The organism is Arthrobacter sp. 2762 (assembly GCF_040548745.1).
GTDB lineage: Bacteria > Actinomycetota > Actinomycetes > Actinomycetales > Micrococcaceae > Arthrobacter.
In genome coordinates this window covers 565,859-620,715 of record NZ_JBEPSI010000001.1, presented here as the reverse complement: position 1 = coordinate 620,715, position 54,857 = coordinate 565,859, and the positions used below count along the sequence as shown (strand labels likewise).

55 protein-coding genes, 1 tRNA gene and 1 riboswitch (2 of these 57 running past the window's edge) are annotated in these 54,857 nt (G+C 63.0%); of the genes, 28 read left to right on the top strand and 28 right to left on the bottom strand.

What is annotated here, in order from left to right; genetic code table 11:
* The 5 genes in view from ABIE18_RS03070 to ABIE18_RS03050 are tightly spaced (at most 50 nt apart) and all read right to left on the bottom strand, a layout consistent with a single transcriptional unit that may run on beyond the window.
* On the bottom strand, positions 1-638 hold the 5' portion of the coding sequence (locus ABIE18_RS03070) for an NAD(P)-dependent oxidoreductase (RefSeq protein WP_499721114.1). Its footprint begins 154 nt before the window's first position; only the first 638 of its 792 coding nucleotides appear in the window; the start codon lies at positions 636-638; its stop codon lies off the left edge, out of view.
* 15 nt (positions 639-653) lie between these two features.
* Positions 654-1,286, bottom strand: coding sequence for an RraA family protein (locus ABIE18_RS03065; RefSeq protein WP_499721112.1), 633 nt, complete (start codon positions 1,284-1,286; stop codon positions 654-656).
* A gap of 34 nt (positions 1,287-1,320) precedes the next feature.
* On the bottom strand, positions 1,321-2,319 hold the full coding sequence (locus ABIE18_RS03060) for a tripartite tricarboxylate transporter substrate binding protein (RefSeq protein ID WP_499721110.1): 999 nt from the start codon (positions 2,317-2,319) through the stop codon (positions 1,321-1,323).
* Between the two features lie 50 nt (positions 2,320-2,369).
* On the bottom strand, positions 2,370-3,872 hold the full coding sequence (locus ABIE18_RS03055) for a tripartite tricarboxylate transporter permease (RefSeq protein WP_309929353.1): 1,503 nt from the start codon (positions 3,870-3,872) through the stop codon (positions 2,370-2,372).
* Between the two features lie 3 nt (positions 3,873-3,875).
* Entirely contained in the window at positions 3,876-4,376 is a 501-nt protein-coding gene (locus tag ABIE18_RS03050; protein ID WP_499721108.1) for a tripartite tricarboxylate transporter TctB family protein, read from the bottom strand.
* Between the two features lie 121 nt (positions 4,377-4,497).
* Here ABIE18_RS03050 and ABIE18_RS03045 point away from each other — a divergent pair, with 121 nt between their 5' ends.
* Positions 4,498-5,298 carry an IclR family transcriptional regulator gene (locus tag ABIE18_RS03045; protein WP_499721106.1) on the top strand — a complete coding sequence of 267 codons (801 nt, stop codon included), beginning with the start codon at positions 4,498-4,500 and terminating at the stop codon, positions 5,296-5,298.
* 31 nt (positions 5,299-5,329) lie between these two features.
* On the opposite strand, the gene ABIE18_RS03040 is transcribed toward ABIE18_RS03045, so the two are convergent.
* Entirely contained in the window at positions 5,330-6,178 is an 849-nt protein-coding gene (locus tag ABIE18_RS03040; protein WP_499721105.1) for a LysR family transcriptional regulator, read from the bottom strand.
* 86 nt (positions 6,179-6,264) lie between these two features.
* Between ABIE18_RS03040 and ABIE18_RS03035 the strand changes: the two genes are divergently transcribed.
* Positions 6,265-7,152: an EamA family transporter gene (locus tag ABIE18_RS03035; RefSeq protein WP_499721103.1), complete on the top strand. Its 888-nt coding sequence runs from the start codon at positions 6,265-6,267 to the stop codon at positions 7,150-7,152.
* A 57-nt stretch (positions 7,153-7,209) separates the two neighbouring features.
* Here ABIE18_RS03035 and ABIE18_RS03030 read toward each other — a convergent pair whose 3' ends face one another.
* The 4 genes from ABIE18_RS03030 to ABIE18_RS03015 all read right to left on the bottom strand — a co-directional run bounded on the left by ABIE18_RS03030 (position 7,210) and on the right by ABIE18_RS03015 (position 10,299).
* Positions 7,210-8,004 carry a TIM barrel protein gene (locus tag ABIE18_RS03030; RefSeq protein ID WP_499721102.1) on the bottom strand — a complete coding sequence of 265 codons (795 nt, stop codon included), beginning with the start codon at positions 8,002-8,004 and terminating at the stop codon, positions 7,210-7,212.
* A complete protein-coding gene (locus ABIE18_RS03025; RefSeq protein WP_499721101.1) occupies positions 8,001-9,158 on the bottom strand; it encodes a Gfo/Idh/MocA family oxidoreductase in 1,158 nt (385 codons plus the stop codon). The genes ABIE18_RS03030 and ABIE18_RS03025 overlap by 4 nt, the downstream gene beginning before the upstream one ends.
* Before the next feature lie 105 nt (positions 9,159-9,263).
* Positions 9,264-9,479: a hypothetical protein gene (locus ABIE18_RS03020; RefSeq protein WP_499721100.1), complete on the bottom strand. Its 216-nt coding sequence runs from the start codon at positions 9,477-9,479 to the stop codon at positions 9,264-9,266.
* A 103-nt stretch (positions 9,480-9,582) separates the two neighbouring features.
* A complete protein-coding gene (locus tag ABIE18_RS03015; RefSeq protein ID WP_499721099.1) occupies positions 9,583-10,299 on the bottom strand; it encodes a hypothetical protein in 717 nt (238 codons plus the stop codon).
* A gap of 392 nt (positions 10,300-10,691) precedes the next feature.
* Between ABIE18_RS03015 and ABIE18_RS03010 the strand changes: the two genes are divergently transcribed.
* Entirely contained in the window at positions 10,692-11,678 is a 987-nt protein-coding gene (locus tag ABIE18_RS03010; RefSeq protein WP_499721098.1) for a LacI family DNA-binding transcriptional regulator, read from the top strand.
* Between the two features lie 113 nt (positions 11,679-11,791).
* On the opposite strand, the gene ABIE18_RS03005 is transcribed toward ABIE18_RS03010, so the two are convergent.
* A complete protein-coding gene (locus ABIE18_RS03005) occupies positions 11,792-11,959 on the bottom strand; it encodes a hypothetical protein (RefSeq protein ID WP_499721097.1) in 168 nt (55 codons plus the stop codon).
* Between the two features lie 210 nt (positions 11,960-12,169).
* Between ABIE18_RS03005 and ABIE18_RS03000 the strand changes: the two genes are divergently transcribed.
* From ABIE18_RS03000 to ABIE18_RS02990, 3 genes are read left to right on the top strand one after another with little or no spacing between them, the layout of a single operon-like run.
* Positions 12,170-12,991 (top strand): hypothetical protein, encoded by an 822-nt coding sequence (locus ABIE18_RS03000; RefSeq protein ID WP_499721096.1) that lies wholly within the window; start codon positions 12,170-12,172, stop codon positions 12,989-12,991.
* On the top strand, positions 12,975-13,724 hold the full coding sequence (locus ABIE18_RS02995) for a LamB/YcsF family protein (RefSeq protein ID WP_431117654.1): 750 nt from the start codon (positions 12,975-12,977) through the stop codon (positions 13,722-13,724). The genes ABIE18_RS03000 and ABIE18_RS02995 overlap by 17 nt, the downstream gene beginning before the upstream one ends.
* Positions 13,725-13,771: 47 nt before the next feature.
* Positions 13,772-14,575, top strand: a complete 804-nt coding sequence (locus ABIE18_RS02990) for a 5-oxoprolinase subunit C family protein (RefSeq protein WP_499721095.1) — start codon at positions 13,772-13,774, stop codon at positions 14,573-14,575.
* Between the two features lie 51 nt (positions 14,576-14,626).
* On the opposite strand, the gene ABIE18_RS02985 is transcribed toward ABIE18_RS02990, so the two are convergent.
* A complete protein-coding gene (locus ABIE18_RS02985; protein ID WP_499721094.1) occupies positions 14,627-15,982 on the bottom strand; it encodes a DUF445 domain-containing protein in 1,356 nt (451 codons plus the stop codon).
* A 49-nt stretch (positions 15,983-16,031) separates the two neighbouring features.
* Here ABIE18_RS02985 and ABIE18_RS02980 point away from each other — a divergent pair, with 49 nt between their 5' ends.
* The 4 genes from ABIE18_RS02980 (at position 16,032) to ABIE18_RS02965 (ending at position 18,540) form a co-directional block, all read left to right on the top strand.
* Positions 16,032-16,922 (top strand): glycerophosphodiester phosphodiesterase, encoded by an 891-nt coding sequence (locus tag ABIE18_RS02980; RefSeq protein ID WP_499721093.1) that lies wholly within the window; start codon positions 16,032-16,034, stop codon positions 16,920-16,922.
* A 96-nt stretch (positions 16,923-17,018) separates the two neighbouring features.
* Positions 17,019-17,453, top strand: a complete 435-nt coding sequence (locus ABIE18_RS02975) for a DoxX family protein (RefSeq protein WP_499721091.1) — start codon at positions 17,019-17,021, stop codon at positions 17,451-17,453.
* Entirely contained in the window at positions 17,450-18,232 is a 783-nt protein-coding gene (locus ABIE18_RS02970; RefSeq protein WP_499721090.1) for an AzlC family ABC transporter permease, read from the top strand. Before ABIE18_RS02975 ends, ABIE18_RS02970 begins: the two co-directional genes overlap by 4 nt.
* Positions 18,229-18,540, top strand: a complete 312-nt coding sequence (locus ABIE18_RS02965; protein WP_223947666.1) for an AzlD domain-containing protein — start codon at positions 18,229-18,231, stop codon at positions 18,538-18,540. The genes ABIE18_RS02970 and ABIE18_RS02965 overlap by 4 nt, the downstream gene beginning before the upstream one ends.
* A gap of 54 nt (positions 18,541-18,594) precedes the next feature.
* On the opposite strand, the gene ABIE18_RS02960 is transcribed toward ABIE18_RS02965, so the two are convergent.
* Positions 18,595-19,215, bottom strand: a complete 621-nt coding sequence (locus tag ABIE18_RS02960) for a DUF305 domain-containing protein (protein WP_499721089.1) — start codon at positions 19,213-19,215, stop codon at positions 18,595-18,597.
* A gap of 88 nt (positions 19,216-19,303) precedes the next feature.
* Positions 19,304-19,696, bottom strand: a complete 393-nt coding sequence (locus tag ABIE18_RS02955) for a hypothetical protein (RefSeq protein WP_499721088.1) — start codon at positions 19,694-19,696, stop codon at positions 19,304-19,306.
* Between the two features lie 222 nt (positions 19,697-19,918).
* Between ABIE18_RS02955 and ABIE18_RS02950 the strand changes: the two genes are divergently transcribed.
* Entirely contained in the window at positions 19,919-20,344 is a 426-nt protein-coding gene (locus ABIE18_RS02950) for a hypothetical protein (RefSeq protein ID WP_499721087.1), read from the top strand.
* 34 nt (positions 20,345-20,378) lie between these two features.
* Here the strand turns inward: ABIE18_RS02950 and ABIE18_RS02945 are convergent, their stop codons facing one another.
* Positions 20,379-21,008 (bottom strand): TetR/AcrR family transcriptional regulator, encoded by a 630-nt coding sequence (locus ABIE18_RS02945; RefSeq protein ID WP_431117671.1) that lies wholly within the window; start codon positions 21,006-21,008, stop codon positions 20,379-20,381.
* A 92-nt stretch (positions 21,009-21,100) separates the two neighbouring features.
* Here ABIE18_RS02945 and ABIE18_RS02940 point away from each other — a divergent pair, with 92 nt between their 5' ends.
* Genes ABIE18_RS02940 through ABIE18_RS02930 form a run of 3 tightly spaced genes read left to right on the top strand, consistent with a single transcriptional unit; the run spans position 21,101 to position 22,651 of the window.
* Positions 21,101-21,433: a thiamine-binding protein gene (locus tag ABIE18_RS02940; protein ID WP_499721086.1), complete on the top strand. Its 333-nt coding sequence runs from the start codon at positions 21,101-21,103 to the stop codon at positions 21,431-21,433.
* Positions 21,434-21,472: 39 nt separating this feature from the next.
* Complete coding sequence (locus ABIE18_RS02935; protein ID WP_499721085.1) at positions 21,473-22,144, top strand: O-methyltransferase; 672 nt, start codon at positions 21,473-21,475, stop codon at positions 22,142-22,144.
* 3 nt (positions 22,145-22,147) lie between these two features.
* Positions 22,148-22,651, top strand: a complete 504-nt coding sequence (locus tag ABIE18_RS02930) for a GNAT family N-acetyltransferase (protein ID WP_499721084.1) — start codon at positions 22,148-22,150, stop codon at positions 22,649-22,651.
* Between the two features lie 18 nt (positions 22,652-22,669).
* Here the strand turns inward: ABIE18_RS02930 and ABIE18_RS02925 are convergent, their stop codons facing one another.
* Positions 22,670-22,924, bottom strand: a complete 255-nt coding sequence (locus tag ABIE18_RS02925; protein WP_499721083.1) for a hypothetical protein — start codon at positions 22,922-22,924, stop codon at positions 22,670-22,672.
* A gap of 119 nt (positions 22,925-23,043) precedes the next feature.
* Between ABIE18_RS02925 and ABIE18_RS02920 the strand changes: the two genes are divergently transcribed.
* Positions 23,044-23,961 (top strand): spermidine synthase, encoded by a 918-nt coding sequence (locus ABIE18_RS02920; RefSeq protein WP_499721082.1) that lies wholly within the window; start codon positions 23,044-23,046, stop codon positions 23,959-23,961.
* On the opposite strand, the gene ABIE18_RS02915 is transcribed toward ABIE18_RS02920, so the two are convergent.
* The gene (locus ABIE18_RS02915; RefSeq protein ID WP_499721080.1) at positions 23,950-24,840 is read right to left on the bottom strand and encodes a LysR family transcriptional regulator; all 891 of its coding nucleotides are present in this window, start codon (positions 24,838-24,840) and stop codon (positions 23,950-23,952) included. The two genes, ABIE18_RS02920 and ABIE18_RS02915, sit on opposite strands and share 12 nt — an antisense overlap.
* Before the next feature lie 149 nt (positions 24,841-24,989).
* On the opposite strand from ABIE18_RS02915, the gene ABIE18_RS02910 reads away from it, so the two are divergent.
* Complete coding sequence (locus ABIE18_RS02910; protein WP_499721079.1) at positions 24,990-26,387, top strand: MFS transporter; 1,398 nt, start codon at positions 24,990-24,992, stop codon at positions 26,385-26,387.
* A gap of 4 nt (positions 26,388-26,391) precedes the next feature.
* Positions 26,392-27,141 carry a 3-hydroxybutyrate dehydrogenase gene (locus tag ABIE18_RS02905; protein ID WP_499721078.1) on the top strand — a complete coding sequence of 250 codons (750 nt, stop codon included), beginning with the start codon at positions 26,392-26,394 and terminating at the stop codon, positions 27,139-27,141.
* Between the two features lie 91 nt (positions 27,142-27,232).
* Here the strand turns inward: ABIE18_RS02905 and ABIE18_RS02900 are convergent, their stop codons facing one another.
* On the bottom strand, positions 27,233-27,598 hold the full coding sequence (locus ABIE18_RS02900) for a winged helix-turn-helix transcriptional regulator (RefSeq protein WP_091464815.1): 366 nt from the start codon (positions 27,596-27,598) through the stop codon (positions 27,233-27,235).
* Between the two features lie 106 nt (positions 27,599-27,704).
* On the opposite strand from ABIE18_RS02900, the gene ABIE18_RS02895 reads away from it, so the two are divergent.
* Positions 27,705-28,568: an SDR family oxidoreductase gene (locus ABIE18_RS02895; RefSeq protein WP_499721076.1), complete on the top strand. Its 864-nt coding sequence runs from the start codon at positions 27,705-27,707 to the stop codon at positions 28,566-28,568.
* An 81-nt stretch (positions 28,569-28,649) separates the two neighbouring features.
* On the opposite strand, the gene ABIE18_RS02890 is transcribed toward ABIE18_RS02895, so the two are convergent.
* Positions 28,650-30,086 (bottom strand): amino acid permease, encoded by a 1,437-nt coding sequence (locus ABIE18_RS02890; protein ID WP_499721075.1) that lies wholly within the window; start codon positions 30,084-30,086, stop codon positions 28,650-28,652.
* A gap of 187 nt (positions 30,087-30,273) precedes the next feature.
* Between ABIE18_RS02890 and ABIE18_RS02885 the strand changes: the two genes are divergently transcribed.
* The 3 genes from ABIE18_RS02885 to ABIE18_RS02875 all read left to right on the top strand — a co-directional run bounded on the left by ABIE18_RS02885 (position 30,274) and on the right by ABIE18_RS02875 (position 33,864).
* Entirely contained in the window at positions 30,274-31,260 is a 987-nt protein-coding gene (locus ABIE18_RS02885; RefSeq protein WP_499721074.1) for an ABC transporter ATP-binding protein, read from the top strand.
* A 1-nt stretch (position 31,261) separates the two neighbouring features.
* Positions 31,262-32,884: an ABC transporter permease gene (locus ABIE18_RS02880; RefSeq protein ID WP_499721072.1), complete on the top strand. Its 1,623-nt coding sequence runs from the start codon at positions 31,262-31,264 to the stop codon at positions 32,882-32,884.
* A gap of 173 nt (positions 32,885-33,057) precedes the next feature.
* A complete protein-coding gene (locus ABIE18_RS02875) occupies positions 33,058-33,864 on the top strand; it encodes an IclR family transcriptional regulator (RefSeq protein ID WP_216922359.1) in 807 nt (268 codons plus the stop codon).
* Between the two features lie 12 nt (positions 33,865-33,876).
* Here the strand turns inward: ABIE18_RS02875 and ABIE18_RS02870 are convergent, their stop codons facing one another.
* Positions 33,877-34,389 (bottom strand): SRPBCC family protein, encoded by a 513-nt coding sequence (locus ABIE18_RS02870; protein WP_499721071.1) that lies wholly within the window; start codon positions 34,387-34,389, stop codon positions 33,877-33,879.
* 208 nt (positions 34,390-34,597) lie between these two features.
* Here ABIE18_RS02870 and hutU point away from each other — a divergent pair, with 208 nt between their 5' ends.
* From hutU to ABIE18_RS02855, 3 genes are all read left to right on the top strand, one after another.
* Positions 34,598-36,325, top strand: a complete 1,728-nt coding sequence (gene hutU / locus ABIE18_RS02865) for a urocanate hydratase (RefSeq protein ID WP_499721070.1) — start codon at positions 34,598-34,600, stop codon at positions 36,323-36,325.
* Positions 36,326-36,329: 4 nt separating this feature from the next.
* The gene (hutH, locus tag ABIE18_RS02860; protein WP_499721069.1) at positions 36,330-37,922 is read left to right on the top strand and encodes a histidine ammonia-lyase; all 1,593 of its coding nucleotides are present in this window, start codon (positions 36,330-36,332) and stop codon (positions 37,920-37,922) included.
* Between the two features lie 197 nt (positions 37,923-38,119).
* Entirely contained in the window at positions 38,120-38,368 is a 249-nt protein-coding gene (locus ABIE18_RS02855) for a hypothetical protein (RefSeq protein ID WP_216922354.1), read from the top strand.
* Positions 38,369-38,468: 100 nt separating this feature from the next.
* Here the strand turns inward: ABIE18_RS02855 and ABIE18_RS02850 are convergent, their stop codons facing one another.
* The 6 genes from ABIE18_RS02850 to ABIE18_RS02825 all read right to left on the bottom strand — a co-directional run bounded on the left by ABIE18_RS02850 (position 38,469) and on the right by ABIE18_RS02825 (position 47,021).
* Positions 38,469-38,690 carry a hypothetical protein gene (locus ABIE18_RS02850; protein ID WP_442002819.1) on the bottom strand — a complete coding sequence of 74 codons (222 nt, stop codon included), beginning with the start codon at positions 38,688-38,690 and terminating at the stop codon, positions 38,469-38,471.
* 103 nt (positions 38,691-38,793) lie between these two features.
* Positions 38,794-43,731 (bottom strand): NAD-glutamate dehydrogenase, encoded by a 4,938-nt coding sequence (locus ABIE18_RS02845; RefSeq protein WP_499721068.1) that lies wholly within the window; start codon positions 43,729-43,731, stop codon positions 38,794-38,796.
* 109 nt (positions 43,732-43,840) lie between these two features.
* Positions 43,841-43,911 (bottom strand) — tRNA-Cys (locus ABIE18_RS02840).
* A gap of 104 nt (positions 43,912-44,015) precedes the next feature.
* Positions 44,016-44,489: a hypothetical protein gene (locus ABIE18_RS02835; RefSeq protein WP_499721067.1), complete on the bottom strand. Its 474-nt coding sequence runs from the start codon at positions 44,487-44,489 to the stop codon at positions 44,016-44,018.
* 56 nt (positions 44,490-44,545) lie between these two features.
* Entirely contained in the window at positions 44,546-45,505 is a 960-nt protein-coding gene (gene hutG / locus ABIE18_RS02830) for a formimidoylglutamase (protein ID WP_499721066.1), read from the bottom strand.
* Between the two features lie 73 nt (positions 45,506-45,578).
* Positions 45,579-47,021 carry an NCS2 family permease gene (locus tag ABIE18_RS02825; RefSeq protein WP_499721065.1) on the bottom strand — a complete coding sequence of 481 codons (1,443 nt, stop codon included), beginning with the start codon at positions 47,019-47,021 and terminating at the stop codon, positions 45,579-45,581.
* Positions 47,022-47,134: 113 nt separating this feature from the next.
* Here ABIE18_RS02825 and ABIE18_RS02820 point away from each other — a divergent pair, with 113 nt between their 5' ends.
* Together ABIE18_RS02820 and ABIE18_RS02815 are read left to right on the top strand one after the other, a co-directional pair.
* Positions 47,135-47,761, top strand: coding sequence for a copper resistance CopC family protein (locus tag ABIE18_RS02820; protein ID WP_499721064.1), 627 nt, complete (start codon positions 47,135-47,137; stop codon positions 47,759-47,761).
* A gap of 174 nt (positions 47,762-47,935) precedes the next feature.
* Positions 47,936-48,104: riboswitch (cyclic di-AMP (ydaO/yuaA leader) on the top strand.
* A gap of 3 nt (positions 48,105-48,107) precedes the next feature.
* A complete protein-coding gene (locus tag ABIE18_RS02815) occupies positions 48,108-48,872 on the top strand; it encodes an NlpC/P60 family protein (protein WP_499721063.1) in 765 nt (254 codons plus the stop codon).
* Positions 48,873-49,016: 144 nt separating this feature from the next.
* Here ABIE18_RS02815 and ABIE18_RS02810 read toward each other — a convergent pair whose 3' ends face one another.
* Complete coding sequence (locus ABIE18_RS02810) at positions 49,017-49,709, bottom strand: FAD-binding protein (RefSeq protein WP_499721062.1); 693 nt, start codon at positions 49,707-49,709, stop codon at positions 49,017-49,019.
* A gap of 428 nt (positions 49,710-50,137) precedes the next feature.
* Between ABIE18_RS02810 and ABIE18_RS02805 the strand changes: the two genes are divergently transcribed.
* The gene (locus ABIE18_RS02805; RefSeq protein WP_499721061.1) at positions 50,138-51,175 is read left to right on the top strand and encodes a universal stress protein; all 1,038 of its coding nucleotides are present in this window, start codon (positions 50,138-50,140) and stop codon (positions 51,173-51,175) included.
* Positions 51,176-51,195: 20 nt separating this feature from the next.
* Entirely contained in the window at positions 51,196-53,967 is a 2,772-nt protein-coding gene (locus ABIE18_RS02800) for a PEP/pyruvate-binding domain-containing protein (protein WP_499721060.1), read from the top strand.
* Here the strand turns inward: ABIE18_RS02800 and ABIE18_RS02795 are convergent.
* Positions 53,964-54,857: the 3' portion of a cation diffusion facilitator family transporter gene (locus ABIE18_RS02795; protein ID WP_499721059.1), read on the bottom strand. Its footprint extends 27 nt past the window's final position; the window shows 894 of its 921 coding nt (coding positions 28-921); the start codon falls outside the window, past its right edge — the gene reads right to left on this strand; the stop codon is at positions 53,964-53,966. The genes ABIE18_RS02800 and ABIE18_RS02795 overlap by 4 nt on opposite strands.

Genomic DNA, 54,857 nt, shown 5'->3' with positions numbered 1-54,857 from the left:
GCCGTCCCGGTGAGGAACCGGTCGATGACTGCCTGGCCATCCCCGGCCAGCTGCCGCGCGATCTGCCCGCGGATCCAGTCTTCAAGACCGGCAGCCTTTCCTGCAGTGACAGCCTCAACCACCACGGAAGCCAGCCCTTTCATCAAGACGCTGCGGAGCAGCTTGTGGGCCATGGCTGCCCCGGGCCCGCCGTCGGCAATTTCGACGTCGGCACCAAGTGGAGCGAGCAGCGCGGCCACCCCACTGGATCCAGGTCCGCTGACCATCAACGGCGTCTTTGCGCCTTGGGTGGGCACAGGGCCAAGGATGGCGACGTCTGCGAAAAGAGCCCCACCCGCCAGCTGTCCGAGCTCCCGCATGACATGTGGTGAGGAGGACGTGAAGTCTGCATAGCAACTTCCGGGCGGCAAGACGGGTAGGCACTCCTGGGCCACAGCCCGGGCCGCTGCGGCTCCGGTGAGGACAAGCACTATGTCCGCGTTGGCGCAGGCGGCTGCCGCCGTGGCGGCCCGGATGACACCGGAGGGGGTGTCAGGCGCGACGGGATCGAACCCGGTCACGCTGTGGCCGGCGGCGACGAGGGCGGCTGCGTATGTGGCCCCGGCCTCACCGAGGCCTATGACGGTGCATGTGGTCATGATCTTCTGGCTTCCCTACTTGGTCCGGTCCGCGATGATGGCGGCCCTACGGTTGGTCTCGTCGGCGAACACTGCCTCGGCAGCCTCGGCGACGTTCATTGCCTGTTCCCGTGGGATGATCACCACGCCGTCGGAGTCGCCGATGATGATGTCGCCGGGCATGACGGGAACTCCGCCGAAGGAGATGGGCGTGCCCAATCGGGAAGGGCCGTTCTTGTAGGGACCTGCGGGGGTGGTTGCCCGGGCGAAGACAGGCATTCCAATCTCGCCGAGTGTTTCAGCATCCCGTGCGGCCCCGTCCAAGGCGAACCCGGCGATGCCGAGGTTGATCGCGCGTTCTCCGATGAGTTCACCCAACAGTGCGCGTGATTCGTCGCCACCGCCGGCGACAACGATGACGTCGCCCGGACGGGCAAGCTGCAAGGCGCGGTGTATGCCTTGGTTGTCTCCGGGGCGGGTCCAAACAGTGAATGCCGGCCCTGCGATGCGGGCACCTGGCCAAATGGCCTGAATGGCCGAGTCTGCGACCCCAAGGCGGTCCATGGCGTCACCTATGTTCGCGGCAGGCAGCTTGGCAAGGCGTTCGAGCACATCCCGCTCGGGGCGGGGAAAATCGGCGTCGATGTCTTCAAGGACAGGAGTTGTCATGATGAGTGTCTTCCGTGATGGTGTTGGCAGGAAATCAGTCAGTCTTCTGTACGAGGGGAAGGACTTTTTTGAAGTCTTCTTCCTGGCTTGCCCAGAAGTCCCCGTAGTCCTTGCCGGACAAGTAGCTGGTCTGCAGCCCGAGGTCTGCCATCTTCTTGACCACGGTGGGATCCTCGATGGCCTTTTGGATTGCAGCCTCGAGCTTGGTTGCTACGGCTTCAGGCAGTCCGGCCGGTGCGGAGTAGCCGCGGACGGTGCCGGCCGTCAGCTCGTAGCCGGATTCTTTGAAAGTGGGCACATCAGGAAGCGACGGCGCGCGCTCATCAGTCATGACGCCCAGTACACGTGCCTTGCCTTGCTTCGAGAGGTCCGTTACGTCGCTAACGTTGGCGACCAGGATGTCCACGTGCTTCCCGAGAAACGCTGTGGTCGCCTGTGAAGCGCCTTCGGAGAAGTGCACAGGAGCAAACTCGGCCCCCGTGGTTTCCTGCAATTGCGCCAAAGCGAAGTGTTCGCCCGTCTGAAGCCCCGTGGTGCTTGCCGTCATGGACTTCGGGTTGGCCTTGGCGGAGTCGAGAAGATCCTTCAGGGTCTTAAAGGGGCTGTCAGGCTGCACGGCGATAACGGTGGGGTCGATCACCTGGCGTCCGAGAGGTTGGAAGCTTGCTCGTGTGTACTTCGCGCCGCGGGCGGGGTCGAGGGGCGACACAACAACGGAGGGTGATCCGGTGGCACCGATGGTGTAGCCGTCGGGCTTGGCACTGGTCAGTTGTGTGTAGCCGATCTGTCCGCCGGCACCTGGCTTGTTGATGACTTCGACGTTGGTGCCGAGTTCCTTTTCAAGGATCGGTTGGACCAAACGCGCGGCGGTGTCTACTGCTCCACCTGAAGAGAAAGCGACTATGAGTTCGATGGACTTTCCCTTTTTTGGGAAATCGGCGGTGTTGTTGGCGGCTCCGGCGTTGGCGCCGCAGCCGGTGAGGCCAATGAGGGCTGCTGCAGCGAAGGCTGCAACGATGCGGGTGCGTGGCATGGTTCTTCTCCTTTGAAGGGGCGGTTCAGGGGGTGGGTGATGAAGTGGTTTTACGTTTCGGGATCTTCGTTGAGCGCTTTGGGCTTACGGAGCTTAAGAAGCGGGCTTAGGACGATGAGGACACCGATGCCGATAAGGACCACGGAGATGGGGCGGTTGACGAAGATGCCGAAGTCTCCTTGCGAGATTTCCAGCGACTCGCGAAGTGACCGCTCCATCAGCGGACCCAGCACCAGGGTCAGGACCATGGGGGCCAGCGGGATATCCAGATGCCGCAGTGCCAGGCCCAGCAGGCCAAATCCGATCATGACGAACACATCAAAGACGTTGAAGTTGATGGTGTAGGCACCGATGACCATGAAGAGCAGGATCAAAGCCGTAAGGATTGGCGCCGGGACCCGGAGGATGGATGTCCACAGGCCAACAAGCGGAACGTTCAGAAGCAGGAGCAGCACGTTGCCGATGAAAAGGCTGGCGATGATCGCCCACGCAATTTCCGAGTGTTCCGTGAACAGGGTGGGCCCAGGGGTGAGGCCCTGCTGAAGGAAGGCACCCATCAGCACAGCGATAGTGGGCGAGGCGGGAATGCCAAGGGTAAAGAGCGGGATCAGGGCAGCGTTGGCATGGGCGTTGTTGGCCGTTTCGGGGCCGGCAACGCCCTCGATGGCACCCTTCCCTAGCTGGTCGCGGTGCTTGGAGAATTTCTTCTCGGCGCCGTAGGCAAGCAGTGAGGACACCGAGCCCGTCATGCCGGGGATCAGGCCGAGCCCGAATCCAATACCGGTTCCACGGGCCATGGACGGGGCGCTCCTGCGCCATTCGGTCCGTGTGGGGAGCAAGGACCGCATACCCGGTGCATGAACGGCGGCGGCTTTGGAATCTTTACGGTAGGACAGAATTTCGGAGAGTCCGAACACGCCCACGATCACCGCCACGAAGCTCACACCGTCCAGCAGGTTGTCCGAGCCGAAGGTGAAGCGGGGTGCGCCCGCCACAGGGTCGATGCCCACCATGGAGATCAGCAGGCCCAAGGCTCCGGAGATGAGGGCCTTCACCATGGACTTGCCGGCCAAAGCGACCAGTAACGAGATGCCGACTACCATCAAGGCGAAGAACTCCGGCGGACCAACCAACAGGCCAAGTTCGCCCAGGGGTTTTGCTGCTGCCACCAGGCCCAGTGTTGCGATGGTTCCGCCCACAAAGGACCCGACGGCTGCGATGGTGAGTGCGGCTCCTGCCTTGCCGATCTTTGTCATGGCGTAGCCGTCGATAGTGGTGATCGCTGAGGCGGCCTCACCTGGTGTGTTCAGTAGAACACTGGTGATGGTTCCGCCGTAGGCCGTGCCGTAGAAGATGGCACACAGCATGATGATTGCGCCGGTGGCATCGAGGTTCATGGTGAGCGGGATAAGCAGGGCGACGCCGGCTACGGGGCCGATGCCGGGCAGGACACCGATGATGGTGCCGAGAAGGCAGCCAAGGAAGGCGAAGATCAAGTTCTGCCAGGTCAATGCAGAAGCGAAACCGTTGGCGAGTTCGTTGAGGGTATCCACGGTTCAGAGTCCGATCGAGTTCAGGACGGAAATTCCGGCGGTGGGCAGGGCCACGTTGAGCCCGTAGTTGAAGGCATAGAACGCGCCGAAGCTGCCAGCCGTTGAGATGATCAGCGCGGACACCCACCTTCGGCCGCCGCGAATTTTTAGGTGGTACATCAGGAAAATAAACATGCTCAGCTGGAAGCCGATCAGGTCCATCACCGCCGCGAGAACCGCCAGGCTGATGACGACTGCCAGCACCAGGCCGCGATCCACTCCTGACGCGGTTTCGCTTGGCTCGCGCAGTTCTTGAACGAGCCAGACTGCGGACATTGCAACCAGCAGGCCGCCCATGGCGAACGGGAACATCCCGGGGCCGGGACCCAGCGAAGTCCAGAGACCGAGGCCGATGGAGCTAACCAGGACGAAGACGCCAACCACCACGAAAGCGCCGATACCCGCCAAGACGGTGGGTGAAACGCGGGTGCGCTGGGGTCTGGCAATAACTGACTCCGTTGTCATGGATTCCTTCTTACGTTGCGTGTTACTTCATTTCATAGAATGAAAGAATATTGCGTCTGAAGAAATAGTGACAGGAGCCACATGTGATGGCAAGCGCAAGAAACTTACATAGAATGAAACAATGACCGTGAGCTCAACCCACTCAGCCAGTCCCGCGGAGGACGGCCCCAAGGCTGCGAACATGCGTTCGCTTTCAAGGGCCCTGGAGGTGTTTGCCGAGCTGCAGCGTGCCGAGCGGCCACAGCGATTGAGTGACCTCGCAAGGACGTGCGGCATGAGCCTGCCCACGACGCTGAGGATCCTCCGCGTTCTCCAGGACTTCGGCATGGTCAGCCAGACGGACAAGACCTACCGCGTTGGGCCCGCAGTTCTCCCGGCAGCACGGAGTTTCCTGGAGAACGATCCGTTGGTGGTGGCGGCGCGGCCTATACTTCAGCAAGTCGCCACACAGACGGCTCGCACTGCGTCCCTCTACACACGCCTGGGCTTTGAGCGCATTCTTGTGGCCAGGGTGGATGGTGACTCGCCGCTCCGGTACGACCTCCCCTTGGGTAAGCGGCTTCCCTTGACAGTGGGTGCCGCCGGTAAGATCCTTCTGGCTTCCGCTTCCCCAGAGGAACTGCAGCAAGTCGCGCTGGCGGCCTCGACGTCCGGGCATGAGCCCCGTGGGTTCACGGCCGACGAATTGCGGTCACGGCTCCCCGCGGTTGGCGAGGACTTCGCCTATTCGGCTGACGAGCGTGCCACGGGCGTGTTGTCCGTTGCGGTTGCAGTTCCGAACAGGACCGGCCGCCCCAGTGAATGCATTGCCCTGACCAGCCCGGTGGAATCGGCGAGCGAATCAGACCTCAAGGCCAGTGTTCCGGAACTTCGGCGCGCGGCAGGGCGCCTTTCGGAGCTCCTGATGGGCTCCGTGTACTAGCTCAAGATTTCGCCACGACTGCTAACACTCATCACGCATACAGCCCCGTCAGCAACTCCACGATCCGCTCGCGCTCCTGCGGTGGGTCCTTGGCGGACCACGCGAGGTACACGGGCACGGGCGGAACGTCACGGACCGGCCGATAGATGATGCCCCGACGCCGATACTGGTGAGCCGTGGACTCGGCAGTCATCCCGTGCGCCGCCCCGCTGCCAATCGTCGTCAGCCAATCATCCACATCATTAATGGGCACGATGTCCGGCCGCCCGTCCTCCGGCCATAGCTCAAGCGTTGTGCTTCCCGTCCGCAAGTCCATCGCGACGGATCGCTGGGCTACCTGCGCCAGGGTCACAGAGCGCCGTGAGGCCAGCGGATCGTCCGAGGACATGGCACAGTACCGCTTCTCCTCACCAATCCGGACATGCTCGACGCCGGCCGCATCCGGAAGGCGTCGAAGGATGGCGAAGTCGGTGGTTCCATCTGCCAGGCCGCCAGTAGGGGAATTGGAGTGCAGCAGCTGCAGCTCCACACCAGGTATTACGGCCGCCCATCGTCGCTGGAACTCCATGGTGTGCTCGCCTAAAGCGGACCACGCGTAGCCGATCCGGGTCTTTCCGGTACCGGACCGGGCCTCCCTTTCGAGATCGCCCAGAAGTGAGAGGACGCGCCGTGCCTTGGCCACCACGCGCTCGCCGGAGGGGGTCAGGCCGACGCTGCGGGTGGTCCGTTCCAGGAGCCGTACGCCGAGAACCTGTTCCAGCCCGGAGATGTTGCGTGAAACGGCAGCTTGGGACATTCCGAGTTCAATAGCTGCATCGGTGAATGTACCCTCCTCGACTACAGCCAGAAGGCACCGCAATTGCCTCACCTCGACGTCCATACCGCCCATCCTATTCATGCGCCCACCGCATAAATAGCATCGTTCATGCATTTAGCGGATACATTGCCCGAGCGCAGAATTTCACCATGATCGATACGAGGGCAATTGGAGTAAAGCCGTCCAGGAAGGCCGGGGGAGCGGCGACGCTACTGGTCAGCGCACTTTCCAACCAACTTGGCGCCGCAACGGCATCATTCGCCTTTCCGGTCATGGGACCCGTAGGTGTGGTGGCGGTGCGCCAGCTCGTGGCGGCTGCAGTTCTCTTGCCTATCGTCAGGCCGCGGTTGAGGGAATTGCGCTGGCGGCAATGGTGGCCTGTTCTTCTCCTGGCAGTGTCCTTCGGCACGATGAATCTCGGCCTGTATGCGTCCATCCAACGGATCGGCCTTGGACTTGCCGTTACCCTTGAGTTCCTTGGGCCCCTGGCCGTGGCATTGATCAGCTCGCGACGAAAGAGCAGTGCGCTCTGCGCTGTGGTCGCTGCATTCGGCGTCCTGGCCATCACCCGGCCCGAAGCATCCATGGATATCGTAGGGATTGGCTTGGGGCTCATCGCCGCATGCAGCTGGGCCGCCTACATCCTCCTGAACCGGACCGTCGGCCAAAGAGTGCAGGGCATCCAGGGCACAGCAGCCGCAACAGGAGTGTCGGCGACGCTGTTCCTGCCTGTCGCCGTCGTGGTTTTCATCAGTCAACCACTGGACGGCTTGGCCGTTCTCTGCGCTGTGGCGGCCGGAATCTTCGCATCCGTGCTGCCTTACGTGGCCGATCTGATCGCGCTGCGACGGGTCCCCGCGAACATGTTCGGCGTGCTCATGAGCATCAACCCTGTGTTTGCTGCAGTCATCGGTGCCGTGATCCTGCACCAGGACCTGGCTGCGGGACAGTGGGTGGGAATCGGGCTGATCGTCGCCGCCAATGCCGGGGTGTTGCTGCTGCGGGAGCGGGGGCCGCAGGAGCCGATCAAGTACTGACCCAACTGAGTCGCATTAGAGCGCGTTTAGAGCCGTCAAAACGCGCTCAGCTGCGACTTAGTTGGGGGAGAACGCGGCGCGGAAGGCTGCCAACGCTGCGTCGCCCGCCTGGATCCCCTGGCCACCGATTGCACTGGCCTCCATGCCAATCACTCCCGAATACCCGGCGTCGCGGAGTGCTTTGGCAATGGCCGGGTAGTTGATCTCGCCCGTCCCTGGTTCGAATCGACCCGGGACGTCGGCAACCTGGATCTCGCCCGTAAAGGACTGGGCTGAGCGGACCAGCTCAATGAGGTTCCCTTCACCGATCTGTGCGTGGTAGAGATCCAGCATCATCTTCATATTGGGGTGGTTCACGGCCGTGACCAGCGCCAGTGTGTCCTTGGCGCGTGCCAAGGGAATGCCGGGGTGGTCCAGGATCGTGTTCAGGTTTTCCAGCGCAAACACGATGCCGTGCTTTTGGCCCAGTTCAGCGAGCTGTTCCAGCGTGCGGAGGCCCGTCAACCACATCTCGCCCGTGGATCGCTGGACCGGCCGGACAGCCCGCCCACCTTCACCGAGTTCGCCAGGGTGAACCACCATGCGTTCGACGCCCAGCTCCAGTGCAGTGGGGATCAGCTTCTCGGCGGAGGCCAGGACTTCATGCGCAGTGCTGGGATCAACGACACTGCCGCCGAAGTAGCCACTCATGGAGGAGAACCTGGCGCCGGTTGCTGCGAGGGCTGCGATGTCCCGGCCGCGGGTGTCCCAAAGCTCCACCTCGAACCCTTGATCGTGAATGCGGCGCACGCGATCGATCAATGGCAGCTCGCCGTAGACCATCTCGGCGCAGACGGCCAATCGGAAGCTCATGCTCCCTGCCCTGCGGCCTGAAGCTGTGCTGTTGAATGCGTTTCGGCTGGACGAAGGTCGGCAATCGAGGAAACTTCAACGGGAAGCCCTGTCAGGGCTGACGTGAAAGCGGCCAGGGCGACCGCGAGGGCGTTGCGTGCATCCACGCCACCGGGGGCAGCTACGGTGGCGGGCGGGTTTGCCGGCGTCGTGCGTTGATTGACTCTGCCGCGGCGTGCGGCGACGTCGTCCGCGAAGTGGGCCAGCTCTGCCGTATAGGCGTCGTGGAAGAGGTCGATGTTCAGGCGAGTGGTGTCTGATCCGATGCCTGCGGCCGTGTAGCTGGTGGCGTTGGTTGCATGTGGGCTGCCGGCGGTGACCATGCCGGCAGAGCCGAACACTTCGCCGCGGACGTCGTAACCGTACAGGGCGTTGAAGTTTGCTTCCGCTACAGCGATGGCGCCGTTGCTGTAGGTGACGGTGACAACCGCGGTGTCCAGGAGGCCACCGGCCTTGGCCTCGGGAGCAACCAAAGCATCCGCGACTGCATGGACCTTCACGGGGACTGCGCCCGGATTCAGCCAGTTCAGGGTGTCGAAATCGTGGATGAGGGTTTCCAGGAAGATGGTGCCGGGGGCGATCCTCTCCGGGTTGCTGATGCCGGCTTCGGTGCCGGGATCGCGAGTGAGGGAGCGGAGCAGTTGCGGGACTCCGACTACGCCGTCGTCGATCAGCTTCCGGGCTGCGGCGAAATCCGTGGAGTAGCGGCGATTGAAACCGAAACGAAGTACGACGCCGGCGCTTGCCGCAGCTTCGATGGCCGAGTCGAGTTCGGCGATGGTCCGCCCGCCGGGCTTCTCGCAGAACACGTCCTTACCGGCTTTGGCGGCAGCGGTTATCAGCTCGGAATGGAACCGCAGGGGAGTCGCGATAAGCACCGCATCCACGTCAGGATCGGCGAGGACGTCGGCAACATCGGTGCTGATTTTAGTGACGCCGAGGCGGCTTGCGAGGGCTTCCACGGCAGGTAGGACTGGATCAGCGATGGCTTCCAACCGTGCGTTCGGGATCCTCAGGGCGATGGATTCGGCGTGGAATGCGCCGATCCATCCGGCGCCGATCACGGCGATGCGGACAGGCCGGTCCTCGATGACCGGGTGCTGAAGGTAAGTCATTGTTGTTCCTCGATTCAGGCGTCTAGAACGTTCTAGTCAAGCAATGCTCGCATGCTCGGACCGAAGATGTCTAGATCGTTCTAGCTCCCTGTTGCTGTACTTCGGCTAAGCGGCATCGTTCCGCCGGGCATGTGCATGAGGAAGATGGCGCCCGAAGGCGAGCCTGATGAGCGGGGTCAGTAACAGGAGCAGCAGGACGCTGCCAAAGCCAACAATGCCCGCAAGGAAAACCAGGCCAGCCATGAACAGGAGGTGGATGTCGGGCGCATCGGCGAGCGGTAGGACGGCCCATATTGCCGATACCTGGTTGAGGGTGTTCATTTGTGGCTCCTGCCGCGCATCAGTTGCTCGTTCCAACACCTGTTAAGTGCGCTGAGGAGAAGAAAAATGTCGCCGTTGTGGCAATACTTTCAGGGCTGCAGGATCACGACGCGCGCAGAGGCATATCCTGGGCCAGTTTCACCACGATCTTCTTGTCGTTGCCGGGGTCCAAGGGGTCGTACCAGAGCGTAGTCTCCTGCCCATCAACCACCGGCTCGGCGGCGCTGATCAAGAGGGGACGCTGCACCCAGCGTTGGACGCCACTTGAGTCGTGAAAGGTGAAGGTCACGGTGGTGAGGATCTTGGTGCTGTCGCGGAACGCCAGATAGCCTTTGTCGCTGACTCTCGCGGACGTCATGATTCCTGTGCTCATGACACGGGCCTCACGTTCGGCACCAGCCCGCCGCTTCTGCGCGGCCATCACTCCCAGGATCGTCAGGAGCAGGCACACGGCGAGGCAGCCGACGCCTATCCACGTCAGGATGACCGGATACTCGAATTCGACGGCGGCCACCGCCACCCCGATTGCGGCGCCAAGCCACATCAGCGATCCGCCCAGAGTGAGCCCAAGTTTGCGGTGCTTCATCACTATGGCTGTCCAGGCGATGGAGCTCAGGACAATCAGGGGGATGCTGGAGATGACGGCAACCATTGCCAGGACCGGAGGCTCCTCCGATTCGAAAGCTGCGATGTGGGGCCAGCCAAAGCCGGCAGCCAACCCAGCGACGAACTGGAAGGCAAGCGCCAGCACCACGGCAAGCGGGCCCGGGCGCTTGTTGGCGCGGAGTTTCCTGAGGGCGACGGGATCCACGGTGCTCATGGGGTCATTAAACAGGTCCTGTGGAAAACAGCCAGAGCGCTCGCCGGAAAACAGCGAGGGAATGTTCCCCAGAGAACGCTGATCGGGGAAGGCTGAAGATTATTCCAAAAGCCCGCGTCACGTTTCCGCAGGTCAAAGCACGTAAACAGTGCCCAAGTCGTTGTGCCGCGTAATGTGCCGTTGCCCTTTTCGGCGCATGTCCGCGGACAACGCTGAGTTGGCAGTGATGGATGTGGTGGGTTCTGGGGCCCACCCGGGGCGCCGTCACTGCGATACCGGGCTAGTGCGGTCGGTCGTCTGAGTCGCGGCCGGCCGCACGTCTGGGGCAGGGCTCCTTTGAGCCGTTTGCGTCTTAGATCGTTCTATAGACTGGCTGCGGGCAAAGGAGGGCCATGATGGGAAAACGTCCCACGTTGATGGATGTGGCTGAAGCCGCCGGGGTTTCCCGTGCGCTTGTTTCCATCGTCATGCGGGACGCCCCTGGAGCCTCTGAAGCCACGCGCCTCAAAGTCCAGCAGGCGGCCAAGGAGCTCGGCTACCGTCCCGATAGCCGTGCACGGCTTCTCCGCAGCAGCCGGACGAGGCTCCTGGGCGTCAGCTTTTCCACATCGCACCCGTTCCACGCCGAAATCGTCGATGCCGCCTACGCCGGAGCGACTTTGCGCGGCTACGATATCGCGCTGAGCGCCGTGGCCAATGGCCGCCCGGAATCCCGGGCCGTCGAATCCCTCCTGGATCTGGGCTGTGAAGCCCTGATCGTGATTTCTCCAGCGCTGGGGGAGGACGAGTTGGCCGGTTATGCCGCAAGGCTCCCAGTGGTCAGCCTGCTCCGCGACGACGTCGGCGAATCCCTGGACTCGGTCAGCAGCGATGACGACGCCGGTATCCGCATCGCGCTGGAATATCTCACCTCGCTGGGGCATCAGAGAATTGCCCACGTGGACGGTGGGGACGCTGTCTCGAGTCCACAGCGGCGCGAAGCATTCCGGGCAGAAATGGCTGGCCGGGGGCTCGAATCCCGGGTGATTCCCGGTGGAGCCACCGAAGAAGACGGCCTCCGGGCTGGTCGAGAGCTTCTGGATGACCTGCCCACCGCCGTCGTTGCCTTCAACGATCGCTGCGCACTGGGCATCTGGGAAAGCTTCCGGGCGGCTGGGCTCAGGGTCCCTGAGGATGTGTCCGTCCTGGGTTACGACGATAGCCAGTTCGCCCGCCTTAGCTACGTCCAGTTGTCCTCCGTCAGCCAGGACGCCCCGCTCCTGGCACGGGCAGCCGTCGACCGTGCCATTGATCGGCTGGAAGGCTCGACGCCGCCCGCGCACCTTGTGCGGACACCGCACCTGGTCATCCGCAACACCACAGGGCCCGCCCCGAAATGACGCGCGCGGCTCGGTAGCTTCCTGGCCTTCTTTGCGGGACCAAGCCGCGCTTTTCCGGCGATTTGGGTCCCTTTTTGTCTCGATGAAGGTCAGGAAGCCACGCAAGTCCGGAGTTATGAAGCGCCCGACGGCGGGGCGTCGTCGTCGTCGATGTCCGGACCTTCGGCAGGATCCTGGCTGTGGATGCCGGTATCGTGCGAGACCCAGCCCTCCGTTTCTCCCTCTGCAGGAGCGTCGGTGTGGTGCCGGATGATGTGTTCTGGCTTGTTGTTTGCGTTCATTACGGATACTCCCTGTCCTTGCTTGGACTGCTTCCGTGAGTGCACCCAAGTCTACGCCGGGTCGGCTCTCTTGAGAGGTCCGCTCTGCGCTGAATCCTCGCCCGGAAACGCGCAGAACAGGCCTCTCAGCGGGCCATGCAAAGCTAACAGTGGCATAGGCTGAACGCAGTAGTTCTCCGCGAAACGACTAACTGCCATGCAGAGGTGAAGATGCCCAAGCGACCCAACCCGGCGGTGAAAATCGCCCAAGAGACAGCCCATAACGCAGTATTCGACGCCCAAGGCAACACAAAGCCGGGCGTACACAATGTCTTGCTGCGCGCCGTCGAAATCCAGCGGCCACTTGTCCTGGCAAACCTGCGCAGAATGCAGCGCCGGCATCCCAAGGCAACTCCCGCGCAGCTTGCCGCCAAACTGGAGCGCGACTACCTGGCCGCCATCACCGGCGGGGGAGCCGCAGTGGGGGCTACCGCCGTCGTGCCCGGTATCGGAACAGCAGCTTCGCTGGGTCTCTCTGCCCTTGCAACTGTCGGGTTTCTGGAGACGACAGCACTCTACGCGTCGACGCTGGCGGAGCTGCATGGCATCCGGCTGACGGATCCGGAACGCGCACGGACGATGGTCATGGCCATCATGCTGGGCGAGGAAGGCACCTCGCTGCTGGGAGCCCTGAGCGGCCAGTCCCTCGGACGAGGCAAAGGCGTGACCAATGCATGGGGAACGACACTCACCAAGAAGATCCCGGGCAGCGGATTTGGCGTCATTCGGGATGCCATCCAGCGCGCGTTCCTGAAGAACCTCCTGAAGCGGCAAGGCTCTGCGTTCCTCGGACGGGCCCTGCCGTTTGGTGTGGGTGCCGTGGTGGGTGGTGCCGGCAACCTGATGATGGGCCGCGCCGTAGTTGCAACTGCCAAGGAAGCGTTTGGGCCGCTGCCCGATACGATCCCCGGCGAACTGCTCGCAAGCGCACCCACCAACGAGACCAACAACAATCTGACGCTGGAAGGCGGTAACAGTGGACCTCAACGCTGATCTGGGGGAGTCGTTCGGCTCCTGGACCATGGGTGACGACGCCTCGATGTTCCGCATCGTGAGCAGCGCCAACGTGGCCTGCGGTTTCCACGCCGGAGACCCCCTGACCATGCTGGACAGCTGCCGTGCCGCGTTCGAACTCGACGTTCGCGTCGGCGCGCATGTGGGGTACCGGGACCTGGCCGGCTTTGGACGGCGTTCGCTGGACATGACCTTCGACGAACTGTTCGGGGATGTCCTCTACCAACTCGGCGCCCTGGACGGGATGGCCCATGCGGTGGGAGCGTCCGTGGATTACGTCAAACCGCACGGCGCGCTGTACAACAGGATCGTCCACGATCCCGACCAAGCTGAGGCTGTAGTTGCTGCAGTCCACGCCTACGATCCCGGGCTGCCGGTGCTGGGATTGCCGGGCTCAGCATGGCTGAAGCTGGCCGAGGAATCCGGACACCCCGTCTTCCGGGAAGCATTCGTGGACAGGGCGTACCTTCCTGACGGCACACTGGTCCCGCGATCCGAGGAAGGCGCCGTGCTGCACGATCCCGCCGCGGTGGTTGCCCAGGCTGTTCGAATCGCGACGCGGAAGGAAGTGGTAGCCGTGGACGGAACGGTTGTCCCGGTAAGTGCCGATTCCCTCTGCATCCATGGTGATACTCCGGGCGCTGTGAACATGGCCGCGGCCGTTCGGGCGGGCTTGGAGGAGGCAGGGGTGGAGATTGATGCGTTCGCCTAGTTTGGTCTGGAACGCACCTTGCAGACGAGGTTCTTGAGGAGGTTGTAATGGGTGCCGTTGCTGTTGATCCGGGCCCCTTGACCCTGGCCCTTGCACCTGACCAGGTTTTGGACCGCGCTTCCTTGCACCTTGCCAACGCGCTGCTGGGCAACCCCGACTCCGCGGGCGGCCTGGAGATACTTTTGGGTGGTCTTCGGCTTCGGTTCGTCACGGCCTCGGCCCTGGCGATCACCGGCGCGGAAGGCGTGGTCAAGCTCAACGGCGCCGAACTGCCTTTCAACAAGGCTGTTCGCGTCAGCCCTGGGGCGGTGTTGGAGTTTGGGCCGGCGCTGTTCGGGATCCGGTACTACCTGGCCGTCCAGGGTGGCATCGAACCCCAGGCGGAACCCCTTCGCGCCGGCGGCACGCTGACTTTCGGGCGCCCCCACGGCCACAATATTCCTGCTGAGAACCACGCCCCGCGTCGGGCCCTGGACCCCGAACGTCCGGTGGTCGCCCGGGTGGAGCGCGGTCCGCAAGCCCAAAATTACGACGCCGGCACCTGGCTTCGGCTGACCAGCGAACCATGGATCCTCTCGCAGGAATCGGACCGGGTAGGTGCCCGGTTGGTGGGGCGCCCACTTGAGCCAGCTGGGGTGGCGGGCGCCGCTGGGCCGGCCACGACTCCAGCACCCCAGGCACAACCGTTGCTGTCAGGCTCGGTCCTGCTGCCGCCGTCGGGCTTTCCCGTCATTGCACTGGCCGGGCACCCGCCGACTAGCAAGTCCCCCGTGATCGCAGTTGTGCGCGACGAAGATCTGGACCTGCTGGGCCAAGCGCGTCCGGGACAGATGGTTCATTTGCTGGGCTGAGATGAGAAAATCGACTGCGCAAAAGGAGTTCCCGCGTACGCCACTGACCTCCTAGCCAAACAGCAGGTGCGCCACAGTGAAGATCGCGAGCCCCGCCAGGGCACCCACCACCGTTCCGTTGATGCGAATGTACTGGAGGTCCCTGCCCACCTGCAGCTCGATCTTCTGGGACGTTTCCTCGGCATCCCATCGGGCCACCGTGTCCGAGATGACGCCGGCGATGTCCGATCGGTAGGTGTTCACCAGGTAGCCCGCTGCATCGCCGATCCACGTGTTGACCTTGCCTGCGAGTTCGTCGTCGTTGACCAGACGGGAACCGAAGTCGCGGACGGCGCTCTTGAACCGCTGGCTGAGCTCACTGTCGGGATCGTCGACGGCGGTGAGCAGCGCATTCTTGACTGTTCCCCATGTGCGCGAGGCCAGTTCCCGGACTTCAGGATCGCCAAGGATCTGGGCCTTGATGGTCTCGGCGCGCTCGATCATTGCGGGATCGTGCTGCAGGTCCTGCGCCAGGTCCGTCAGGTAAGCGTCGATCGATTTGCGCACTTGATGGTTCTGGTCATTTTGCACCGCGCGTATGAACTTCAGGAGTTCGACGTACACCTTGTCGCTCACCAGCCCGTCCACGAACGTCGGCACCCATACCGGCGAACGATCCGAAACCAGCCGGTTCACCGTCGTGTGGTTCGCATCCACCCAATCGGCGGCACGATCAACCAAGAGGTCCACCAACTTGTGGTGATGCCCGTCAGCGAAGATCCGTTCCGCCATCCGCCCCACGGGCGGTCCCCACGGCGGGGTGAGCAGATGCTTGCGGACCATGCCCTCGATCACTGCCTGCACGTCGTCGTCATTCAGCACGGTGAACGCGCCGCGGATCATCGCGCCGCCTTCCTTGGCCACACGTTCGGCCCCGCCCGGTCCGGACAGCCACCGGCCGGCCTTGCGGGCAATATCAATGCTCGCCAACTTGTCCTGCACAACCTCCTGGGACAGGAAGTTGCTCTCCACGAACTCACTCAGCGATTCCCCGATCTGGTCCTTCCGGCGCGGAATGATGGCAGTGTGCGGGATCTTCAAGCCCATGGGGTACTTGAACAGTGCCGTGACCGCGAACCAGTCAGCCAAAGCGCCCACCATGCCACCCTCGGCGGCAGCCCTTACATACTCAAGCCACGGGTACTGCTTCTGGAAAGCGAACGCCACCATGAACACCATGGCCATGCCTATCAACAGCGCCAGGGCCAGCCGTTTCATGCGGCGCAGCGCGGCTGCCTTTTCCTCGTCTCCGGCAGAACGGCCGACGACGGCGGACCCCGGTTGAGTGGCTCCGGAAGCTGCCGCTTGGGCTGGCTGGGCGTGGTTGGTGACGTCTTCGGCTGGGATTTGTTCAGAGTTCACCTGCATTAGCCCAGCGTAGCCCCGTGCGTGCAGCCGCGTGGGCTACCGTGGCTGCATGACTAGCGACGATTCCGCCCCTCGCCGGCCCAAGGTCTACGCACACCGCGGTGCCAGTGCTGCGTTCGCGGAACACACACGTGCGGCATACCTCAAGGCGATTGCGGACGGAGCTGATGGCGTTGAGTGCGACGTTCACTTGACCCGGGACCAGCACGTCGTCCTCCTGCATGATGCCAACCTGGACCGCACTTCCACCGGCACCGGACCGGTCTCGGAGAAGACCCTCGAGGAACTGAGGGCCTTGGACTTCTCCTCCTGGAAGGGCGCCAGGATACCGGATGCCTACGGCGGGATCGCTGATCAATTCCTCACCTTGCCGGAACTGCTGGACATTCTGCGTGGCGCCGGGCGCGAGATCGGTTTGGCGATTGAGCTCAAGCACCCCAGCCCCTACCAGCTCAACCTTGAGGAGAGGGTTCTGGACGTGCTGCTCAGTGAGGGATGGACCCCCGGGGAGTCCCGGCTGGAGAACATTCAGGTCTCGTTCATGAGCTTCGATTCCGACTCGATCCAACACCTGCTGAAGAAGGTCCCGGCCCAGCACATTTGCCAGTTGGTGGATAATTTCTCCGTGCAGGAGCTTCGGCAAGAGCTGGGCCTGGGACCGATCACGGCAGGTGCGGTGGCCAACGTCATGAAGGCAACCCAGTTGGAGGCTGAACGCATCCTGGATCATGGTGAGGTGGGAATTGCCGGACCGGGTATCGACTACGTGAGGGAACATGCCCGCAACGTCCAACGGTGGCTGGAATCCGGCAAGGTGTTCAGGGTCTGGACTGTGGACTCGGAGAGGGACGTAGCCTTGTGCCAAGGGTTGGGCATCCATGAGATCACCACGAACAAACCCGCGCAGGTGTTGGCCCAGCTCCAGGTCCCAACCAGGTAGCAGATGAGGGCGTTTTGAGACCTCGAAACGCCCTCATCTGCGACCCGGTTGTGTGCATTTTAGGGTGGCCCACCGCGCTTGTGATTGAGTGGTCTCATGTCATTCCGTTGGTCAGCCCGTGCAACCCAAACCACCTCTGCCATCGGTCTGAGCGCACTTCTCCTGGCCAGTGCAATGAAGCATTTCCGCACCCCGGGCTTCTATTACCCGGTGGTACCTGACTATTTGTGCCGCGTGGACGAGCCGGGGTGCAGGCCGAATGGTCCACTGGCCCTTATGTCCCGTGAGGAATGGGTCGCTTCCAGCGGCCTGCTCGAGGCGACGGCCGCCGTCGGGCTTCTCATCCCAGCTACCCGCAAAGTGGCTGCGGACGCTACGACAGCCATGTTTACCGTATTCCTTGCGGGGCATATTGATGCCCTCCGCCGTGCATATGGTCCCAACGGCACGCCCAGCCAGCGACGCATCCACACCCTGAGATTACCTCTTCAGGTTCCGCTCATCCTGTGGTCCTGGAGCCTGCGGAAGTGAGTGGAGGTCCAGCAGCTCCCTTGAAACTCAGGGACTCGCCAGCTTTCAAGATTGCCCTGTCGCTGAGCATTGCCACGGGCCTGTACGGCGTGTCCTTTGGCGCGCTTTCTGTGGCGTCAGGTTTCGATTTCTGGCAAACAATGGTGCTGAGTCTTTTGCTGTTCAGTGGAGGCTCGCAGTTTGCATTCATCGGTGTAGTGGCGGGTGGGGGATCCGGGGTGGCAGCCATGACGGCCAGCGCTTTGCTCGGGCTGCGTAACGGCATTTATGGCATGCAGATCAATGCCATGCTGCGTCCACGTGGATGGCGTCGCTACATCTCAGCCCATGTCACCATCGACGAGTCAACGGCGACGGCGTCCGGCCAGTCGGACCCCGACGAGCAACGCCGCGGGTTTTGGACTGCCGGTATCGGAATATTCATTCTCTGGAATATCTTCACTGCCATCGGTGCCTTGGCCGGCGATGCGATGGGTGACCCCAAGCAGTGGGGCTTGGACGGGGCTGCAGTTGCTGCGTTCCTGGCATTGCTGTGGCCGAGGCTGAAGGGACGCGAACCCTGGGCGATTGCCGCTGCTTGCGCTCTTGCGACCATTCTCGCCGTGCCGTTTGTTCCCTCCGGCGTTCCCATTCTGGTGGCTGCGCTGGTAGCCGGTGTGATCGGTTGGTTCAGCCATGCACGGATGGATGAGGGACTTGAGCCGGACGTAGACCCATACGCAGAAAAGCGGGACCACGCGCACGGACACAACCTCGGCGGGAAAAGGGGAGCCGAATGAACCTCTGGCTCTGGATCCTCATCGCCTGCGCGCTTGCGTACCTCACCAAACTGGTGGGCTACTTTGTCCCGGCCAAGCTGCTTCAGAGCCCCAGGATAATGCACATCGCAGGCACTATGACCATTGGGTTGTTGGCGTCCCTCACCGTGGTGAATGCCCTCGCGTCCGGACAAGGTCTGGTATTGGACGCCCGCATCGGCGCATTGGCGGCGGCCGCCGTCGCTCTTTGGCTTCGCGCGCCGTTCCTTGTGGTGGTTATTTCCGGTGCCGCCGCAGCGGCACTGCTGAGGCTGCTCGGCTGGGGCTAGCGGCCAGGGCCGCCGGCCCGCGTGTCAGGGGCGGGCCGGCGGGTGGTAATTCTGCTAGAGGGTGGCTAGCAGCTTCTTCATTTCCTGGATCTCGGCTTCCTGGTTGCTCACGATGTCCTTGCTGAGCTGGATTGCCTGGGGGCTCTTGCCGTCTTTGCTCTCAGTCTTGGCTATCGTCACCGCTCCTTCATGGTGGGTGATCATTTGTGCCAGGAAGAGCTTCGCTGCCTCGAGGCCCTTGGCCGCCTCGAGTTTGGACATATCGTCGGCACCCATCATGCCGTCCATGCTGTGTCCTGACGGCATCTGTGCTGCCTCGCCCCAGCCAGTCAGCCAGCCGGTCATCTTCTCGATTTCCGGGCCCTGGGCACCTCTGATCCGGGTCGCCAAGGAAGTGACCTCAGCAGGAATGTCCTGTTTCTTCAGGATCATTTCGCTCATCTCCACCGCCTGGGCATGGTGGGGAATCATCATTTGGGCGAACATGACATCCGCGGTGTTATGGTCCGACGCGGCGTTATTGTCTGATGCTGCAGCAGTGCTCGACGAGCCGCCATGATCCATCCCGGGCATGGACGTGCCTGAGGGGCTGGAGCCACCGCTGGCGCACCCTGCAAGGGCGAGTGCCGCGGCGACGGCTGAGGCTGCTATTGGCAGAAACTTCTTGCTGTTCATAAGAATCAAGTCCTTCAAGAATTGGGCGCACAGGGCGCGCAAAAGTTTGGTTTGGGGCAGGGATGTAACCGGGGATCCGGCACTGCGCCTATGTTCTGCTGATGGAGAGTTCACCCGGCGAAGGACTGCCGGGACGGTAAGTCCAATCGTCGCCAGCGGCGACAGCCGCGCCGAGGTACGACGGCGCGACGGCGGAGGTACTGTCCGGCACTGGCGCAGAAAGGGTGCTCGTCGCAGCCAAGGGGATGCAGGATGCGGCCATGGCATGCTCTTCGGAACAGTTACCCGAGCAGGCGCATTGAGTTGTGGCGGGTGCATCACGGTGGGCAGCGGGCTCTTCCAGCGAGGCTCCATGGCTGGGGTGTCCTCCACGGCTGAAGTGTCCGGGGGCTGCTGAATCCGTCCCAGCACTGGATGCTGTGCCAGCAGTGGAAACCGTGCCGGCCGCGTGGAGGGAATGCGTGCCGGTCATGACGTGCATGCCCAGTATCCCGACAATCAGCGCAATGACCGCGCCTAAAAGACCTGTGGCCAGAAAGGAAAATCCGGCCGTGGTGCGCTGAGCGGTAATGGCGTTCTTCCTTCCTGTGGCTCTTCGTGTTCTAGGCTACCGGCTGGCATTTGTGGGCATGCGGTAGACGTCTTGAGCCCTGCCGCCCAAGGGGCCATTCTTGAGGAAGCGAGATCAGAAGAGGAGACTGCGGTGGAACACAGCCACGCCAGCGCGCAGCCTGCAGAGTTTGTGGCAGGCCTGCTCGCAGCCCTGACGCATATCGATAATGTGGGCTTCCACGGGATCGCCACCAACCTTACGGGTGCGTCACCAAAGATAGACAGGAATTGGGCGGCGCTAATCCACAACGCCCACATCGCGGTAGCTGTGACTGCCTGGCCTGGTGAACTGGAACCGGCGGCCGAGCGATTCACCGCTGCAGCCCACGAACTGGTCGCGGTCCTGGAACGGCGTGACGTCAACGCCGTTGCAGATCCGGCAAAGGAACTACACATCGCCTACCACGCGCTCAGCGATGCGGGTTGGAACCACCTGGCGAAAAGCGCAGGGATGACCCACACGGATGCGCATCAGCATGGTGCCGGGGAGGGTGGCCACCAAGAGGGCGTTCACTAAACGCCGGACAGGCCGTACTAAATGTCGGGCCCTACTAAACCTCGTCCGTTAGCGTAACGCCCGGGATCGGTGATTGTTCCGGGAGTGGGCGGGACGGACGCTCGGTCCGAATTGCGTCTTCAATGAGCGCCACAGGACGCTTCCAGGCTTCGGAGCCGGGTTCCATGGTGTCCACGGCGCCGATCAGCATGGCAAGGAGCCGGACCATGTCCTCGATGGTGATATCGCGGCGCAGCGAACCCTGACCTTGACCGCGCTCCAGGAGCGTGGCCATGGAGCCGATGAGGCCGCCGGTTATGCCCATGAGGAGTCCGCGTCGGCCTGCGACGGCGTCCAGCAGGTTGGCATCTTCGCTCGCAACCCGCATGACGGCATCGATGACGTTGATGAGGCCCTCGGCGGCGTCCATGCCTTCGAGGGAGGCGTCCGCAACGGGATCTACATGCTGGCGGAGTTGGCGGGACAGGGCCGCAAGTACCAATTGTTCTTTATCGGAGAAGTTGCGGAACAGCGTAGCCGGACCCACTCCTGCCGTGGCGGCGATGGTCTGCAGGGGAACTTCGGGGCCGTGTTCCCGGAAGCACTGCCGGGCTGCGGTGATGATTTTGTCCACATTTCGTGCAGCGTCGGCCCTGAGGGGCTTGCGTTCAGAGGGCTGTTCCATGCTTGTCAGGGTAGCAACGGACAGGGGTTGACCCCTTGTTACGCGGGAGTAGGCCGTTATGTGACAAACCAGTACGTGAAACACTGGATTTCATGTTGCTTGCATTCTCAGTCGCCCCTTCAGGCCAGCCCGCTTCCGCCACCAACGGCGGACCCACCCCCGATGCCTCCGTGCACGACGCCGTGGCCGCCGCGGTCAAGATCGTCCGGGAGTCCGGATTGCCGAACCAGACGGACTCCATGTTCACCACCATCGAAGGCGAATGGGACGAGGTCTTTGACGTCGTAAAGCGGGCTACGGAGGCCGTGGGCCGCTTCGGCAGCCGCGTCTCCTTAGTGATCAAAGCGGATATCCGGCCCGGTTACAGCGGTGAGCTGACCGGCAAAGTAGAGCGTCTGGAAGAGGCTGTTTCCACCATGGATTAGCTCTTTCCCCTGTCAGTGACCAGTGCAAGACTGGGGGCCATGATTGAACACGTGGCTGAACCCGGTTGGATTGACGTCGAGCATTACCTGACTGACGTCGTCGTGCGTCCTGATCCTGCCCATAAGCGCGCCCTGACATCTGCAGCCGAGGCGGGCATGCCACAGATCGAAGTGGCGCCGAATGCCGGCAAGCTGCTCAAGATGCTCGTGCAGCTGTCCGGAGCCAGGCACGTCCTGGAGATTGGCACCTTGGCCGGTTTCAGCAGTATCTGGATGGCCCAGGGACTTCCCGACGACGGCAGGCTGGTGACGTGCGAGTACCTCCAAAAGCATGCTGACGTCGCCAGAGCGAATGTGGACGCGGCCGGAGTGGGGCACAAGGTTGACATCAGGGTGGGTGCCGCTTTGGACACGCTTCCCACGTTGGTCGGCGAGGAATCGTTCGATTTTGTGTTCATCGACGCGGACAAGGAGAACGACGCCAACTACCTTGACTGGGCTATCCGTCTCGGCCATCCAGGCACAGTGATCGTGATCGACAATGTCATCTGGGACGGATCCATCCTGGAGCCTGCGCGGGACGAGGTAAACGCTCCGGGCATCGTCAAGGCCTTGGAAATGCTGGGCCAGGACCCGCGTCTTGATGCCACCGCAATCCAGACTGTGGGCAGCAAGGGCTGGGACGGCTTCGCTATCGCCCGAGTGCGGTAGCCGATGGATTTCACGCTGCGCCCGGCAACGGTTGACGACGCCGAAGCCATGACCATCATGCATGTCCAGTCGTGGCGGGAGAGTTATGGGCATTTGCTGCCGCCGGAATTCTTCGCGAAGCAGGAAGCTGCCCTGCCGGACAGGATAGAGAGGTACAGGGCGTCGATCGCGGCAGGCCATCCGCGGATGCTGGCCCATGACCCCGATGGTGAATTGGTAGGAATTGCGGCGTCAGGACCGGGAAGGGACGAGGACAGCCCCTGCGACGTGGAGCTGTTCATGCTCTACACCCTCCAACGGATTCATGGCCGCGGTGTGGGTCAGGCGCTGTTGGATGCGCTCCTGGGTGACGGCCCGGCATATCTGTGGGTCCTCGACGATAATCCGCGGGCCCAGGCCTTTTACCGCCGCAACGGCTTCGTGCCCGACGGCAAGCGGCAGCTTTGCGACCCCTCGTGGTACTCACTTCCGGAACATCGGATGGTGCGGCCCGCCGTCGGGCTTTAACGTCTGAAAGGCCAGCTGTCACGCGTTGGGCGTTGCCCGCTCATGGCGGCGTGGCCTGGGGCGCCGGGCTGCGTGTGGCTTGGGCAGGAGATGCCGTAGCCGTCCTTGGCGTGCTCCCGGTGCCGGTACCGTGGTGCCGGGTGGTTCGTCCTCCAGGGGTTCCTCCAGGAGGCTGGGCGGTTTGGGCACCCGGGCAATCAGTAGGCAGACCACGGTCAGCCAGGCGAACGCGACCGTAAACACCTCCACCCAAACCGATCCCAAAGCTTCCATGAAGAGATCTTATGGCCCAATGACGCTAAATGGTAAGCATCCTTATTAAATGCTCCGGTGGAACGCGATGATGCGCTCCTCCACTAGGCTGGAGCCATGACTCAGGCAGGGCGGTTTTAGTGGCCAAACCCGGTAAATCCAGCAAGGCAGGCAAGTCCGGACGGGCGGGAAGGTCGACGGCGGGAGTCATCGAGGTGCCTCACGGCACCCGGCCTGACGGTCCGGTAGAAGGCGTCTATTACATCGACACCGGCGACTGCGAACTGCTTCCCGATCCTGACAACAACAACGGCTGGCTCTTGAAGATCAATGGCGTGCTGAGCTCGCACATTGACCTCGCCGATCCTCTGTTCCTCGACTTCGAATACATGCGCTGGATTGCTGCGCTGGTGGAATCGAGATGGCCGCGGGAGGCCAAGCCAAAACTCCGTGTCCTGCACCTGGGCGGGGGAGCGTGTTCCATGGCGCGATACTTCAACGCGGCGTACCCGGATGCGCGGCAAGTGGTGGTGGAGCTCGATGGGAAGCTCGCCGAGTACGTCCGTGCCTGGTTCGAACTCCCCAAGGCGCCGCTGCTGCGGATCCGCGTGGGCGAGGCCCGGGAAGTGACCGAGTCCCTGACCCCCGATACGCGGGACCTCATCATCAGGGACGTCTTCGCCGGAGCCTTCACGCCGCGCGCCCTCACCACCCGCGAGTTCAACGCCCACGCCGACGCAGTCCTTGCCCCCGATGGCTTGTACGTGGTCAACTCGGGCGACGCCCCGGATCTGAAGAACGCACGCGCTGATGCTGCCACCATCGCCGATACTTTTGAGCACACCATGATCATCGCCGACCCCGCCATGCTCAAGGGCCGCCGCTACGGGAACATGATCATGGCCGGCAGCCACGTGCCATTCGGCGACGACCCAACCCTGGCCCGCAAGCTCCTGGGCGGGGCCGTCCCTGCACACATCTGGAACGACGCCCAAGTGCGGGCCTTCGCCGCCGGGACCCCGGTTCGGCACGATCCGCCGGCGGCTTCAGCCCAGTAGCTCCTCGCGTCGGCTCTCCGTCTCTTCGCGCAGCGCCTGCACGACGGCGGCTACCGCTGGGCGGCGCATCGAGTCGGGGCGGAGGACCATCCAGTACGGGAGCAGCTCCGCGAAGTCGGATGGCAGGAGCCGCACCAAATCTGCGTGGCGATCGGCCATGAAACACGGCAGGAATCCCACGCCCGCGCCCGCTCTCGTCGCCTCGACATGCACGAACACGTTGGTGGAGCTCAAGCCATCGCGCATGGACGGGACGAGCCTCCTTGGCGCGTCCAGATCATCCACCTGGAGCATGGAGTCCACGAAGTAGACCAACTGATGCTGAGTCAGTTCCTCGATGCTGCCGGGGGTGCCCTTGACCGCGAGGTAGGCGCGCGAGGCGTACATTCCCAGGCGGTACTCGCCCAGGCGGATTGCCTCTGCCCGGTGAACCTGTGGCGTGCCAACCACCACTTCGATGTCCAGGCCCGAGCGTTGCTGAAGCGCCCGCCGCGTCACGGTGACAATCTCAACGCTGAGCCCAGGATGCTCGCGGCGAAGGCGAGCTACAGCCGGGGCGGCGATGTAGGCGCTGAAACCATCGGTTGCGGTCATACGTACGACGCCGGTAATGGGGTCGGGTGCGCCGTCGCTGGGTCCCAGTGCTCCCACCGCAGATTCAATGCGTTCAGCGACCAGCACCGCCTCTGCTCCCAACTCCGTCACTTCCCAGCCGCCAGCGGAGCGGGCGAGAACGCGGCCGCCCAGAGCCTTTTCCAGCGCCGCTATCCTGCGCGAAACGGTGGTGTGGTTCAGGCCCAAGGCTTGGGCCGCCGTCGTGAATTTTCCTGAGCGTGAGACGGCGAGGAGGATGAGGAGATCGTCCGGATTGGGCTTCATATCTGCAATTCTGCACACACTTGGTGCCACTTTGGTCATTGAGGCGGGATGAATCTGCAGTAATACTCAGTGGAGCATTTCGTGTTGTGGATCACAGCATGCATCAGGGCACTGTCAAAAGGGTCAACGAGGACACTGAGGAGATGGATATGAGCGTAGAGCAGCGCTCCACATCAAAGGCCGGGAACCAATCCGGCAAGGGCTCCGGCCTTAAGAAGATCGTCGCTGCGTCCATGGTGGGCACAGTGGTGGAGTGGTACGAGTTCTTTCTGTACGCCACCGCCGCGACGCTGGTTTTCGGCAAATACTTCTTCCCGAGCACCGGCAACGAATTGGACGGCATCATCCAGGCGTTCCTGACCTACGCGGTTGGCTTCGTGGCCCGCCCGCTCGGCGGAATCGTCTTCGGCCAGATCGGCGACAAACTGGGCCGCAAGCCCACGCTCCAGCTGACCATTGTGATTGTGGGCGTCTCGACGTTCCTCATGGGTTGCCTCCCTGGCTTCGCCGATCTGGGTTATTGGGCACCGGCGATGCTGGTGGCGCTTCGCTTCATCCAGGGCTTCGCGCTCGGTGGCGAATGGGGAGGTGCCGTGCTCCTGGTAGCTGAACACAGCCCCAACAAGTCGCGCGGCTTCTGGTCATCCTGGCCGCAGGCAGCAGTGCCCGTGGGCAACCTCCTGGCCACGCTGGTCCTGTTCATCATGTCCACCACCCTGAGCAGCGAGGCATTCCTCGGCTGGGGCTGGCGGGTCGCATTCTGGCTCTCCGCAGTGATCGTCTTCGTCGGCTACTACATCCGCACCCACGTCACCGAGGCACCCATCTTCCTCGAGGCCAAGGCCCAGGTGGAGGAATCCAAGGCCATCAGCTACGGCGTTGGCGAAGTCATCCGCAAATACCCCAAGGGCATCCTGCAAGCCATGGGCCTCCGCTTCGCCGAGAACATCATGTACTACCTGGTGGTCAGCTTCGCGATCGTCTACCTCAAGAGCGTCCACAAGTACGACACGTCGTCGCTTCTGCTCGCATTGCTTATTGCGCACGTGATCCACTTCCTGGTCATCCCGCAGGTTGGGCGTCTTGTCGACGCCTGGGGCCGCAAGCCCGTGTACCTGGTGGGAGCCATTGCCGGCGCAACATGGCCGTTCTTCGCGTTCCCCATGTTCGACACCAAAAACGCCGTGGTCATCGTGTTGGCCGTGACCATCGGCCTGTGCCTGCACGCGTTCATGTATGCAGGCCAGCCGGCAATCATGTCCGAGCTCTTCCCCACTCGCATGCGCTACTCCGGGGTCTCGCTCGGCTCACAGGTTACGTCGATCTTCGCAGGGTCACTCGCTCCGCTGCTGGCAACCCAGTGGCTCAAGGACACCGGTTCCTGGCTCCCCACCGCGATCTACCTCGTCGTCGCCTGCGCGATCACCGTCGTCGCCGTCGTTTCGCTGAAGGAAACCAAGGGCATCGCGCTCCAGGACGTGGACGAAGCCGACGCCTTGCGGCATGGACTGACCACGTCTTCTGTTGGCACGGCAGCGAAGGGCTAGCTCCATGGACAACTCCTTGAACGGGCGCAAAGCACTGGTCACGGGCGGTGCGAGCGGAATCGGGGCAGCCTGCGCCCGTGCGCTCGCCGCCCGCGGGGCGAAAGTAGTAGTGGCCGACGTCGATGCCTCCGGAGCTGCGGCCCTCGCCGACGAGCTGGGCGGCACTGCCTGGACTGTGGACCTGTTGGACGTCGACGCCCTGACCGCCCTCAGCCTCGACTGCGACATCCTGGTCAACAACGCCGGCATCCAGAAAGTAGCGCCGATCGAGGAGTTCGAACCTGCTGAATTCAGGCGGATACTCGCCCTGATGCTGGAGGCCCCTTTCCTCCTCATCCGGGCCGCGCTCCCACACATGTACGCCAATGGGTTCGGCCGGATCATCAACATCTCCTCGGTTCACGGGCTCCGGGCTTCGGCCTACAAGAGCGCGTACGTCTCCGCGAAACATGGCCTCGAAGGGCTCAGCAAAGTCACTGCCTTGGAGGGCGGTGAGCACGGAGTGACGTCCAACTGCATCAACCCCGGATACGTCCGCACGCCCTTGGTGGAGCGACAGATCGCCGATCAGGCCCGGCTCCACGGCATCCCCGAGGCAGAGGTCCTGGCCAAGGTAATGCTGACGGAGTCGGCAGTAAAGCGGCTGGTGGAGGTTGAGGAAGTCGCGTCGTTGGCAGCCTGGATGGCCTCGGACGACGCCGGTATGGTCACCGGCGCGAGCTACACCATGGACGGCGGGTGGTCGGCCCGCTAAACCCCCACCATCCCTTCGCCGAGGTGACAGTTAATGCCAATGTTTCGCGCGAACATTGGCATTAACTGTAGTTTCGGCGCGGAGATTCAGGCTAACTTTGGCCGCCGATGATTGCCTCGGCATTATCAAAGGCCCAGGTCACCAGGGGTATAAGCAGTGCCGTGAGCTCGCGGCCGCGTTCAGTCAGGCTGTAGTCCACGCGCGGCGGGATGACGGGTTGTGCGTCGCGGCGTACCAGCCCGTCCCGTTCGAGCGTTTTCAGGGTTTGGGCCAGCATTTTTTCGCTGACGCCCTCAGCACGTCGGCGCAGTTCGCTCCACCGCTGATCGCCTTCGGAAAGCGAAAGCAGGATCAGCACTCCCCATTTGCTGGTGATGTGGTCCAGTACTGTCCGGCTGGGGCAGCCGGCAGGGAAGACGCCGTCAGCGACGGTGGCCGGGAGGGTACTTACTTTCATGTCAGTACCTTACCTTAAAGTGCGTACTCTCTTTCGGGAAGTAACCTGCGGAAGCGTTGGTTGTGATCGGTGACCGTCCCATTAATTTCCTTGAAAGGAACCAGTCATGAGCATCGTCATTACCGGAGCAACAGGCCAGCTGGGCCGTCACGTCATAGAGGCCCTCCTTGAACGCAATGTACCCGCTGACAGCATTGTCGCCACCGGGCGCTCCATCGAAAAGCTGTCCAATTTCGTTGCTCGCGGCGTTCGCGCCGCTGCAATGGACTACGACCACGCTGCGTCGGTCGCCCAGGCGCTTAAGGGTGCCACCAAGGTCCTTCTCATATCGGGAAGCGCCGTCGGCCAGCGGGTAGAGCAGCACCGCACGGTTATCGAGGCGGCAAAAGCCGAGGGTGTGGAGCTTCTCGCCTACACCAGCATTGCCAACGCAGACACCACCCGCATGAAGCTGGCTACAGAGCACCAGGCCACGGAATCCATCCTCAAAGAATCCGGCGTCCCCTTCGTCCTCCTTCGCAACAGCTGGTACATCGAGAACTACACCGACCAGCTGCAGGGAACACTGGCGCAGGGCGCGCTTGCGGGCAGTGCCGGAAACGGCAAGGTTAGCGGTGCCTCCCGCGCAGACTATGCGCAAGCTGCGGCCGCGGTTCTGGTTGCGGAGCACCAGGCCGGCAAGATCTACGAGTTGGGCGGTGATGAGGCATTCACCTTGGACGAGCTGGCCGCCGAAATTAGCGCTGCATCAGGAAAGTCCATCGAATACCGAGACCTCCCGGCAGACCAATACGCCGACCTCCTGACGGGCGCAGGGGTGCCGGAAGGCTTCGCGCAGATCCTGGCCGACACCGATCTGGGCATTGGCCGCGGCGACCTTTTGGTGACCACCGGTGATCTCAGGAAACTGATCGGGCGCCCGGCAACGGCCTTGTCCGTGGCCGTCCGCTCCGCTGCTGCTGCCATCTGAGCCGAGCCCCCTCACGAGCTGACAGTTAATGCCAATGTTCCGCGCGAGCATTGGCATTAACTGCAGTTTCGGCGCGGGTAATCAGGCTGTCTCGTCCACGAGCTCTGCACGACGCAGGCCACCACCCCGGACCCACAATTTGTAAGCGACGAACAGCAGGACGAGCCACGTGCCCCCAACGTAGAGTGCAACGCGCGTATCCTCGAAGACCCCGAGGATCACGATCACCATCGCCATGAACGCCATGGTCAGGATGGACGCTGCCGGCCACAGGGGTGAACCGAATTCCGAAGCCGGAAGCCCCTTGCGCTTGATCTCGCGCTTCATGGCAACGTGCGAAGCAAGGATCATCACCCACACCCACACTGTGGCAAACGTGGCTATCGAGGCGATCAGCACGAACACGTCTTCCGGGATCACAGCGTTCAGCAGGACGCCCACCAGCAGGATTCCGCCCATCATCACCACGGTCATCCAGGGGACGCCATGCCTGGAGATCTTGCCGAAGCTCTTCGGAGCATGACCTTGCTGGGCAAGACCGAACAGGATGCGGCCGGCTCCAAAGATGTCGCTGTTGATAGCGGAAAGGGCCGCAGTGATGACCACGGCATTGAGGATGTGCGGTGCAGCAGGGATGCCCAGGCCGTCGAAGATCTGCACGAACGGGCTGCCGCTGCTGCCGATTTCGTTCCACGGGAAGATGCTCATCAACACGCCCAGCGTCAGGACGTAGAACAGCAGGACTCGGACTGGCACAGTGTTGACTGCCTGCGGGATGACCTTTTTGGGATCGGCAGCTTCGCCAGCGGTAATGCCGATTGTTTCGATCCCACCGAAAGCAAACATCACGACGGCGAACGCCGCCAGGAGCCCTTCGAAACCGTTCGGGAACAAACCACCGTGGTTAACCAGGTTCCCCAACCCCGGTGCCACACCGCCGCCGTCGCCCGTCTGGAAGCCGAAGACGACGATTGCTGCGCCTCCGACGATCATGGCGATGATGGCCACCACCTTGATCAGCGAGAACCAGAACTCCAGTTCACCGAAGACCTTAACGCTCAACAGGTTCATCGCACCCAGGAAGAGAATGATCGCGAGGACCCAGATCCAGCGGTCCACCTGTGGGAACCAGAAGCCCATATAGATGCTGAAGGCTGTGACGTCGGCAATGGCGACGATCGCCATCTCGAAGACGTAGGTCCAGCCGGTAACGAAGCCGGCGAACGGTCCAAGGTACTTGCTCGCGTATTGGCCGAATGAGCCGGAGACGGGGTGTCGGACGGCCATTTCGCCAAGTGCGCGCATCACCATGAAGACGGCCGCACCGCCGATGATGTAGGCCAGGAGGACTGCCGGGCCGGCTTTCTGTATGGCGGACGCAGAACCGTAAAACAGTCCCGTGCCGATCGCGGATCCGAGTGCCATGAAGCGGATGTGACGGACGTTGAGGCCACGGCTGAGCGCCGTACCGGCGGCTTGGAGGACGGTGTCCTTCGAAGCCAGCGTGGTTTGTTGCATGGTAAAACCTTCTCGTCTTTGGGAGGGGATCGCTATCCAGCAGATCACTTTTGGCCGCCTTGTGATTGGCCTCACGAGGGTTTGGTGTCTTTGATCGCAGACAGTGCGACAGGAGTCACAGCCGCGCTCCGGGCTGGACCAGCTCCCTTCCTTCACAGGGGCGCCGTTCCTGCGTAACGTCGGCTCCATGGACCCTGTCATCCAGACCATCGATCTCCATAAGAATTTCGGTCGGGTCAAGGCACTGGACGGCCTCGACCTCGAAGTCCCTGCGGGGCAAGTACACGGCTTCCTCGGCCCGAACGGCGCAGGGAAGTCCACTACGCTACGTATTCTGCTGGGCCTGGCACGCACCTCGTCCGGCAGTGCGAGAGTCCTTGGATTGCACCCGTGGGCCGACGCCGTTGAACTCCACCGGCGTGTTGCCAGCGTCCCGGGCGATGTCAGCATCTGGCCGAATCTCTCAGGGGGCGAGGCCATTGATTTCCTCTCGCGGCTTCGGGACGGCGGGGCAGATCGGGCTGTGTATCGACGCGACAAGGAGCGTTTGTGCCAGCTCTTCGACTTTGACCCCACCAAGAAGGGCCGTGCCTACTCGAAGGGAAATCGCCAGAAAGTTGCGCTCATCGCAGCCTTGGTTGCCGACGCTCAGGTCTACCTTCTGGACGAGCCGACAAGCGGCCTGGATCCCCTCATGGAGGCCGTCTTTACTCGGGAGATCCGGAGGCTCGTCGCCGAGAAAGGGGCCACTGTCCTTCTTTCCAGCCACATTCTCTCCGAGGTGGAACAGCTGGCCGATAGTGTCAGCATCATCCGGGCAGGTCGGATCGTTGACGGCGGGACACTGGATTCCCTGCGCCACCTGACCCGCACAGGGATCTCTTTCGCGCAGGACCAGGTGGATGTCCAAGCCCTCCAAAGCCTTTCCCAAGTCCACGACCTCACCTTGGCCGCAGGCCGGATCAAGTTCAATGCCGATTCGGACCGTGTACACGAGGTCCTGCCGATTCTTGGCCGTCTGGGCGTTCAGGGCCTGCTGGTCGCTCCACCGTCGCTGGAAGAGTTGTTCCTCCGCCACTATGGGGATGCCCTTCCGCCGCAATCAGAAGAAGTGAAGCCCGACGGCGGCACTCACCATGGGCGGAGCCGCCCGCCCGCTGGGACGGGCCCTTGAGATGAGCCGCTTTCTTGACTTGTATTGGCAGCGTCTCCGCCGCGACCGGTGGCAACTCCTGAGCTGGGTTGCTTCCATCGGTGCGCTCGCGTTTTTCGCCACAACAGCAGTGGCTTCGGCATACGGCGACGATGCTTCCCGCACGGAGATCCTGCATGTTGCCACAGCGACTCCTGCCATTTTGATTCTCCGCGGACTGGTCCGGGGCCCCGCTCTGGACGCGTTTACGTTTTTCCAGATCTTCGCCTTCTTGGCTGTCCTCGCTGGACTGATGAACACTTTCATGGCAGTGCGGCATACGCGCGCCGAAGAGGAAGCGGGCCGGGCTGAGCTCGTCGCATCCACGGCCGCGGGCCGTTGGATGCCGCTGACGGCGACCGTGACTCATGGGCTCGTTGGAAACGTACTGGTGGCCGCGGCAGTCACGTTCGGCTTTATCTCCGGCGGGCTCGATGCCGCGGGCTCGCTGGTTGCCGGTCTTGCGGCCGGAGCCATTGGATTGGCGTTTCTCACGGTTGGATTGCTCGCGTCCGAGTTCATGAGTACCTCGCGTGGGGCAAACGGAGTGGCGGCCGGGCTAGTGGTCGCCGCCTATCTTCTGCGTGGTTTCGGGGACGCGACCGGCGAGGTCAGCCAGGACGGCCTCACGGTAACGGCAGCATGGCCGAGCTGGGTTTCGCCCATCGGCTGGGGGCAGCAGACTTTTGCCTACACAGGAAACCGATGGTGGCCCCTGCTGCTTCCGCTGGGCCTTGGCATCGTATGCGTCTCCCTGACCGCTGTCATCATGTCCAAGCGCGATGTAGGCGCGAGCGTGCTGGCCGGACGACGAGGCCGGACGGACGCCCGACCCTCGCTCCGCGGGCCCTTTGCCCTGGCGCTGCGACTCCAGCAGGGCGCGATCGTCAGTTGGTGCATTGGCGGGTTTATCGCGGGCCTGCTCACCGGCGCCCTGGGCGCTGCCATCCAGCAGGTCAGCATCATGAATTCCTCGGTCACGGCCATCCTTAGGGCCATGATCGAGGCCCAAGGTACATCCATGACAGAGTTGGTCATTGCTGTCCTCTTTGAGATCGGTGGCATCCTGGCGGCGGCCTGCGGACTCCAGGCCGTTCTGCGATTGCGGCAGGAGGAAGTGGCGGGCACCGCAGAACTTGTGCTCTCGCAACCGCTCGGCCGCATCCGTTGGTTTGGCAGCTTTCTCGGCCTCGGGGCGGCGTCGGTGGTACTCGTCATGGTGTTCGCAGCGTTCGGTGCCTGGTATTCCTTGTTGGTCTCCGGTGAAACAGCTGTTGATGTGGGCAACGTGTGGGAGACTGCCGGTGCTCAAATCCCGGCTGCGCTGCTTTACCTGGCGTTGCCCGCTGCGGTTTTTGTAACCTTTCCCCGCGCTACTGTTCCGATCGGTTGGGCGTTGCTGGCGTTGGGCGTCGTGCTGGGTGTCTACGGCGGAATGCTGGGCTTCGACAAGACCCTCAGGGACCTGTCGCCATTCACACATACGCCGGTGGTTACCACCACGGGAACCGATTGGGGCGGCGGCTTTTGGATGCTGGGGATTGGAGCGGCGCTAGTGGTGTTCGCGTTCGTCGCGGTACGGCGCCGGGAGGTTGGCACGGTCTGAGCCGCTCCAGACATAAGGCCGGTAGTTAAGTCTGGTATTTTAGACACCGCATGGAGGGAGTGGTCTGGCGCTGCCGCACGTAACAGGGCACGCTTGAGTACGGGATACCGGACACATCGCCGCGGGTGAGGCTGGACGGTGTCCGCTTCAGCAGTCTTGAGCAGTGAGGAACCATGACAACCACGCCACTGGCACCAGGCAAGGCCACGTCCAAGGTCCCTGCCGCCGAAAATACGCTGCGCATCCTGAAACTGCTGGCCTCGCGGAGAGGGCCGATGGCGGCGTCGAACATTGCGACGGCGCTCGGCTTGCCCCGCTCCAGCGTCTACCACCTGCTCGGCGTCATGGAGGCCAACGGCTTCGTCCTGCATCTACACGAGGAGCAGCGCTACGGCCTCGGCATCAGCGCCTTCGAGCTCAGCTCGGCCTATTCACGGCAGGAGCCTTTGTCACGTCTCGGGCGGCCCATGCTGGCCTCGCTGGTGGACGTGATCGGCGAAAGCGCGCACCTGGCCGTGCTTCATGGTCGCGACGTCCTGTACATCGTGGAGGAACGCGCCAAGAACCGCCCAAGCCTGGTGACCGACGTCGGAGTCCGCCTGCCCAGCCACCTCACCGCGTCGGGCCGCGCGATCCTGGCAGCCCTGCCAAAGTCGCAGGTTCGCGCCCTATACCCGAACGCCGCCGCCTTCACATCGCGCCACGAAGTGGAATTCCCGATCATGAAGTACTCCGCACTGTCCTCCCATCTGGACCAGGTGCGGCAGCGTGGCTACGCCACGGAAAACGGCGAGATCACGCCCGGATTCGGCTCAATAGCCGCCGCTGTGACTGACCACGTGGGATGGCCGACGGCGGCAGTCGCCGTCACGTTCTTGGAGGACAAAGTGCCGGCTGAGCAATGGCCGGTACTGGCTGCGCGCATCCGCAAGGCTGCCGACGAATTGTCGGTACGCATTCACGGACGACCGGCTGGCTAGGCCGTTCGCATCCTATTCACGCGGCTTCGGTTCGCCCTGGCCGCCACGCGGCTTCGGTTCGCCCGGCTTCAGTCCGCCCGGCTTCAGTCCGCCCGGCTCGGCGGCTTCGCGCTCGACGAGTTTGCGGAAGGTCTCCAGCTCACCCCGGAAGCTGCCCCGGTAGGACCCCATGGCGAAAATCCGCCCGAAGACCGCTGAAAGGAATCCTCGGGTCACGAACTCCTGCTGGATGCGCGTGCCGCCACCCTCGGCAGTAAACCTCACATCTGACTCGCCCTTCAGGATCGCGTTGCCGAAACGTGTGCGGATCTGCCAAGGGCGTTCGACGGCGAGGATCTCTGTGGGGCTTGCCATCCGTCCGAACCACACCGTGTAGCGGCTGCCGGCCTGGTCGACCGAGCCAGTGCGATCGGTCACGCGGGTAACTCCGCCGATCCATTCCGGGAACCGGTCCAGATCCGTCCAGGTCGCGAAAACGCGCTCCGGCGGAGCCGCAACAAGGGTAGTCACTCGGAAGGTTGCCATGGGTCCAGCATGCGCTCCTTCTCGCGCGAATGCGAGGGGATGGCCGTGCTTCACAACGACGCCTGGGCGGAGGATCGGCGAAGGCTTGCATGCGTCTGTAATCCCGGACAGCACCAGTTGAAAAGCCGTTCCCGGGGCCTCGTAAAGGGGCTTTAGTAGAAGCAGAAGAACTTTCCACTACACACTTCCCAAAGACGAAGGAGTCATCATGGCACCCGCCGATTTCACTACTGGTGCCCGTCCGGTTAAGGCCGCGCGGGGTACTGAGCTTACTGCCAAGTCGTGGCAGACCGAGGCGCCGTTGCGTATGTTGATGAACAATCTGGATCCCGAGGTCGCTGAGCGTCCTGATGATTTGGTGGTTTACGGTGGCACGGGCCGTGCTGTGCGGTCTTGGGCTGCGTTTGATGCGATCACCCGGACCTTGGAGTCCATGGAGAAGGACGAGACGCTGCTGGTCCAGTCGGGTAAGCCGGTGGGTGTGTTCCGCACTCATGAGTGGGCTCCGCGGGTGTTGTTGGCGAACTCGAACCTGGTGGGGGATTGGGCGACGTGGCCGGAGTTCCGCCGCCTGGAGGCTGAGGGCCTGATGATGTATGGGCAGATGACGGCCGGGTCCTGGATTTACATCGGTACGCAGGGCATCCTGCAGGGCACGTATGAGACGTTCGCCGCCGTCGGGAACAAGCTCGCTGCGGAGGGACGCCACCCGGCTCCCGCCGCGGCTGGTTCCACCGAAGGGCCTCTCGCCGGGACGCTGACCCTGACCGGTGGGTGTGGCGGGATGGGCGGTGCGCAGCCGCTCGCGGTGACGTTGAATGATGGTGCGTGCCTGATTGTGGACGTGGACGAGACCCGTTTGCGCCGTAGGGCGGGCAAGCGGTACCTGGATGAGGTCGAGACGGATCTTGATGCCGCGATCGCGAAGGTCCAGAAGGCCAAGGACGAGCGCCGTGGCTGGTCCGTGGGGTATGTGGGCAACGCCGCCGAGGTGTTCCCGGAGCTGCTCCGCCGGCACAGGGCCGGAGAAGTCACGTTTGATGTGGTCACGGACCAGACATCCGCGCACGACCCGTTGTCGTACCTGCCGGAGGGCATCACCGTGGCGGAGTGGCACACGGAGGCCGCGGCGGATCCGGAAGGGTTCACCAAGAAGGCCCAGGCGTCCATGGCCCGTCAGGTGCAGGCGATGGTGGAGTTCCAGGACGCCGGGGCTGAGGTGTTTGATTACGGCAACTCGATCCGTGATGAGGCACGCAAGGGCGGGTACACCCGGGCGTTTGAGTTCCCCGGGTTCGTTCCGGCGTATATCCGTCCGTTGTTCTGCGAGGGCCTGGGCCCGTTCCGCTGGGTCGCGCTCTCCGGGGACCCGGAAGACATCGCCGTGACCGATGCAGCGATCAAGGAGTTGTTCCCGGAGAACACGCACCTGCACAAGTGGCTGGACGCCGCGGCGGAGCGGGTGGAGTTCGAGGGCCTGCCGGCACGTATTTGCTGGCTCGGGTACGGTGAACGCGCCAAGGCCGGGCTGCTGTTCAACCAGTTGGTGAAGGAGGGCAAGGTCAAGGCTCCGATCGTGATCGGCCGTGACCACCTGGATTCCGGGTCTGTGGCGTCCCCGTACCGGGAGACCGAGGCCATGGCTGACGGGTCGGACGCGGTTGCTGACTGGCCGTTGCTGAACGCCCTGCTGAACACCTCTTCGGGTGCTACGTGGGTGTCGATCCATCACGGCGGTGGTGTCGGTATCGGCCGGTCCCTGCACGCCGGGCAGGTTTCCGTCGCCGACGGCACCGACCTCGCAGCGGAGAAGCTCGAACGGCTCCTGACCAACGACCCCGGCATGGGCGTCATCCGCCACGTCGACGCCGGCTACGACCGCGCCGTCGAAGTCGCCAACGAACGCGGCGTCCGCATCCCCATGAACGAGAAGTAAGAACATGACTATTACCTCAAACGAACAGCTCACCGTTACCCTCGGCTCCAGTGGGGTGACCCCGGAAGACGTCGTCGCCGTCGCACGCCATGATGCCAAGGTGACCATTTCCCAGGACGCCCTGGATAACGTCGCCAAGGTCCGCGCCCACATCGACAGCCTCGCCACCAGCGACGTCCCTGCCTACGGTATTTCCACGGGATTCGGGGCGTTGGCCAACCGCCACATCCCCAACGACCTCCGTACGCAGCTGCAGAAGTCCCTGATCCGCAGCCACGCAGCCGGCATGGGTCCGGCGGTTGAACGCGAAGTGGTCCGAGGCATTATGTTCCTCCGCGCCAAGACCCTCGCATCCGGCCGCACGGGTGTCCGTCCCGTGGTCCTGCAGACCATGGTGGACGTCCTCAACGCCGGTATCACCCCGCTGGTCCGCGAGTTCGGTTCCCTCGGCTGCTCCGGCGACCTCGCGCCGCTGTCCCACTGCGCCCTGGTCCTGATGGGTGAAGGCGAAGCAACCGGTCCTGACGGCGAACTCTATGGTGTGCCCGGTAAGCAGACGGTCGCTGAGCTGCTCGCGCAGCACGGCATCGAGCCGGTCACCCTCGCGGAAAAGGAGGGCCTGGCCCTCGTCAACGGCACCGAGGGCATGCTCGGCATGCTGCTGATGGCCATCGCTGACATCCGTTTGTTGCTCGCGACGGCGGACGTCACCGCCGCGCTCAGCGTCGAGGCGCTGCTGGGCACCGACCAGGTGTTTCTGCCGGAGCTCCACGCCGCGCTCAGGCCGCACCCCGGGCAGGCTGCCAGCGCGGACAACATGCTGCGCGTGCTGTCCAACTCGCCGATCGTCGCTTCCCACCGGATCAACGACACCAAGGTGCAGGACGCCTACTCGCTGCGTTGCGCCCCCCAGGTTGCCGGCGCTGTCCGCGACACCGTGGACCACGCCGCACTGGTAGCTTCCCGCGAACTGGCCGCTGCGATCGACAACCCGGTTGTCCTGCCGGACGGTCGCGTCACGTCCAACGGCAACTTCCACGGTGCGCCCGTGGCCTACGTCCTGGACTTCCTGGCGATTGCCGTCGCGGACCTCAGCTCCATCGCCGAGCGCCGCACGGACCGCATGCTGGACCCGGCCCGCTCGCACGGTCTCCCTGCCTTCCTGGCTGGGGACCCCGGCGTCGATTCCGGCCTCATGATCGCCCAGTACACGCAGGCCGGCCTGGTTTCGGACAACAAGCGCCTGGCCGTGCCTGCTTCGGTGGACTCCATCCCGAGCTCCGCCATGCAGGAAGACCACGTGTCCATGGGCTGGCATGCTGCCCGGAAGCTTCGCAAGGCCGTGGAGAATCTCCGCCGCGTCCTGGCTGTGGAGCTGGTCACCAGCGCCCGCGCTATCGACATGCGCACGCAGATGTCCGACGGCGAACTGACCCCGGGTCCGGCCGGTACTGCCGTGCTTGAGGTCCTTCGCGAAGTGGTCCAGGGTCCGGGAGCCGATCGGTTCCTGTCGCCCGAACTCGAAGCGGCTGACCGCCTGGTTGGCTCCGGTGCGGTCCGCGCGGCCGCCGAATCCGCCGTCGGGATCTTGGCCTGACGTCGAATAAAACGCTCATTTGATGGGCAAATTTGTCACGTCCCGGAAATTGTTCGCAACGCAATCTCCGGGGCGTGACAAATGTAGTAGAACTTATGGTGTACGTCACGTCCACGTCAACGGTGCCGTGGGCTTGACGGTCAACCGTTCATAACTCAATACACAACAGCGAACATCCACAAAGGGGTAGAAGTTCAATGAAGGCACGTGGAGCAGTCCTCTCCAGACGAAACGCACACTCAGTTACGGTTTCGGACTGGAGGCAACTCAAGGTTGGCGAGCGCGTGGAGGTAGTCAAGTATGCGCACGTGATCGCGGCCGGGCTGATCGAGGAAGTCTCCGGCAGCGGAAATGTGGTGTGGCTGGAGCATTCAGGCCCGGGCGTCACGGAGGAAGGCAAGGAATTGTTCATGAAGTCCGACGGCGTGACTCTCCGCCGGGCGTAGCTCTCGGCCCGGCACAGCTCTCCGCCGGGCATAGTGAAGCAAAAAGCCGGGGCTTGGGCCCCGGCTTTTTGCTTTTCTACTACAACTGCAAATACTGCTACTACGCAGCGAGCACTTCGTGGGTCTGGCCGAAGGGAACGGATTCGTCCAGGGCCACTGTGTAGGTGCCGGGCTCGTGCCGGGTCACCAGAATGCCGCAGTTGGCATCTGCTGCTGCGTTCTTGATCAAAGCATCCACGGCGCGTTCAAGTCCGTCGTGGATCTCGTCTGCCTTTGAAAAAGACAGGCGAATTTCGCGTTCTGCAGTGATTGCAGCGGTCATTTCGGGGCCTCCTATTACTTGCCGCATGCGAGGGCGACCCATCAATCATAGGACGTTTGACGCAAGATATGTAAGATGACCGGCAGCGTCAACGTCCGCCGCCTCATCTCCGGACCATGGCGCGAAGCAGCTTTACCGCGACGGAGAGCGCTGCAATGTCCACCGGACCGGGCTTGATGGCCTCCTTGATGGTCTCCTGGACGCGGGCCAGTTGTTCGATGTTTCCACGTTCCCAGTCCATGATTCGTTCCACTGGGTCCGACGCCGTGGCAGTCACCGCACCAGAGATCCGGGGCGTGTGCCGGACTACCGCTTTGGTCATGTCCGCGAGCACCAGGTACATGTCGTCCCGCAAGGCCGCACGTGCCAGCGACTCCCAGTGGGTGTCCCGCGGGAGCATGGTGATGTGTTCCAGCAGGGGGATCGCCGAGATCCGTTCGAAGACTGCGAAGTACACCTCAGCCACGGCCTCCACTGGCTCTTGCAGTTCCTCCGCGATAACGGAAATGTCCAGCAATCCGTAGCTGACCAGGAGTTCGGATGCCCTGATACCCAGATCATGGGGCAATCCCACCGAGTCTGTATGGGCCAGGCGTTTCTGGGTGTGGTCAGGGTTGACTCCATGAAGGAAGCTCGTGAGGTTCTCCCGCATCAAGGACATAGGCTGTTCAAGCCTGGCCAAGGCATCGGCAATGGGCTTGTCGCGGAAATCGTGGGTCACGTACCAGCGGACGGACCGGTCCAGCAATCGCCGCATGTCCAAGGCAACGGCGGCTCCATGCTCGCGGGGTGTGGTAGGCGGCACTTGGGCGATGCTGCCGGTGAGGGCGTCAAAGTCCCAAATCTTCCGCATCACCACGAACGCCCGGGCCACTGCCGAGGCAGAAACCGTCGTCTCCTCCATCGCGCGGAAAGCGAAGGCTATGCCTCCCATGTTGATCATGTCGTTGGCCACCACCGTGGCTACGATCTCCCGGCGCAGGGGATGCGTGGAGAGATGTTTACCGAACCGCTCTGAGACTTGCTTGGGGAAATAGCCACGTAGGGTTTGAGAAAACCAGGGATCATCGGACAAACCGCCCTCGGTGAGTTCGCGGGCGAGTTCGATCTTGGCGTAGGCCGCCAACACGGCGAGTTCCGGAGTAGTTAGTCCTTTGCCAGTCAGGACCCGTGCCTGAAGCTCGGCGTTGCTGGGAAGGTATTCGAGTTCCCTGTCCAGATCTGTGACTGACTCGAGCCAATCCATGGTCCGTTCAAAGCTGGGACTCCATTCCAGCGCCAGTTGCTTGTCATTGAGGAGCAGGACGTTCTGGTCATCGTTGGTTTTCAGGACGAGCCGTCCAACCTCGTCTTGGAGCGAATGCAGGAACCCGGTCCTTTCTGCCGCCGACATCCGGCCTGCGGAGATCATCCGGTCCAGGAAGATCTTGATGTTCACTTCATGGTCCGAGCAATCCACGCCGGCTGAATTGTCGATCGCATCGGTATTGACCAGAACGCCTGCCAAAGCTGCTTCGATCCGGCCGCGCTGGGTTACTCCAAGGTTGCCGCCCTCGGCAAGGATGTGCGCACGCAGATCCTTGGCATTGACCCGGATGGCGTCGTTTGACTTGTCTCCCACATCGGCATGGGACTCCGTGAATGCCTTGATGTAGGTGCCGATTCCGCCGTTGTACAGGAGGTCCACCGGGGCAGTGAGCACTGCACGGAGAAGCTCAGGAGGGCTCATCGCCAGCTGGCCATTGTCACCAGTGCCTTCATCCAATCCCAAGGCGAGCCGGACTTGATCCGTGAGCGGGATGGATTTTTCCGTCCGGGCAAAGACGCCGCCGCCCTCGCTCAGCTTGGTGCGGTCATAATCGGCCCACGATGAGCGTGGGAGTTTGAAGAGCCGTTCCCGCTCAGCGTAGGAGACCTCAGGATCCGGCGTGGGGTCCAGGAAGATGTGCCGGTGATCGAAGGCGGCCACGAGCTTGATGTGGTGTGAGAGGAGCATCCCGTTGCCAAAGACGTCTCCGCTCATGTCTCCGATGCCAACAACCGTGAAGTCCTCAGCCCGGCAATCGATCAGGAGTTCACTGAAATGGTGCCGCACGGATTCCCAGGCACCCCGGGCTGTGATCCCCATCTGCTTGTGGTCATAACCCACTGAGCCTCCGGAAGCGAACGCGTCTCCCAGCCAGAAGCCGTACTCTGCGGCGAGGGCGTTGGCGATATCCGAGAAGGTTGCTGTTCCCTTGTCGGCGGCAACGACGAGGTAGTAGTCGTCGCCATCGTGCCTTATCACCCGGGGCGGCGCGACTACGCGGCCGCTGCTGCCGCCGTCGGGGTCCGGCACCAGGTTGTCCGTGATATCCAGCAAGCCCCGGATGAATGTCCGGTAGCTTTCCTGACCTTCCGCGAGCCAGGCCGCACGGTCCTCTACCGGGTGCGGGAGACGTTTGGGGAAGAATCCGCCCTTGGCTCCGGTGGGCACAATCACGGCGTTCTTGACCGTCTGGGCTTTCACGAGTCCCAGGATTTCCGTCCGGAAGTCTTCCCTCCTGTCCGACCACCGAAGGCCACCGCGGGCTATCGGACCGAAACGCAGATGGACGCCTTCAACGCGCGGCGAATAGACCCAGATCTCGAATTTCGGGCGGGGTGCAGGGGCAGCCGGGATGCTGGCGGGGTTGAGTTTGAAGCTGATGAAGGGCTTGTTGAGATAGAAGTTCGTGCGGAGCGTGGCGTCCACCAGGCTCGCCAGGGAACGCAGCAACCTGTCGGCGTCCAGGACAGGGACGGCGTCGATGGCTTCCATCAGGTTCGTCCGGGCTCCATGAACGGCCTGCGTCCTGTGGCTCAGTTCGCTGCTTCCCTCCTCGAACAGATCGCCCCTGGCCGGCCCCGGCTCCCCATGACCGGAATTGAGGAGTTCCGGATCAAACAAGTCCGGAGCGAAGCGGTCAGGATTGAATTTCGCCTCGAACAATTCCAGCAGCGCATGGGTCGCTGTCGCATTGCCGCGGAGTGTGTCCGCGATGAAGCCATAGGAGTTGGTGCTCCCCAGTTGTCGGAGGTACTTGGCATACGCGCGCAGGATGGCAACCCGCCGCCAGTCGATGCCCTCCTTGATGACCAGGGCGTCCAAAGCGTCTGACTCAGCATCACCGCGCATCGCCGCACAGAACGCGCCAGCCAGCAGATCGCCCGTGCCCACAGGATCAACCCCGCGCGGATACTTCAAGCCGAGGTCGTAGAGGAAGAACTGCCGCCCGTCGGCACGCTGAACGTCGAAAGGACGCTGGTCCAGGACCGTCAAGCCCAGGTTATGGAAGAAAGGGAGGATCTCGGTCAGGCTCTGCGGGCGCGTTAAGTAAAGGCGGATCCGGGCGTCCTCACTGAGGACTGCCGTCCCTGGCCGTCGGTAAACGGTAAGGAGGGGATCTGCTTCGCCCGCAGAATCCGCCTCTGCCGGAACTCCCGGAAAGCTTTCGAACCTGGCTATGTCCTCAACTGCGTCCTCCACCTCGTAATCAGCCTTGTAGCTGGCCGGAAACGCAGTTGCCCACTGCCTGGACAACCGGGCCGCCTCCTCCCGCGGATACCTCGTTTGGAGGGCCTCGTCCAGGCCTTGCGCCCAAGACCTCGTAGCGGCGATGATCCTCTGCTCAAGGGCTGCTGCGTCCACCACCGCCGGAGCGCCGCCGTGCGATGAGTCGTGCCGTGAGGGGTCCTGTGGCAAAAGGATCCGGAAGAACACGCGAGCCATGGCGGATTCGCCCAACCGAAGCTCGAACTCTATGGCGTCCGAACCAAACGCCTCCCGCAACTCGCGCTCGATGTTGAGCCTGACGGCCGTGCTGTACCTGTACCTGGGGAGGAAAACCAGTGCTGTCATGAACCGGCCGAAGGAGTCCGGACGAAGAAAGAGCCGGGTGCTATGGCGTTCCTGGAGTCGCAGGATCTCGCGCGCACGGATGGCCAGCTGCTCGGCATCAATGTGGAACAGTTCATCCCGCGGATACGCCTCCAACACCGAAAGGAGCTCCTTGGCGTGATGCGACGACGTCGGGTAGCCGAAGGCCCGCAGCACTTCCTCCACTGTGTCCCGAATGACCGGGATCTGCTGGGCCGAGCGAGCTGTTGAACTGGGGGAGAAGAGGCCAACAAAGGTGCACCCGCTGGTGTTGGTGCCGTTCCCGTCCGCTGTGGCAATGCTGATCTCGTCGAGGTAGGCACGGCGAAGGACCGTTGAGCGAAGCGTGGATTTGGTGAGGGTAAGGACGGGCACCTTGCCGGGAACATCGCCTGGCGCCGCAGGACCGGCACCATCACGGAGGAGGCCGAGCCCGCGGCGCCCGCGAAATCCCAGGAATACGAAGTTCCCGTCGTCCAGCCACCGCAGCAGCTCCTGCGCTTCACGCGCCGTCCGGTCTTTTGCGGCGGGCCCCTCCAGCGCACCGATTTCATGTACCAGTTCCTCGTGGATGGCATCGGCGTCCTCGGCTGCGGCCCGGACATCACCCAAGACCTTGTTCAGCCGGCCCACCAGCAGCTCTGCGCTCGCATTGTCCGGAATCCTGGGGATCTCGATCGCTATCCAGGCCTCGGTGAGCGGTCCGTCGTCGTGCTCATCCGGCGAAGGGACAGGTGCCGCCGTCGCCCGCGCATGCTCCTCGGAACGTTCGACGCCGGTGGGCAGCCCCGCGCGGTGAGGTCCCCTGTGGATATCGGTCAGGCGGTGGGTGGCGGGGTCCCGCATGACGCTGAAAGTGGGGTGCACCAAAAGCCGGATGGAAGCGGTGTCACGAGCGATCTCGGCTGTCACCGAGGGAAGAAGGTAGGGCATGTCATCAGTGACGATTGCCACCAAGCTGGTATCTGTTTCGTTCAGGACGCCGATGACTGCCTGTCCGGTTTCACGGCGTTCTGCCAACGAGCGGTGATAGCGTGCCCGTTCCAACAAGGTTTCGGGAGTGTAGCTGCGGACGTCGTCGTCCGTGACGTGCTCGTAGTAGTCGGTCAGGAATCCGTCCGCCGGCTCCATAATTGGTGCCATGTCGCTGCGCCTCCGCTGCGCAAAGGAGCGGCCGTGCTGCTGCGGTCGGCAAAGTCCATGCGCCTCATTTCATGATCGCTGGCGCGGGGCTGGGGGTAAAGACCAAGAGACGTGGTGGCGGGATTCGAACCCGCGTGCGCTGCTTTGCAGGCAGCTCCCTGGCCTCTCGGGTACACCACGTGCAAATGACACTAGGCGCCCGAACCCGGGTCGATCAAAGTTCATTGCCCCGGCTTTCGCAGGACTACGCAGGCTTTCGCAGGGCTACGTTCGTTTTCCCTGGACTACGGAAAAGCTACGGAACGTTGCCCTTGGTGACGCCCCCGCCGGGCAAGCCTCGAAACGCCCGCGGCCACCAGCAGAGTGAGAATGGCGGCAGCTGCGTGGGTGTAAAGCATCAGGTCGGCAGCATGCACTTCGCCTGAACCCGGCTGACTGTCCGCAGGAACGGCCACTGGTTGCTGAGGCTGACCGTGCAGATGGTCAAGGAATCCGACGCCGGAGAACGAGCCACCCAAGGCATCGAAGCCGAAGAACAGCAATTGCTGGGCCACGCCGGACAAAAGCAGCAACAGGATGGGCCCGTGGATCCAGCGGACAACCAGCTGCGCGGCCAAGGCAGAGAGGGCAACGAAAGCCAGCAGAACGGGCATCGCCGGGGAGTCGCCACCGGAAATGACGTGTGCGGCAAGACCCAAAGCGACAGCAACGGGTCCTGCCACCCAGGCCCACTTGTCCTGCACAGGAGTTGCGCCCATCGCCGTCCTTCCCTTCCCCACAGGTTAAGCGCCGGACAGCGACTGGGAACAGGCCCCTATGCCAACAGCGTGTTTACCAGCCGTGCTGCCACTTTTGCGGTTCGTCCATCAATGTCGAACTCCGGGTTCAACTCGGCAACGTCCAGGTGCAACAGCGTCCCGCTCGCGGCTACTTGGCGGCACACAGCATTGATCACTGGCAGCGCCACCCCGTACGCAGCGGGGGCGCTGACGCCCGGCGCCACCGAAGCAGGCAGCACGTCCAGGTCGATCGTCAGGTACAGCGCATCGATTCCAGCCACGAAGTCGGCTACGAACGTCTCGACGCGCTCCGTGGAACAGTCCTCGTCCAGCAAGTACTTCACGCCCAGGCGGTCAGCGGTGTCAAAGAGCGTGCGGGTGTTGTTGGGCTCCGAGATTCCGACGACGGCGTACCGCAGTTCGCGTCCAGCAGCGGATTCTTCCTGGGCCATCTGGAGGAACGGGGTGCCGGAGCTCGGGGTGGGCTCATCGCGCAGATCGAAGTGGGCATCCAGGTTCAAGACGCCCAACCGCTTTCCGCTGCGCACCGCATTGGATCCGGCAACCCCCAGGTAGCTGGCAAATGCCGTCTCGTGGCCGCCGCCCAGCACCACGGTGAGATTTCCGGCGTCGAGCAGTTCCGAGATGGCGCCTCCGGCGCGTTGTTGGCCTTCTTCCAGTGAGTCGTCCTCCACAACCACGTCGCCGGCGTCGAACACGTCACGGTCCAGGTGGAACGCCAGCGGAGCCAGCGCCGAGCGGATGGCGGCCGGAGCGGCGGCGGCACCCACACGGCCCTTGTTGCGCCGCACTCCGGCGTCGCTGCAGAAACCCAGCACGACGGCGGGACGCGAGGCACCAGGAGCGGCAGGGGAAGTAAGGGGTGCTACGGCCTGCCACCAGCGGCGATGCTCGTCGCCGTCGCCGTCAAAGCGGCCGGTCCATGGCGTGGGAAGGACGTCTACGGAGGGGTTGGTGCTGGTGTTTGGGGCCATGCTTTAAGCACACCCCACCTGCGTGCCAAAAAACAGCTGCAGCGTACTGCAGTGTCTGAGATGCCGGACTTCGCTACTTGACCCCCAACAACTCCTCCACAGTTCCGATGCCGAAGAACAGCAGGAAGGCAGCTGCCACTGCCCACATCAGGGGGTGGACTTCACGTGCACGGCCCTGGAAAGTGCGGATCAGGACGTAGGAGATGAAGCCTGCGCCGAGGCCGTTGGCAATGGAGTACGTGAAGGGCATGAGGGCGATCGTCAGGAACGCGGGGATGCCAACGCCCCAGTCCTGCCAGTCGATCTTGCCAACCTGGGACACCATCATGAAGCCCACCACCACAAGCGCAGGCGCCACGGCTTCGAACGGGACAAGGTTGATGAGCGGAGTAAAGAACATGGCCACCAGGAAGAGCAGGCCCGTGACAATGGAGGCGAGACCTGTGCGGGCACCTTCGCCAATGCCCGCGCCCGACTCGACGAAGATCTGGTTGGACGAAACGGAGGCGCCGCCACCGATGATTGCGCCCAGGGCGTCAACCTGCAGGACGCGGTCTACGTTGGGAATGTTGCCGTGCTCGTCCACGGTTCCGGCCTCGTTGGCCAGGCCCACCATGGTGCCCATGGCGTCGAAGAAGATGCTGAGGAGTATCACGAACGCCAGCAGCGCAGCAGCCACAAATCCGAGGTGTTCAAAGGCTCCAAAGGGGTTGGCTTTGCCGATCAGGGAGAGGTCCGGAGCGCCCCATTCGGAAAGTGTGGGGGCCACCAGGGACCAGCCGCGCGGGTTGACGTTTTTACCGTCGAAGCTGGGACCAATGTGCAGCGTGAATTCGAGGATGGCGGCCAGGGCGGTGGATACCACGATGCCGATCAGGATTGCGCCGCGGACCTTTCGCACCACCAACGCGATGGTCAGGACCAGGCCGACGGCGAACACCAACGTCGGCCAGCCCATCAGCTTGCCATCCACGCCAAGGCCGAGGGGGACAGTGGTGCCCGCGGCATCCGGGATGCGTCGGACAAAACCGGCGTTGACCAGTCCAATCAAGGCGATGAAGAGGCCAATGCCCACGACGATCGCCGTCTTGAGGGCTTCCGGGACGGCCCTGAAAACGGCCGTGCGGAATCCGGTGAGTACCAGGATGAGCATAGTGACACCCGAAAGCACCACCAGCCCCATCATGTCCGGCCATGTCAGCTCCGGGTGGGAGGCAACCGTCACGGCGACGAATGCGTTCACTCCCAGGCCCGTTGCCACGGCGAAGGGGTGCTTGGCCCAGGCGCCCATGAGGATGGTGAGGATGCCCGCCACGAAGGCAGTGGTTGCCGCTACGGCCGTGAAACCGAGCGACGCCCCGCTCGAGTCTGCCCCGGAGAGGATCAGCGGGTTCAGCACCACGATGTAGCTCATGGCGAAGAAGGTCGCGAAGCCGCCACGTATTTCGCGCGAGTATGTGGACCCACGCTCGGAGATCTTGAAGTAGCGGTCGATTGCAGAACCTTGTTTAAGCATGAAGGTCTCCGGGGATCGGGGGAGTTTGCTCTCAAATCCTATGCCCGCTGATGTGGGGCGTTGGGACGATTCGCCTAGTCTGTAAGGAAGCCAACACTAGGAGAAACCGCCCCATGCGTACCAGCCGCCCGCTTCTGGCCGCCGTCGTAGCCGCTCTCGCTTTCGCTTCCGCGTTGCTGCTGGGAGCCGCTCCGGCCTCCGCGCATGACGTCGCCGAATCAACAACTCCCGCCAACGGTGCCCGGGTGGCTGAAGTGCCGGCGTCGGTATCCATCACCTTCAACAACCGGCCACTGGCCATCGGTTCGGGCGTGACTGTCACCGCTGGGGGCGAAAACTGGGCAGATGGCGCAGTGGAAATCATCGACAACATGGCTGTCCAGAAGCTGCGTCCGGGCGCTCCAGCCGGGGAATACACGGTGGTGTGGCGCGTGGTCAGTTCAGACTCCCACCCGATCGAGGGAACCTTCAAGTTCACCGTTTCCGGGACAAGCACGACGACGACGGCGAGCGGCTCAGCAGGCGCCTCCCCCTCGGCTTCGGCGGCTGTTCCGACGGCGGGCACAGCAGCCCCCGGTACGGAAAATACTGAGCCGGCTCCGGCGGCTTCCCAACCCTTCCCCTGGAGCATCGTTGGCCTCGCTGTGGTGGCGATCGGTCTCGTGATCTTCCTCGCTGTTACAGCCCGGAGGAAGCTAGCGGCTCCCAACGACGCGGATGGCGAAAATTCCCCGGAATAGCAGGGTTTTCTACATACTTGCGAAGATCTCGAAACGGTCACTGCGACACGCCAAAAACGAACTGCTCGTTACGTAAATGTGACTTTGGGGTGATCTTCCCGTACGGTTGTACCTGTGCCTGTTCCACGTAACGGGCATTTCCGGGCTGATTGCCTAGCTCTGCCGCAGTCCGGAATCCGTTCGCAGACAAACCTACGGCAGAGACGGGGAACCCATTTTGGCCCGCTTTCAGAGCGCGCCTTGGGGTGAAGTCACGAAGCTTCCGCTGCACAGCGGGGGATAGTGGCCGGGTGACTCCCATCCGAATCCGACAGCTAACCTCGCAGGCATCGGGAGAGGCTCTTTCATGTCTTCACGCATTCTTCGCGGCCGTCGTAAGGCGGACAGCGTACGTCCTAATCCGTTCATCTCCATCTCCAAGGCTGTTGCCAGCAACGCATCCGGCGCAGGTCGCCAAGCCGCTGTCATCGCAGCAGCTTCAGGCCTCGTCCTGACGGGTTCCATCGCTGCCCACGCTGCAGAGACCCCCGTTCAGCGCGACTCCAGCCCTGCTACTGTCGCCGAGACCGTCTCCGAGGGTCCCACCAAGGTTGTTACGGCCGCATCCACGGCCACCATCAACTTCGAGCGCCCCGCGGTTGCTTCCGTAGCGGCTCCCGTTATTGAAAAGCCGGCTCCCGTTGCTCCGGCTCCGGTTGCCAAGGCCGCAACGGCTACCGTCCAGGCCGCTGCAACCACTACGGCTACCGTTCCGGTGGCAGCCGCGCCTGCTGCCGCAGCTCCGGCTGTTGGTGGCGTCAACGCCGCTATGGTCGCCTCGGCTTACGCCCAGATCGGCATCATGCAGGACTGCACCGCCATGGTGGAAAGGGCCCTCGGCTCCGCAGGCATCCCGGTTGGCGACCTCGCACCCATGCAGTTCCTGAACTACGGCAAGGTTGTCAGCGACCCCCAGCCCGGTGACATGATCGTCCAGTCCGGCCACGTAGCCATCTACATCGGCAACGGCCAGGCTATCAGCGGTGGCATCAACGGCAACCAGACGGGCATCCACCCGATCAGCTGGCTCACCGCAACCGGCCCCATCACGTACGTACGCGCTGGCGCCTAAGCTTCACGCTCCAACTCAAAGGCCGGTGCCTTCGAGGACTAATGTCTTCGGAGGTACCGGCCTTCTGAGTTAACTTTTGTTCGTTTTAGGAACAGGCTTCGGTTGGCTCAACCGTTTCCAAGCCAGGGTTCCAGGCAAGGGGTTCTAGGCAAGGGCGATGCCAGGCCCGGCCGGGAGGGCCACCTTGGATGAGATCGCTTGCCCCACTGCCTTGGCTTGACGTAGTACTTCCTTGGGCGTGGGTGTAATAAGTTCCCCAACGCCCACCAAGTGCATCCCGACGGCACGCATGGCTGCCACGAAGTTCTGGCCTATGGCGATTCCCAGGTCGGCAAGCATACGGCGTAGCTGGCTCTGGGCGCAGCGGGTCACCACGATGTGATCTGCCAGGAGAACTCCGCTGGCCGTATGCACGGCCCATTGCCGTGGGGTGGATTCAAGGGGGCCATAGACGCTTAGCCCAGCCCTCAGACTGGCCGTGTTCAGGCTTGCGACGGGTCCGTATCCAAGCTGCGAGGACGAGTCGCCACCCAGGAAGTCCAGACGAACAGCGCGTGTGGTGGTGCGGACATCCAGGTGATGGCTGGCTGCGTAGTTGCGCAAATGGCGCAGGATCTCGTTGCGTTCCTGCATTGCCGCGGGGTCGGCTGCGTCGCAGCGCTGGAGCATTCCCGTGTGGACCGCTGGTCCGGTGGTCGACAAAGTACCAAAGCCATCCAGCACGATGGAACCTATGCCATAGCGGCTGAGCTCGCTGGCAACAGCCAAGCCGGACAGGCCGGTGCCGATCACCACGGTGGTAGTCCGTTCCGTGACGGAATCAGGAGTGAGTGACACTGCTTGGGTTCCTCCTTGACGTGTGTGCCTTTCGGCAGCGCGTGGGATCGCGTCCGAGTTCCCCAAGCGGCCGCAAATAAATGGCCGGATTGTGTCCTGGGACACTTTTGCCGGCCATTCGGTGACTCGAACACTACCGAACTTTTTCTGCCATGGATAGCCTCCGCGACAGCGTGTTTTGGATGTTCATCCGCAGCGCAACACGGAGGGCGGTGAGCATGCCGAAAACCGAGCCCGGACCGTTATCCACATAGCCCACAGTCGCCTTGATTCGGCATTGCCAACCGAGAATAGTGGGCATTGGAAGGAGAACCCTGCGGGTTTCTTCGGCCCCGGCTATTGGTTGCACACCAGCAAGGGAACACCGGTACGGAGAACCTCTGGCAGAATGGCCGGAACATCAAGCAGTAGGTGGAGAGGCGGGCCCCATGGACCAGCACGGCAGACACATTGAAGAACCACGGGACGGCGAGGACCAGGCTGTGTCGCCTGGTGGAATCGTCGTCGGAGTGGACGGTTCCGAGCATGGTCAATGCGCCCTTGTATGGGCTGCGCGTGAGGCGGAACGGCGCCAACTTCCCCTGCATATAGTCACGGCTTATTCGGTGCCCATCTTCGCAGCATCCGGCCTGGACGGCGGATACGCCACTGTGGACGATTCCGTGATCCGCGAGGGCGCGGAAGCAATCGTCAAGCAGGCCATGGACAAGGTCTCCAGTTACAACATTGACGTCGATGCTTCAGTGGAGAATGGCGATGCCGCGGGTGTCCTCCTTGACCTCTCTGCGAACGCTGCACTCCTGGTGTTCGGCAGCCGTGGCCGTGGCGGCTTCGTCGGGCGTCTCCTGGGCTCGGTCAGCAGCGCGTTGCCGGCCCACGCCAAATGCCCCACCGTAACGGTCCCGCTGTACTGCGCCGACCGTTTGGGCGAGAACACCGAGGACAAGCACATCAAGGCTGAGCACGCCAAAGCCGGGCCCCGCACGGTGGAAAACGTCGTCGCCGTGGGTGTGGACGGTTCGGAGCAGGCCCGCGTCGCTGTCCTGGAGGCAGCCGAACAAGCTCAGCGGATGGGGGCAAAGCTCCGCGTCATTTGCGCAGTCCCGCAGTACAGCGGCTCCTTGGCTTGGGTGCCAGCACCTTTGGACCGCGATGCCCTGTTCGCGGACATCAAAGTCCAGTTGGATGCAGGCGTCGCCTGGCTCCGCAGCCACTTCCCGCAGCTGCCTGTGGAAACAGACCTGAGGGACGGCTCACCTGTTGACGTCCTGGTTGAGGTCAGCCGGGGCGTGGAGTTGGTTGTCCTGGGTACGCGGGGCCGTGGTGGTTTCGCGGGCATGCTCCTTGGTTCCACCTCTGATGGCGTGCTCCATCACGCCAAGGGGCCTGTCCTCGTTGTTCCGGACCGAGAGGACCCGCGGCTGGCAGACCGGCCCAAATTCGGACCCATGCTCGGCGCGGCTTAGGGCCATGGCGCGCACCGTCCATGGATAACCAGCAGCCTGGGAAGCATAGGCAGGAAAACAGTGCCGGCCCGGATGCAAGCGGCCCGGTGTTCATTCGGGACATTGCGGATATCCGGGCGGACATGCTCCCCGAGGTCGGCGGCAAGGCCGCCAATCTCGGCGAGCTGAATGCCGCCCGCCTTCCAGTGCCGCCCGGCTTTTGCCTCACAACGTCCGCCTACCGGTACGCCCTTTCAGCGAGTGGTATGGAGGAGATCTTTGCACTTCTGCAGGACGCCGGAGCGTCTGACCTTGACGTACGGAATAGCCTCGCCGCCCGGGCAAGGTCCTTGGTGCTCGACGCCGGAGTACCCACCGACGTTGCTGAATGGGTTCAGGCGGCATATCGGAAGCTGGGAGACGCTGCCCCCGTCGCGGTGAGGTCCTCAGCCACGGCCGAGGACTTGCCCTTCGCCAGTTTCGCCGGGCAGCAGGACACTTTCCTGAACGTAGTGGGAGCAGACGCAGTCCTGGACGCCGTAAGCCGCTGTTGGGCATCGCTCTGGACGGACCGGGCAGTGAGCTACCGGACAACCAACGGTATTGACCATGCCACGGTGACGCTGGCCGTCGTTGTCCAGGAGATGGTGGATTCCGCGACGGCCGGGGTGATGTTCACGGCCAACCCGGTTACGGGGCGGCGCCGTGAAGCTGTGATCGATGCCAGCCCTGGTCTGGGCGAAGCCGTGGTGTCAGGCGCCGTTAACCCGGATCAATACGTAGTTGATACGCAGAGCAACTCCATCCTGAAACGGACGCTTGGTGACCGGCAGGTAGAGATCAAATCGCTTGCCGGGGGTGGCACCGAACGAATTGAGCGGGCCGATCATGCCGCGGCAGGCGAAAACCACTCCGTGCAGCCGTGCCTCAGCGATGACCAGATCCGCGCGCTGGCCGACTTGGGGAGGCGTGTCGAGGCCCAGTATGGAGCCCCGCAGGATACGGAATGGGCGATCGATTCCTCCGGGAAACTGTGGCTCACGCAGGCAAGACCCATTACTACCCTCTATCCGCTGACCTCGCGAGTGCCCGCGACTCCCGGTGAGCACGCGTTCCTGAACTTCAGTCTCGCCCAAGGCCTCACCAGGCCTCTGACGCCCATGGGTCTGGCGGGTATCCGCCTGATAGCCTCCAGCGTTGCCAGCAGGGCGGCTTTCGATGTCCCCGATCCACGCTCAGGACCATCGCCCTACTATGAGGCCGGGCAGAGGATCTTCTTCGACTTCACGTCCGTGCTGCGCAGCAACGTGGGCAGGGCCATTGTGCCACGCATCTTTGACATCATGGAGGCCCGTTCTGCGGCCGTGATTCGTGGCCTTTTCGATGACCCGCGGTTCGCCGTCACCATCAAAACTCCGATAAGACTCATCCGGCACGTTGCGCCCGTTGCCGCTAAATACCGTGTTCCAGAGTCGGTGATCCGGGCTCTTTTCCGTCCCGACGCGGCAATGAAGCGCCAAGAGCAGCTTGAGGCAGAACTCCATCAGGCGCTCCAAGTGCCGGAGGGTATCACCGCCCATCAGCGGATCGCCCACGTGCAGAGAATCCTGGGGGAGGAAGTATTCGCAACGGTTCCCCAAGTCCTGCCCCTTCCGGTCCTGGGCTTTGCGATGCTTGGGCTCGTCCGGAAAGTGCTGGGTGAGCAAGCTCCCTTGGACCAGCTCCAAACGGTGATTCGTGGGCTGCCCAACAATGTCACCACCGAGATGGACCTTGCACTGTGGCAGCTTGCAAGGGAAATCAGGGAAGATCCGGAGGCCTTGGCGTTCCTGACTTACCCCGCACTCGAAGAACTCGTTCAGCAGTTCAAGGGCCGGGAACTTCCAGCAGTTGCCCAATCCGGGCTCGAAGCTTTCCTGCGCACCTATGGGCACAGGGCTGTGGCTGAGATCGACCTCGGCATGCCCCGATGGTCGGATGACCCCACCCACATACTTGGCGTCGTGGTCAACTATCTGCGGCTCGAGCGCACCGCCGACGCACCCGACCAGCAGTTCGGCAAAGCTGCCCGGGAGGCAGATGAACAGGTTGCCAGGTTGGTTGCGCGGGCAAGGGCCAAGAGTCCGCTCCACGCCAAGCTGGTCCGCACGGCGTTGGACCGTACGCGCAGGTTTGCAGGAATGAGGGAGCTGCCCAAATACAACCTGGTCCTCGGCTTGGCCTCAGCCAGGGAACAGCTATCGCTGGTCGGAGCAGAACTGGCAGAGGCAGGGCGGATTGAGCGCGCCGAGGATATCTTCTTCCTGGACCTCAATGAAGTAGAGACTGCCCTGGCTGGCAACAGGCTCCACCAACTTGTGGCAGATCGCCGCGCTGACTACGCGCAGGAACTGAGGCGTCGGCATATTCCGCGGGTATTGCTCTCAGATGGGACAGAACCCGAAGCCACTGCTGCAGCTGGCAGAACCCCAGCTTCTCCCGGAACCCTCTCCGGCAGTCCGGCGTCGGCGGGCGTCATCACAGCCCCGGCGCGGGTCATCCTGGACCCCGTTGGCGCCCATCTGGAACCAGGGGAAATCCTTGTAGCGCCCTCCACCGACCCCGGCTGGACGCCCCTGTTCCTCACCGCCGGCGGGCTGGTCATGGAAATGGGCGGTCCCAACTCCCACGGCGCCGTTGTGGCCCGCGAATACGGCATACCGGCGGTGGTGGGCGTGCCCGACGCAACCCTGCGGATCGGCTCAGGCCAGATCATCACCGTGGATGGAGCAGCAGGAACTGTAACCACGACACCAGGTGACGCGCCCGGCTAGGCGTGCTGGTGTGACTCGTGCTCGGAGTGGCTCACGGGCTCCAGCTGGAAGGTGCAGTGCTCGGTATCGAAATGGCGCCCCAGGCAGGATCCAAGCTGGTCCAGGATGCTGTCTGCCCCGCTGGCGTTAAGGACCTCGTCTTCCACCACAACATGGGCGGAAAACACGGGCACCCCGGAAGTGATGGTCCAGATGTGGATGTCGTGCGCCTCCACTACGCCGTCCACGGCAAGGATGTGCTCGCGGATCATGTTCACGTCCACGCCCTTGGGGGTAGCTTCCAGAAGTACGTCCACAACATCGCGGAGCAGGTGCCAGGCGCGGGGGATGATCATGAGTGCGATCAGGACCGAGGCGATGGGATCGGCGGCCGTGAAGCCCGTGGTCATGATGACGATGGCTGCCGCAATAACTGCGATGGAGCCGAGAAGATCGCCAAGGACCTCAAGATAGGCCCCACGGACGTTGAGGCTTTCCTTTTGGGCCCCCTGGAGGATCATCAGGGAAATGAGGTTGGCTACGGCGCCCAGGATCGCCGCCCACAGCATGACGTCCGTATGGATTTCCGGCGACTCCCCAAAGCGGCGGATGGCCTCGATCATGATGACGACTGCGATGACGATGAGTACAAGGGCGTTGGCCAAGGCCGCCAGGACCTCGGCCCGTTGATAACCGTAAGTCCGTTGATCGCTCGCCGGGCGGGTAGCGATCCAGGCCGCCATCAACGCGATGAATACGCCTGCGGCGTCGGACAGCATGTGGCCTGCATCGGCCAGCAGCGCCAGCGATCCGGAGATGAGCGCGCCAACCACCTGGATGCCCACCACACCTAAGGTGATGGCCAGGACTGCAATAAGCCGTTTGCGATGCTTGCCGGTTGCCGTTACTCC

What these genes read in the sequence shown, in the direction of transcription:
- hutU (WP_499721070.1), top strand. Translation starts at nt 34,598, where the DNA reads ATGGCACCCGCCGATTTCACTACTGGTGCCCGTCCGGTTAAGGCCGCG.
- ABIE18_RS02930 (WP_499721084.1), top strand. Translation starts at nt 22,148, where the DNA reads ATGGATTTCACGCTGCGCCCGGCAACGGTTGACGACGCCGAAGCCATG.
- ABIE18_RS02850 (WP_442002819.1), bottom strand. Translation starts at nt 38,690, where the DNA reads ATGACCGCTGCAATCACTGCAGAACGCGAAATTCGCCTGTCTTTTTCA.
- ABIE18_RS02885 (WP_499721074.1), top strand. Translation starts at nt 30,274, where the DNA reads ATGGACCCTGTCATCCAGACCATCGATCTCCATAAGAATTTCGGTCGG.
- hutH (WP_499721069.1), top strand. Translation starts at nt 36,330, where the DNA reads ATGACTATTACCTCAAACGAACAGCTCACCGTTACCCTCGGCTCCAGT.
- ABIE18_RS02940 (WP_499721086.1), top strand. Translation starts at nt 21,101, where the DNA reads ATGTTGCTTGCATTCTCAGTCGCCCCTTCAGGCCAGCCCGCTTCCGCC.
- ABIE18_RS02880 (WP_499721072.1), top strand. Translation starts at nt 31,262, where the DNA reads ATGAGCCGCTTTCTTGACTTGTATTGGCAGCGTCTCCGCCGCGACCGG.
- ABIE18_RS02980 (WP_499721093.1), top strand. Translation starts at nt 16,032, where the DNA reads ATGACTAGCGACGATTCCGCCCCTCGCCGGCCCAAGGTCTACGCACAC.
- ABIE18_RS03040 (WP_499721105.1), bottom strand. Translation starts at nt 6,178, where the DNA reads ATGGACGTCGAGGTGAGGCAATTGCGGTGCCTTCTGGCTGTAGTCGAG.
- ABIE18_RS02890 (WP_499721075.1), bottom strand. Translation starts at nt 30,086, where the DNA reads ATGCAACAAACCACGCTGGCTTCGAAGGACACCGTCCTCCAAGCCGCC.
- ABIE18_RS03025 (WP_499721101.1), bottom strand. Translation starts at nt 9,158, where the DNA reads ATGACTTACCTTCAGCACCCGGTCATCGAGGACCGGCCTGTCCGCATC.
- ABIE18_RS02990 (WP_499721095.1), top strand. Translation starts at nt 13,772, where the DNA reads ATGGGTGCCGTTGCTGTTGATCCGGGCCCCTTGACCCTGGCCCTTGCA.
- ABIE18_RS02855 (WP_216922354.1), top strand. Translation starts at nt 38,120, where the DNA reads ATGAAGGCACGTGGAGCAGTCCTCTCCAGACGAAACGCACACTCAGTT.
- ABIE18_RS03010 (WP_499721098.1), top strand. Translation starts at nt 10,692, where the DNA reads ATGATGGGAAAACGTCCCACGTTGATGGATGTGGCTGAAGCCGCCGGG.
- ABIE18_RS03015 (WP_499721099.1), bottom strand. Translation starts at nt 10,299, where the DNA reads ATGAGCACCGTGGATCCCGTCGCCCTCAGGAAACTCCGCGCCAACAAG.
- ABIE18_RS02925 (WP_499721083.1), bottom strand. Translation starts at nt 22,924, where the DNA reads ATGGAAGCTTTGGGATCGGTTTGGGTGGAGGTGTTTACGGTCGCGTTC.
- ABIE18_RS02975 (WP_499721091.1), top strand. Translation starts at nt 17,019, where the DNA reads ATGTCATTCCGTTGGTCAGCCCGTGCAACCCAAACCACCTCTGCCATC.
- ABIE18_RS03000 (WP_499721096.1), top strand. Translation starts at nt 12,170, where the DNA reads ATGCCCAAGCGACCCAACCCGGCGGTGAAAATCGCCCAAGAGACAGCC.
- ABIE18_RS03035 (WP_499721103.1), top strand. Translation starts at nt 6,265, where the DNA reads ATGATCGATACGAGGGCAATTGGAGTAAAGCCGTCCAGGAAGGCCGGG.
- ABIE18_RS02835 (WP_499721067.1), bottom strand. Translation starts at nt 44,489, where the DNA reads ATGGGCGCAACTCCTGTGCAGGACAAGTGGGCCTGGGTGGCAGGACCC.
- ABIE18_RS02985 (WP_499721094.1), bottom strand. Translation starts at nt 15,982, where the DNA reads ATGCAGGTGAACTCTGAACAAATCCCAGCCGAAGACGTCACCAACCAC.
- ABIE18_RS03065 (WP_499721112.1), bottom strand. Translation starts at nt 1,286, where the DNA reads ATGACAACTCCTGTCCTTGAAGACATCGACGCCGATTTTCCCCGCCCC.
- ABIE18_RS02965 (WP_223947666.1), top strand. Translation starts at nt 18,229, where the DNA reads ATGAACCTCTGGCTCTGGATCCTCATCGCCTGCGCGCTTGCGTACCTC.
- ABIE18_RS03030 (WP_499721102.1), bottom strand. Translation starts at nt 8,004, where the DNA reads ATGAGCTTCCGATTGGCCGTCTGCGCCGAGATGGTCTACGGCGAGCTG.
- ABIE18_RS02960 (WP_499721089.1), bottom strand. Translation starts at nt 19,215, where the DNA reads ATGAACAGCAAGAAGTTTCTGCCAATAGCAGCCTCAGCCGTCGCCGCG.
- ABIE18_RS02910 (WP_499721079.1), top strand. Translation starts at nt 24,990, where the DNA reads ATGAGCGTAGAGCAGCGCTCCACATCAAAGGCCGGGAACCAATCCGGC.
- ABIE18_RS02820 (WP_499721064.1), top strand. Translation starts at nt 47,135, where the DNA reads ATGCGTACCAGCCGCCCGCTTCTGGCCGCCGTCGTAGCCGCTCTCGCT.
- ABIE18_RS02895 (WP_499721076.1), top strand. Translation starts at nt 27,705, where the DNA reads ATGAGCATCGTCATTACCGGAGCAACAGGCCAGCTGGGCCGTCACGTC.
- ABIE18_RS02825 (WP_499721065.1), bottom strand. Translation starts at nt 47,021, where the DNA reads ATGCTTAAACAAGGTTCTGCAATCGACCGCTACTTCAAGATCTCCGAG.
- ABIE18_RS03045 (WP_499721106.1), top strand. Translation starts at nt 4,498, where the DNA reads ATGACCGTGAGCTCAACCCACTCAGCCAGTCCCGCGGAGGACGGCCCC.
- ABIE18_RS03050 (WP_499721108.1), bottom strand. Translation starts at nt 4,376, where the DNA reads ATGACAACGGAGTCAGTTATTGCCAGACCCCAGCGCACCCGCGTTTCA.
- ABIE18_RS02800 (WP_499721060.1), top strand. Translation starts at nt 51,196, where the DNA reads ATGGATAACCAGCAGCCTGGGAAGCATAGGCAGGAAAACAGTGCCGGC.
- ABIE18_RS02935 (WP_499721085.1), top strand. Translation starts at nt 21,473, where the DNA reads ATGATTGAACACGTGGCTGAACCCGGTTGGATTGACGTCGAGCATTAC.
- ABIE18_RS03060 (WP_499721110.1), bottom strand. Translation starts at nt 2,319, where the DNA reads ATGCCACGCACCCGCATCGTTGCAGCCTTCGCTGCAGCAGCCCTCATT.
- ABIE18_RS02905 (WP_499721078.1), top strand. Translation starts at nt 26,392, where the DNA reads ATGGACAACTCCTTGAACGGGCGCAAAGCACTGGTCACGGGCGGTGCG.
- ABIE18_RS02875 (WP_216922359.1), top strand. Translation starts at nt 33,058, where the DNA reads ATGACAACCACGCCACTGGCACCAGGCAAGGCCACGTCCAAGGTCCCT.
- ABIE18_RS02945 (WP_431117671.1), bottom strand. Translation starts at nt 21,008, where the DNA reads ATGGAACAGCCCTCTGAACGCAAGCCCCTCAGGGCCGACGCTGCACGA.
- ABIE18_RS02845 (WP_499721068.1), bottom strand. Translation starts at nt 43,731, where the DNA reads ATGGCACCAATTATGGAGCCGGCGGACGGATTCCTGACCGACTACTAC.
- ABIE18_RS03005 (WP_499721097.1), bottom strand. Translation starts at nt 11,959, where the DNA reads ATGAACGCAAACAACAAGCCAGAACACATCATCCGGCACCACACCGAC.
- ABIE18_RS02870 (WP_499721071.1), bottom strand. Translation starts at nt 34,389, where the DNA reads ATGGCAACCTTCCGAGTGACTACCCTTGTTGCGGCTCCGCCGGAGCGC.
- ABIE18_RS02915 (WP_499721080.1), bottom strand. Translation starts at nt 24,840, where the DNA reads ATGAAGCCCAATCCGGACGATCTCCTCATCCTCCTCGCCGTCTCACGC.
- ABIE18_RS02955 (WP_499721088.1), bottom strand. Translation starts at nt 19,696, where the DNA reads ATGCACGTCATGACCGGCACGCATTCCCTCCACGCGGCCGGCACGGTT.
- ABIE18_RS02900 (WP_091464815.1), bottom strand. Translation starts at nt 27,598, where the DNA reads ATGAAAGTAAGTACCCTCCCGGCCACCGTCGCTGACGGCGTCTTCCCT.
- hutG (WP_499721066.1), bottom strand. Translation starts at nt 45,505, where the DNA reads ATGGCCCCAAACACCAGCACCAACCCCTCCGTAGACGTCCTTCCCACG.
- ABIE18_RS03020 (WP_499721100.1), bottom strand. Translation starts at nt 9,479, where the DNA reads ATGAACACCCTCAACCAGGTATCGGCAATATGGGCCGTCCTACCGCTC.
- ABIE18_RS02805 (WP_499721061.1), top strand. Translation starts at nt 50,138, where the DNA reads ATGGACCAGCACGGCAGACACATTGAAGAACCACGGGACGGCGAGGAC.
- ABIE18_RS02815 (WP_499721063.1), top strand. Translation starts at nt 48,108, where the DNA reads ATGTCTTCACGCATTCTTCGCGGCCGTCGTAAGGCGGACAGCGTACGT.